Annotated in this window: 37 protein-coding genes and 1 pseudogene (1 of these 38 only partly in view); 22 read left to right on the top strand and 16 right to left on the bottom strand. The window is 66.3% G+C overall.

Annotated elements, in window-relative coordinates:
* The 5 genes from TVH25_RS01240 to TVH25_RS01260 form a co-directional block, all read left to right on the top strand.
* On the top strand, positions 1-278 hold the end of the coding sequence (locus TVH25_RS01240) for an HAD-IIA family hydrolase (RefSeq protein ID WP_422423181.1). The gene continues 499 nt to the left of window position 1, outside the view; only the last 278 of its 777 coding nucleotides appear in the window; its start codon lies off the left edge, out of view; the stop codon is at positions 276-278.
* Positions 279-398: 120 nt separating this feature from the next.
* The gene (locus tag TVH25_RS01245) at positions 399-926 is read left to right on the top strand and encodes a DUF6764 family protein (protein WP_169651315.1); all 528 of its coding nucleotides are present in this window, start codon (positions 399-401) and stop codon (positions 924-926) included.
* A 222-nt stretch (positions 927-1,148) separates the two neighbouring features.
* Positions 1,149-2,774: a chaperonin GroEL gene (gene groL, locus TVH25_RS01250; RefSeq protein ID WP_169619250.1), complete on the top strand. Its 1,626-nt coding sequence runs from the start codon at positions 1,149-1,151 to the stop codon at positions 2,772-2,774.
* A 326-nt stretch (positions 2,775-3,100) separates the two neighbouring features.
* Entirely contained in the window at positions 3,101-4,135 is a 1,035-nt protein-coding gene (locus tag TVH25_RS01255) for an alpha/beta hydrolase (RefSeq protein WP_296550284.1), read from the top strand.
* Positions 4,136-4,448: 313 nt separating this feature from the next.
* Positions 4,449-5,450 (top strand): alpha/beta hydrolase family protein, encoded by a 1,002-nt coding sequence (locus TVH25_RS01260; protein ID WP_346765030.1) that lies wholly within the window; start codon positions 4,449-4,451, stop codon positions 5,448-5,450.
* A 613-nt stretch (positions 5,451-6,063) separates the two neighbouring features.
* Here TVH25_RS01260 and TVH25_RS01265 read toward each other — a convergent pair.
* Positions 6,064-7,053: a bile acid:sodium symporter family protein gene (locus tag TVH25_RS01265; RefSeq protein ID WP_169619252.1), complete on the bottom strand. Its 990-nt coding sequence runs from the start codon at positions 7,051-7,053 to the stop codon at positions 6,064-6,066.
* An 84-nt stretch (positions 7,054-7,137) separates the two neighbouring features.
* Between TVH25_RS01265 and TVH25_RS01270 the strand changes: the two genes are divergently transcribed.
* Positions 7,138-8,046, top strand: coding sequence for a LysR family transcriptional regulator (locus TVH25_RS01270; protein WP_169619253.1), 909 nt, complete (start codon positions 7,138-7,140; stop codon positions 8,044-8,046).
* Here the strand turns inward: TVH25_RS01270 and TVH25_RS01275 are convergent.
* Positions 8,013-8,213: a PspC domain-containing protein gene (locus TVH25_RS01275; RefSeq protein ID WP_422423182.1), complete on the bottom strand. Its 201-nt coding sequence runs from the start codon at positions 8,211-8,213 to the stop codon at positions 8,013-8,015. The two genes, TVH25_RS01270 and TVH25_RS01275, sit on opposite strands and share 34 nt — an antisense overlap.
* A 180-nt stretch (positions 8,214-8,393) precedes the next feature.
* On the opposite strand from TVH25_RS01275, the gene TVH25_RS01280 reads away from it, so the two are divergent.
* Positions 8,394-9,248: a nitroreductase family protein gene (locus TVH25_RS01280; protein ID WP_422423183.1), complete on the top strand. Its 855-nt coding sequence runs from the start codon at positions 8,394-8,396 to the stop codon at positions 9,246-9,248.
* Positions 9,249-9,269: 21 nt separating this feature from the next.
* On the opposite strand, the gene TVH25_RS01285 is transcribed toward TVH25_RS01280, so the two are convergent.
* On the bottom strand, positions 9,270-9,590 hold the full coding sequence (locus tag TVH25_RS01285) for a hypothetical protein (protein ID WP_378528977.1): 321 nt from the start codon (positions 9,588-9,590) through the stop codon (positions 9,270-9,272).
* Positions 9,591-9,757: 167 nt separating this feature from the next.
* On the opposite strand from TVH25_RS01285, the gene TVH25_RS01290 reads away from it, so the two are divergent.
* Together TVH25_RS01290 and TVH25_RS01295 are read left to right on the top strand one after the other, a co-directional pair.
* Positions 9,758-10,798: a patatin-like phospholipase family protein gene (locus tag TVH25_RS01290; RefSeq protein ID WP_169619261.1), complete on the top strand. Its 1,041-nt coding sequence runs from the start codon at positions 9,758-9,760 to the stop codon at positions 10,796-10,798.
* A gap of 9 nt (positions 10,799-10,807) precedes the next feature.
* Positions 10,808-11,665 (top strand): alpha/beta fold hydrolase, encoded by an 858-nt coding sequence (locus TVH25_RS01295; RefSeq protein WP_422423184.1) that lies wholly within the window; start codon positions 10,808-10,810, stop codon positions 11,663-11,665.
* A 1-nt stretch (position 11,666) separates the two neighbouring features.
* On the opposite strand, the gene TVH25_RS01300 is transcribed toward TVH25_RS01295, so the two are convergent.
* Positions 11,667-13,679, bottom strand: coding sequence for a prolyl oligopeptidase family serine peptidase (locus TVH25_RS01300; protein WP_422423185.1), 2,013 nt, complete (start codon positions 13,677-13,679; stop codon positions 11,667-11,669).
* Positions 13,680-13,712: 33 nt separating this feature from the next.
* Here TVH25_RS01300 and TVH25_RS01305 point away from each other — a divergent pair, with 33 nt between their 5' ends.
* The 10 genes from TVH25_RS01305 (at position 13,713) to TVH25_RS01350 (ending at position 24,343) form a co-directional block, all read left to right on the top strand.
* Positions 13,713-15,050 carry a wax ester/triacylglycerol synthase domain-containing protein gene (locus tag TVH25_RS01305; RefSeq protein ID WP_422423186.1) on the top strand — a complete coding sequence of 446 codons (1,338 nt, stop codon included), beginning with the start codon at positions 13,713-13,715 and terminating at the stop codon, positions 15,048-15,050.
* 88 nt (positions 15,051-15,138) lie between these two features.
* Complete coding sequence (locus tag TVH25_RS01310; RefSeq protein ID WP_169619269.1) at positions 15,139-15,999, top strand: SDR family oxidoreductase; 861 nt, start codon at positions 15,139-15,141, stop codon at positions 15,997-15,999.
* An 80-nt stretch (positions 16,000-16,079) separates the two neighbouring features.
* On the top strand, positions 16,080-16,988 hold the full coding sequence (locus TVH25_RS01315) for an ATP-binding cassette domain-containing protein (RefSeq protein WP_422423187.1): 909 nt from the start codon (positions 16,080-16,082) through the stop codon (positions 16,986-16,988).
* The gene (locus TVH25_RS01320; protein ID WP_422423188.1) at positions 16,985-17,740 is read left to right on the top strand and encodes an ABC transporter permease; all 756 of its coding nucleotides are present in this window, start codon (positions 16,985-16,987) and stop codon (positions 17,738-17,740) included. The genes TVH25_RS01315 and TVH25_RS01320 overlap by 4 nt, the downstream gene beginning before the upstream one ends.
* A 79-nt stretch (positions 17,741-17,819) precedes the next feature.
* Entirely contained in the window at positions 17,820-19,055 is a 1,236-nt protein-coding gene (locus TVH25_RS01325) for a sensor histidine kinase (protein WP_296550301.1), read from the top strand.
* Positions 19,052-19,687, top strand: coding sequence for a response regulator (locus TVH25_RS01330; protein WP_169619277.1), 636 nt, complete (start codon positions 19,052-19,054; stop codon positions 19,685-19,687). Before TVH25_RS01325 ends, TVH25_RS01330 begins: the two co-directional genes overlap by 4 nt.
* 79 nt (positions 19,688-19,766) lie before the next feature.
* Positions 19,767-21,170, top strand: a complete 1,404-nt coding sequence (lpdA, locus tag TVH25_RS01335) for a dihydrolipoyl dehydrogenase (RefSeq protein ID WP_169619279.1) — start codon at positions 19,767-19,769, stop codon at positions 21,168-21,170.
* Between the two features lie 190 nt (positions 21,171-21,360).
* Positions 21,361-21,696: a cupin gene (locus tag TVH25_RS01340; RefSeq protein WP_169619281.1), complete on the top strand. Its 336-nt coding sequence runs from the start codon at positions 21,361-21,363 to the stop codon at positions 21,694-21,696.
* 102 nt (positions 21,697-21,798) lie between these two features.
* Positions 21,799-22,896, top strand: coding sequence for a ferredoxin reductase (locus tag TVH25_RS01345; protein ID WP_378528971.1), 1,098 nt, complete (start codon positions 21,799-21,801; stop codon positions 22,894-22,896).
* A gap of 40 nt (positions 22,897-22,936) precedes the next feature.
* The gene (locus TVH25_RS01350; RefSeq protein WP_422423190.1) at positions 22,937-24,343 is read left to right on the top strand and encodes a fatty acid desaturase family protein; all 1,407 of its coding nucleotides are present in this window, start codon (positions 22,937-22,939) and stop codon (positions 24,341-24,343) included.
* Positions 24,344-24,355: 12 nt separating this feature from the next.
* Here TVH25_RS01350 and atzF read toward each other — a convergent pair whose 3' ends face one another.
* The 11 genes from atzF to ramB form a co-directional block, all read right to left on the bottom strand.
* Positions 24,356-26,110: an allophanate hydrolase gene (gene atzF / locus TVH25_RS01355; RefSeq protein ID WP_422423191.1), complete on the bottom strand. Its 1,755-nt coding sequence runs from the start codon at positions 26,108-26,110 to the stop codon at positions 24,356-24,358.
* Positions 26,107-29,715 carry an urea carboxylase gene (uca, locus tag TVH25_RS01360; RefSeq protein ID WP_422423192.1) on the bottom strand — a complete coding sequence of 1,203 codons (3,609 nt, stop codon included), beginning with the start codon at positions 29,713-29,715 and terminating at the stop codon, positions 26,107-26,109. The genes atzF and uca overlap by 4 nt, the downstream gene beginning before the upstream one ends.
* Positions 29,716-29,752: 37 nt before the next feature.
* The gene (locus tag TVH25_RS01365; protein WP_169619297.1) at positions 29,753-30,448 is read right to left on the bottom strand and encodes a GntR family transcriptional regulator; all 696 of its coding nucleotides are present in this window, start codon (positions 30,446-30,448) and stop codon (positions 29,753-29,755) included.
* Positions 30,449-30,547: 99 nt separating this feature from the next.
* Positions 30,548-31,081: a carboxymuconolactone decarboxylase family protein gene (locus TVH25_RS01370; RefSeq protein WP_169619299.1), complete on the bottom strand. Its 534-nt coding sequence runs from the start codon at positions 31,079-31,081 to the stop codon at positions 30,548-30,550.
* 19 nt (positions 31,082-31,100) lie between these two features.
* Entirely contained in the window at positions 31,101-31,790 is a 690-nt protein-coding gene (locus TVH25_RS01375) for a GntR family transcriptional regulator (RefSeq protein WP_422423193.1), read from the bottom strand.
* The gene (gene urtE / locus TVH25_RS01380) at positions 31,790-32,482 is read right to left on the bottom strand and encodes an urea ABC transporter ATP-binding subunit UrtE (protein WP_169619603.1); all 693 of its coding nucleotides are present in this window, start codon (positions 32,480-32,482) and stop codon (positions 31,790-31,792) included. Before urtE ends, TVH25_RS01375 begins: the two co-directional genes overlap by 1 nt.
* Entirely contained in the window at positions 32,482-33,288 is an 807-nt protein-coding gene (urtD, locus tag TVH25_RS01385; RefSeq protein WP_169619302.1) for an urea ABC transporter ATP-binding protein UrtD, read from the bottom strand. Before urtD ends, urtE begins: the two co-directional genes overlap by 1 nt.
* The gene (gene urtC, locus TVH25_RS01390; protein WP_169619304.1) at positions 33,285-34,412 is read right to left on the bottom strand and encodes an urea ABC transporter permease subunit UrtC; all 1,128 of its coding nucleotides are present in this window, start codon (positions 34,410-34,412) and stop codon (positions 33,285-33,287) included. The genes urtD and urtC overlap by 4 nt, the downstream gene beginning before the upstream one ends.
* The gene (gene urtB / locus TVH25_RS01395; RefSeq protein ID WP_169651299.1) at positions 34,412-35,296 is read right to left on the bottom strand and encodes an urea ABC transporter permease subunit UrtB; all 885 of its coding nucleotides are present in this window, start codon (positions 35,294-35,296) and stop codon (positions 34,412-34,414) included. The genes urtC and urtB overlap by 1 nt, the downstream gene beginning before the upstream one ends.
* 34 nt (positions 35,297-35,330) lie before the next feature.
* Complete coding sequence (urtA, locus tag TVH25_RS01400; protein WP_169619308.1) at positions 35,331-36,611, bottom strand: urea ABC transporter substrate-binding protein; 1,281 nt, start codon at positions 36,609-36,611, stop codon at positions 35,331-35,333.
* A 195-nt stretch (positions 36,612-36,806) separates the two neighbouring features.
* Positions 36,807-38,219 carry an acetate metabolism transcriptional regulator RamB gene (ramB, locus tag TVH25_RS01405; protein ID WP_169619310.1) on the bottom strand — a complete coding sequence of 471 codons (1,413 nt, stop codon included), beginning with the start codon at positions 38,217-38,219 and terminating at the stop codon, positions 36,807-36,809.
* Between the two features lie 460 nt (positions 38,220-38,679).
* On the opposite strand from ramB, the gene aceA reads away from it, so the two are divergent.
* The 3 genes from aceA to metE all read left to right on the top strand — a co-directional run bounded on the left by aceA (position 38,680) and on the right by metE (position 43,385).
* Positions 38,680-39,969 carry an isocitrate lyase gene (gene aceA, locus TVH25_RS01410; RefSeq protein ID WP_169619312.1) on the top strand — a complete coding sequence of 430 codons (1,290 nt, stop codon included), beginning with the start codon at positions 38,680-38,682 and terminating at the stop codon, positions 39,967-39,969.
* Positions 39,970-40,089: 120 nt separating this feature from the next.
* Positions 40,090-40,986 (top strand): 3-hydroxybutyryl-CoA dehydrogenase, encoded by an 897-nt coding sequence (locus TVH25_RS01415; RefSeq protein WP_169619314.1) that lies wholly within the window; start codon positions 40,090-40,092, stop codon positions 40,984-40,986.
* A gap of 107 nt (positions 40,987-41,093) precedes the next feature.
* Positions 41,094-43,385: a 5-methyltetrahydropteroyltriglutamate--homocysteine S-methyltransferase gene (gene metE, locus TVH25_RS01420; RefSeq protein WP_422423194.1), complete on the top strand. Its 2,292-nt coding sequence runs from the start codon at positions 41,094-41,096 to the stop codon at positions 43,383-43,385.
* 79 nt (positions 43,386-43,464) lie between these two features.
* Here the strand turns inward: metE and TVH25_RS01425 are convergent.
* Positions 43,465-43,557: pseudogene (locus TVH25_RS01425) on the bottom strand (3-oxoacyl-ACP reductase); the annotation flags it as partial.
* Positions 43,558-43,574: the final 17 nt, after the last annotated feature.

Genomic DNA, 43,574 nt, shown 5'->3' on the forward strand with positions numbered 1-43,574 from the left:
TCGAGGAGTTGACCGGCCGGACCGCGGTGACGGTAGGCAAGCCCTCGATGCGCGGGTTCCTCGTCGCGGCGGACCTGATGGGCGCGGAACCCGACTCCATCGTCGTGGTCGGTGACGACCTCGCGGGTGAGGTGGTTCCCGGTCAGCGGCTCGGTATGACCGGAGTTCTGGTACGTACCGGGAAGTTTCGCCAGTCGGTGCTCGATCTCTCGGTCGACGAGCCCGACCATGTGATCGACTCGGTGGCCGATCTGCCGGCACTGCTCGACGCCCTCTGAGGACGCACGTCCACCTGTGAGGTGGTTCCTCGCGCCCGTCCGGTGTGATCGGTACCCTACCGCCGGGGGATCAGCCCTCACCGTCTCCTGTAGAGGCAATCCAGCGCAGAGGAGTGCTCTTTGTCCATTCGATCCTTCCGTTCCGTTCTCTCCGGCCGCCGTGTCGCACGCGCCGGTGTGCTCGTCGCCCTCGGCGTGGCGTCGGCCGCTTTCATGGGGACCGGGACCGCGGCGGCCGCTCCGGTGACGTGTCTGTCTCCGCCGTCCGCAAACCAGATCCTCGTCTCGGACGCCGCGAGTTGCGGCGCGACGGCCGCTCCGGGCGCCACGGCGCGCGCGTCGGCTGCCGACAGCGGCACCGCGGTGTCCGTCGCGGAGCGAGGGGGAGCTGCCGAGTCCCACGCAACCGGATTCGGCACTGCGCTCAGCGGGGCCGCCGACGGAGGCCGCTCCTACGCGTACGCGCTCGGCGGCGGGCTGAGTCATTCGTGGGCCGAGGGACCGGCCATGACGGTGTCGGTCGCGGGCTGGGGCTCGGGTGCGACCGCCGATACGACCGGCGTGACCTGCGTGGGTGCCCAGTCGTTCGCGGTCAACACGGCGACCGGTCAGTGGTGCGCCGTGGGTGTCGGTTCTACGCGTCGATAACTTTCTTCCGCGTTTTTCCGCTGCACTGTGACGGGGGTGGTGTGTGCCTGTAATCTTGCACTCACCACCCCCGCGTGGTAAGAATGCACTTAGCACGCGCCACACCTGAGTGCCAGGTCGGGACGGTGAGACCGGGAATAACGACACTCCCTGGTCGTCCGTCGCGGGCACTGAACCCGGCCGGCAAGCGTGTCACCCCCATACCCGGAGGATCACTTCGCAATGGCCAAGATCATCGCGTTCGACGAAGAGGCTCGTCGCGGCCTCGAACGGGGCCTCAACAGCCTCGCCGACGCAGTCAAGGTGACGTTGGGCCCCAAGGGTCGCAACGTCGTTCTCGAGAAGAAGTGGGGCGCTCCCACGATCACCAACGATGGTGTGTCCATCGCCAAGGAGATCGAGCTCGAGGACCCGTACGAGAAGATCGGCGCCGAGCTGGTCAAGGAAGTCGCCAAGAAGACCGACGACGTTGCGGGTGACGGCACCACCACCGCCACCGTTCTCGCCCAGGCGCTGGTGCGCGAGGGTCTGCGCAATGTTGCAGCAGGAGCAAACCCGCTCGGCCTCAAGCGCGGCATCGAGAAGGCCGTCGAGGCTGTCACGGCCCGGCTGCTCGACACCGCCAAGGAAGTCGAGACCAAGGAGCAGATCGCTGCTACCGCCGGCATCTCCGCCGGTGACCCCGCGATCGGTGAGCTCATCGCCGAGGCCATCGACAAGGTGGGCAAAGAAGGCGTCATCACCGTCGAGGAGTCGAACACCTTCGGCCTTCAGCTCGAGCTGACCGAGGGCATGCGCTTCGACAAGGGCTACATCTCCCTCTACTTCGCCACTGACGCAGAGCGTCAGGAGGCAGTGCTCGAGGATCCCTACATCCTGCTCGTCAGCTCCAAGATCTCCACGGTCAAGGACCTGCTGCCGCTGCTCGAGAAGGTCATCCAGTCGGGCAAGCCGCTGCTGATCATCGCCGAGGATGTCGAGGGCGAAGCCCTGTCGACCCTGGTGCTGAACAAGATCCGCGGCACCTTCAAGTCCGTCGCCGTCAAGGCTCCGGGCTTCGGCGATCGCCGTAAGGCTCAGCTCGCCGACATCGCCATCCTCACCGGTGGCGAGGTCATCAGCGAAGAGGTCGGCCTCTCGCTCGAGACCGCCGGCGTCGAGCTCCTCGGCCAGGCACGCAAGGTCGTCGTCACCAAGGACGAGACCACCATCGTCGAGGGTGCGGGCGATCCCGACTCCATCGCCGGTCGCGTCAACCAGATCCGCGCCGAGATCGAGGCGTCGGATTCGGATTACGACCGCGAGAAGCTGCAGGAGCGCCTGGCCAAGCTGGCCGGTGGCGTCGCCGTCATCAAGGCCGGCGCTGCGACCGAGGTCGAGCTCAAGGAGCGCAAGCACCGCATCGAAGATGCCGTGCGTAACGCCAAGGCAGCAGTCGAAGAGGGCATCGTCGCCGGCGGTGGCGTTGCACTTCTGCAGGCCGCTCCGGCTCTGGACGAGCTCAAGCTCGAGGGCGACGAGGCGACCGGTGCGAACATCGTCCGCGTTGCTCTCGAAGCACCGCTGAAGCAGATCGCCTTCAACGCCGGCCTCGAGCCCGGCGTCGTTGCCGAGAAGGTTCGCAACCTGCCCGCGGGCCACGGCCTCAACGCCGCGACCAACGAGTACGGCGACCTGCTCGCTGCAGGCATCAACGACCCGGTCAAGGTCACCCGCTCGGCGCTGCAGAACGCAGCGTCCATCGCGGCTCTGTTCCTGACCACCGAGGCCGTTGTCGCCGACAAGCCGGAGAAGTCTTCTGCTCCGGCCGGCGATCCGACCGGCGGCATGGGCGGCATGGACTTCTGATCCAGCCCCCGGCATACGCCAGGTAGTCCTCCGCGCGGGGCCCCCCCCCCCCCCCCGCGGCATGTCCGGGGAACCTCGTTGTTCCTGATGCGTTCGGCAGGAACGCATTCCCGGGATTACCGAGCGGACGACCTGCGTAACTCGCGGCCGCTGAGTGCCCGGGGTGCGTACACGGCCCGGCCCCGTCCTTCCGGCCGCGACCCTGACCTTCGAGACCCGAAATCCCACCCCCGAACCCGATGTCCGATTCATTCCCATTGGGAGGTCTATGGTGTATCAATTGACAGAGCCCTCGATTATTCGGGGCGGTAACTCAGCGTCGCCGTTTGGCTGACGAAAGCACACGGGAGGTCGGTCGAGTGATCTCGGCGTTGTTCCGGCGAGCGATCGCCACTGTAGGGATAGGGGTGCTGGTTCTCCTCGGAGCACCGGGCATTGCTTCCGCCGAGCCTGTTTCGCATCTGTCCCGCGTCGAGGTCAAGAGCGATCGCGTCGTGGTGGCCCACGTGTACTCCGCAGCGATGGATCGTGAAGTGGCGCTGCGCGTGTACACGCCGGCGGACACGAGCGTGCCGAGTCCGACGCTCTATCTGCTCAACGGCGCCAGTGGCGGGCAAGGGGTAGCCACCTGGGATGCGCGGACGAACATGGACGAGTTCTTCGCCGACAAGAACGTCAACGTGGTCACTCCGTTGGACGGCTCGTTCACCTATTACACCGATTGGCTCGAGGACGACCCGATTCTGGGCCGGAACAAGTGGACGACGTTCCTCACTCGTGAACTGCCGCCGATCATCGATGCCGAATTCGGCACGACCGGCACGAATGCGATCGCGGGATTGTCGATGTCGGGGACTTCGGTTCTGAGTCTCGCGATCGCGGAGCCGACACTGTACAAAGCGGTGGGTGCCTACAGCGGCTGTGCCGAAACGAGCACCGAACTCGGGCAACTTTATGTCCGGGCAGTGGTGGAGAGTCGCGGAGAAGCGAACGCGGAGAACATGTGGGGCCCGTACGGCGGCCCCGGTTGGGTCCAGAACGATCCCTTCGTCAACGCCGAGAAGTTGCGGGGCATCGATCTCTACATCTCCTCGGCCACCGGGCTGCCGGGTGAGCATGATCGTCTCGGCTCTACCTGGGTCGGCGACGATCCGGGCCTGCTGGCGAACCAGGTGGTTGTCGGAGGCGTGATCGAGGCGGCGGTCGACAACTGCACGCGCCGGTTGGCTGCGCGCCTGGAGGAGCTGGAAATTCCCGCTGTGTTCGACTTCCGTCCGGCGGGAACGCATTCCTGGGGTTATTGGGAAGACGATCTGCACAACTCGTGGCCCATGCTTGCGAACGCACTCGAGGTGAGCTGAGACGACACCGACCCGGTGCGCGCACTTGACGAACCGGTCATCACCTTCGATGGTGATGACCGGTTCGTCGTATACGGCGGTTCGCGGCAGCGGACAAAATCCGTCGTTGGCGTCGCTGTCGACGGATGACCGGGTGGGTCCGATGTGGCCGGACCCCAGGTGCACGCCTGGGAAACTGGGCTGACTCCCACCGGAATGTCCGTTTCGCACTATTCCTCCTTCTCGTGGTGTATCTATTGATGCGTCTCCGGACTATTCGGAGGCGGTCATCGGGCGTCGCCGCGTGCGTCGACGAAGCATCAGGGAGGGTCGAGTGATCTCGGCGTTGTTCCAGCGGATACTTGCGGTGGTGGGGGTAGCGGCGACGGTTCTCGTCGCGCTGCCGAATATTGCGTCCGCACAGAATGTTTCGTATCTGTCCCACATCGTTGTCGAGAACGAACGCGCGGTGGTGGCCCACGTGTACTCCGCGGCGATGGACCGGGTCGTGCCGCTTCGTGTGCGCACACCGGCCGACACGAGTCACGCCGCCCCCACGCTCTATCTGCTGAACGGGGCCGGCGGAGGGCAGGGGGTGGCCACCTGGGACGAGCAGACGGACATCGACGAATTCTTCGCCGACAAGAACGTCAACGTCGTGACTCCGCTGGACGGATCATTCAGCTACTACACCGACTGGCGACGGGACGATCCGGTACTCGGCCGCAACAAGTGGACCACCTTCCTCACGCGTGAGCTTCCTCCGGTCATCGATGCCGCCTTCGGTACGACGGGTGTGAATGCCATCGCGGGGCTGTCGATGTCGGGGACGTCGGTGTTGGGCCTCGCCATCGCGAAGCCGACGTTGTACCGGGCGGTAGGCGCCTACAGCGGATGTGCCGAAACGAGTACAGAACTCGGGCAACTCTATATCCGGACCGTGGTCGAAAGCCGCGGAGGAGCCGATGTGGAAAACATGTGGGGCCCGCTCGACGGTCCCGGATGGGTCGAGAACGACCCGTACGTCAACGCCGAGAAGTTGCGAGGTATCGACCTCTATGTCTCCTCGGCTACCGGACTCCCGGGCAAGCATGAGCACCTCGGCGCCCGTTCGGTCGGGAACGACCCGGCTCTGCTGTTGAACCAGGTGGTGATGGGCGGCGTGATCGAGGCTGCGGTCGACGACTGCACACGGCGTCTCGCAGCCAGGCTCGAAGAGCTGGATATACCCGCTGTTTTCGAGTTCCGCCCGACCGGAACGCATTCCTGGGGCTACTGGGAAGACGACTTGCACAACTCGTGGCCCATGCTTGCGAGGGCTATGGAGACGCGCTGATATTTGCACAGTCGGGTGCGCTCACCTGTCATGGGCGCACCGCGATCTACCGTGCGAATTATGTTGATGCGCAGCGGATTAGCGAATCATCAGCGCTCACGACTTCTCCACAAAAACCATTGACGCTTTAAGTACCGGACAGTATGGTTGGCCCCACGGCACCCGCTCGGATCCGAAATTTACTGTGCCGCAACCGATCTGTTTCATCGTCTCCAGGAGGACACATGGGTAGCACAACGATCACCGAGATCATCAACTTCTTCTTCTCGCTGCTCCTGCAGACCGCGCAGTTCATCAGCTGATCGCCGCATAACCCGATCGCCGCTGTACCCGATCGCTGGTTGTACCTGACCGTCGATCGTCGCTCTATCCGACGCCCGGGGGCATGACGTCTCCGGCAGGAATCTGGAGGAAACATGGGTAGCATCTCGAGTGGTTTCGAAGCCATCAGCCAGTTCGTCGAACTGATCCTGGTGATCGCGCCGGTACTGCTGACCGGCTCGCTGTAAAGAGTGGATTATGAGGCCGTGAGTCCCGAGGTTCGGGGCTCACGGCCTCTTCCGTTTCGTGGGCGCGTTCGTCAGCGCCGGACCGCCGGTTCCCTCCGGCCTGATCAGCTTTGCAGCGCCGGCTCGGCCGATTGCTTCGCGAGTCGGGCGGCGATCGCTGCACACACCAGCAGCTGAATCTGGTGAAACAGCATGAGGGGAAGAATGATCAGTCCGATGGGTTCTCCGGGAAACAGAACCGTGGCCATCGGCAGGCCGGTGGCGAGCGACTTGGTGGAACCGCAGAAGAGGATGGCCGTCCGGTCCTCGTACGAGAATCCGAGTTTGGCGGGCGCGTACCAGGTGAGCGCCAGCACGATCGCCAGCAGGAGTATGCACACTCCGGCGAGTGCAAGCAGACGCAGAACAGACAACTGGGTCCAGATGCCCTCGTTCATGCCGCGACTGAACGCGACATAGACGACGAGCAGAATGGAACCGCGGTCGACGAGCTTGAGGGGCTTGCCGTGTGCCGTGACCCAGCCCCCGATCCAGCGGCGCATGACCTGGCCCGCGACGAAGGGGACCAGCAACATGAGCACGATGTCCAGCACTGCCGCGGAACTGAAGGTCACTCCTTGCGTACTCATCGTCACTGCGACGAGTGCCGGGGTGAACAGGATTCCGAGCAGGCTCGAGGCAGATGCCGAGACGACCGCGCCGGGGATATTGCCGCGAGCAACGGAGACCAGTGCGATCGAGGACTGCACTGTCGAGGGCAGCAGGCACAGGTACAACACACCCAGATAGAGCGGCTCGGTGAGCAGCCACGGAACGAAGACCTTGGCAGCAAGGCCGAGGAGCGGGAAGATCACGAAGGTGACCGCGAGAATGGTCGCGTGCAGCCGCCAATGTCTCAGGCCCGCCACGGCTTCGGCGGTAGACAGGCGCGCGCCGTACAGGAAGAAGAGAAGGCCGATCGCGATCTTCGATGCCCATGTGAAGACATCGAGCCCGACGCCGTGTGCGGGCAGGGCCGCGGCGACGGCAACTGTCAGCACGATTCCGACAAGGAACGGGTCGAGTCGATTGAGAAACGGGATCTTCGCCAGCATGGTTCGACGCTAGGCCATGGTGGGCTGATTCGAGAAGCCGATTACCGCGATCACTGTGATCACAGATTGTGATTGAATGCAGGGGTGTTCGATCCCGTCCACCTCCGTAGTTTCCTGGCCGTCGAAAGCGAACGCAGTTTCACGGCGGCGGCGCGGCGCCTGGGCCTGCGGCAATCCACCGTGAGTCAGCACGTCGCCAAACTCGAGGCGACTGCGGGTCGTCGGCTGTTCGTGCGCGACACCCACACCGTCGAGCCGACCGCCGACGGGAGCGCGATGCTCGGATTCGCCCGCGAGATCCTCGAGCGTCACCACGCCGCCCAGCGTTACTTCACCGAATCCACCGTCAGTGGGCGCGTGCGGTTCGGTGCGTCCGACGATCTGGTGCTCCACGAACTCCCCGCGATCCTCGCCGAGTTCCGGCGGGGGCATCCGCGTGTGGATTTCGAACTCACCGTCGGACTCAGTGAGAACCTGCACCGCAGCCTGGAGGACGGCGATCTCGATCTCATGTTCGGAAAGCGCCGGCCCGGCGAGCGTCACGGCGAACTGATCTTCCGTGACAAGCTCGAGTTCCTCGGCGCACCCGGCTTCGTGCCGGACCCGGAGGGACCGATACCGCTCGTCACCTATCCCCACCCGTCGCTGACCCGGGAGATCGCGCTCGACGTGCTCCAGCGGTGCGGATACGGAGCGCGGGTGACATGCGTCGCCGACAGTCTCATCGGGTTGAGCGCTGCAGCACTGGCGGGGCTGGGTGTCGTCCTGCATGCGAGCAGGCTCCCACCGGCGGGTCTCGTTCCTGTTCGGTCCGCAACCCGCCGGTTACCCGATGCCGGTCATCTCGATTTCGTGCTCGTCGCGCGCCGAAGCGTGCTCAGTGAGCCGGAGCGTGCGCTCCGTGCAGCGATTCTGGCCAACGCCGACCGGCTGGTGCGCGATACCCACGACACCGACCCTCATTCCGGCAGCAGCATCCACAGGGCGAGGTAGAGAAGCACTGCCGTGCCACCGGTGACGAACGCTGCGAGCACCGCGCCCGCGCGGACGAGATTGACGTCCAGGCCGAAGTATTCGGCGAGGCCTCCGCAGACGCCACCGAGAATGCGCTGCGACGAGGAGCGGGCGAAGGGACGGGGGGTGTTGTTCTCGAATGTCATGATTCGATCGTGCCGGTTGTGAGCCTTCCGCACATCGGGGACGAACCCGGATCTCTACCCTGATCTTTCTCTCGGGGGTGCGGGCGAGACCCAGGATCAGGATGAGGCCAAGTATCGCCGGTCGTGATCGGGAAGAGCAGACTCGGTGTTCGTCATGTTTTCGAGAAGGAGTTCCCGTCCATGGACACCGTCAGCGATCGTCGTCTCGTCGCCTTGCTTCGCCGCTACGGCGCCGATGAAGCCGAACGTGTAGGCGCCCGCATCGACCCATTGCTGTGGAACGACGTTCTTGCGGTTCAGCTCGCGCACCGGTCGGTACGGAAGTTCCTGCCCGAGAAGGTGTCCGAAAGCCACTTCCGTGCGATCGTCGCGGCGGCTTCGTCGGCTGCCAGTTCCAGCAACCTGCAGTTGTGGAGTGTGATCGCGGTGACCGATCGTGAGCGCCTCGGCCGCATAGCGGAACTCGCCGGCAACCAGGAGGCGGTGCGCAGCGCGCCTCTTCTCCTGGTGTGGGTCGCGGATCTGGCGCGTGCCGCCCGGTTGGCGACGAGGCGTGGCAGAGACCTCGTCAACGCGGGCTATCTCGAATCGGCGGTGCTCGGGATCGTCGACACGACCGTGGCCGCGCAGAACGCCGCACTCGCCGCGGAATCACTCGGGCTCGGCACGGTATTCATCGGGGCGCTCCGTGACCACCCGACCGACCTTGCTTCCGAACTGGCCTTGCCCGACCACAGTTTCGCCGTGGTCGGGCTGGTGGTGGGCCGTCCCGACCCGGCCGAGTATCCGGAGGTCAAGCCGCGGCTCGGTCAGGACGTCGTGCTGCACCGAGAGCAGTACGGGTCCGGCGCGCAGGATGCGGAGGACGAAGGGGTAGCCGCATACGAAGACGCCATTGCGCAGTTCTACCGGAGCCAGGGCCTACCGGACAGCTGGAGCGAGCGCGTCCTCGGTCGTTTTGCCGCACCGGGTGCGCTGGGGCACCGGGAAGGTCTGCGGCAAGCGTTGCTGCAGCGAGGGTTCGGATTCGAGTGAGGACTCGTCCGTGGGCAGTGCTCAACGGCAGACGACGGTGAGTCCGATTCCGCGCCAGACCTCGGTTTCGACGCGCTCGAATGCCCCGTCCTCGTGGTCGTACTCGTAGTCGACCTCGACGCGGTTCCCCTTGTCGCGTTGCTCGGTGACGACGCAATGACCCGACAGATTGCCCGACCGGTTCGTGATCGAATGAGGAATGTTGCGTTCGGTGAGAAGCTCGACCGCCGACTGCTGGCTCATGCCGACGACGACGGGAACGGTTTGTGCTGTGGCAGTGCCTGTTCCGAGAGCGACGGCCGCCGCGCCGGCAAAGAGTGCTGCAATAACCTTGGTGCGCATGAATTCTCCCGATGGTGAGTGACCCGCGAAATCGAACACGTCTATCGTGCGCCGGACATGCACCCGAACACATCCGGGCACGTCCCCCATCTCGACCCTGAACTCGACCTCGGGGTCGAGTTCGAATCCGGGGTGCGATGCGGGTGGGTCTGCGTACGATCGGGTCCATGGCGGGACGGACACGGGTGGCGCTTGCGCTGGGGAGCGGGGGCGCCAGGGGGTATGCGCATATCGGCGCAATCCAGGTGATCGAGGAACGCGGCCTCGAAATCGTCGGCGTGGCAGGCGCTTCGATGGGTGCGCTGGTCGGGGGTGTCTACGCGGCGGGCAAACTCGAGCCGTACACGCAGTGGGCGCTGAGCCTGTCCCAGATGGATGTCGTGCGGCTGCTCGACGTGTCGGTGTCGGCTCCCGGCGCCATCCACGCCGAGCGGATCCTGTCGAAGATGCGCGACATACTCGGAGAGGTCTCGATCGAGGATCTGCCGATCCCGTTCACAGCCGTTGCCACCGACCTCGCGGCGGGACGCGCGGTGTGGTTCCAGCGGGGTCCCGTCGACGCGGCGATCCGAGCGTCGATCGCAATTCCCGGCGTCATCACTCCCGTGGTGCTCAACGGCAGGGTTCTCACCGACGGAGGCACACTGTCGCCGTTGCCGATCGCCCCGACCGTCGGAATGCACGCTGATCTCACGATCGGCGTCAGTCTCGCCGGAGAGGACGGCGGTCGGCCGCACTCCCCCGAGAACGCGAGTTCGGAACCGCGGCCTGCCGAGGAATGGATGGGACGTTTCCGTCGTAGCGCTGCCTCGGTGCTCGAAACCGACATCGTGCGATCGGTGGTCAACCGGTTCTCCGCGAGCAGCGTAGACAACGACGACTCGTTCGCGGACACGACGGTCCCCGAGGCGGATACCGGAACGCACGACGCGCCGACGCCGAAGTTCGGACGCGTTGCGGTGATGAACCGGTCGCTCGACATCATGCAGTCGGCCCTGTCGCGGTTCCAGCTCGCCGCCTATCCGCCGGACGTGTTCGTCGAGGTCCCGCGAACCGCGTGCCGGAGTCTCGATTTCCACAGGGCCGCGGACATGATCGCTCTGGGAAGAGCGCTCACCGCGGCGGCGCTCGACGACGCCGGCATCCCGGACCCCGCCACGCGGGAGGTCGCGCCCGAACCGGCGAACGACGAGCCCGGATCGGCCTAGTCTGAGCCGGTGCAGACCGTACCGATCCAGTTACCCGACGGCACCACGACACCGGTGCGGTTGTTCGCGGGCCCCGATCACGAGCACGAATCCCGTCGCGATTCGTCACGCGCAGTGGTCGTGATCGTGCCGGGACTCGGCGTTCCCGCCGGATACTACGAATCGTTCGCCGAGGCGCTGACCGGGTACGGGTTCGATGCGGCGATCTGCGAACTGGCGGGGCAGGGGGACAGCCGCCCCCGGCCCGGACCGGAGAGCACCTACGGCTACCACGACATCGTCGCCGTGCATCTGCCCGCCGTGTTCGAGGTGGTGCGGGAGCGCTTTCCGGATTCGACGCCCTATCTGCTCGGGCATTCGATGGGAGGCCAACTCGGCGTGCTCTACGCGTCGCGGATCCGCGGCCGGCTCGGCGGGCTGATTCTCGTCGCTGCGGGCACCCCGTATTACCGGCACTACCGCGGTGCCCGCCGCCCCGGACTCCTGCTGGGCTCGGCGGCGATGTCGTTGACGTCGAGTGTCGCGGGTTTCTGGCCGGACGACCGGATCGACGTGGCAGGATTCGGCCGGCAGTCCCGCGTCCTGATTTCCGACTGGGCGCGGCTCGCGCGCGGAGGCCGGTTCGATCCGGCCGGCGCCGACATCGACTACGAGGAGCGGCTTGCCCGCCTCACCCTGCCGGTCCTGTCGATCACCATCGAGGGCGACGAGCTGACGCCGGTGGAGTCGGCCCGCCACCTGCTGGGCAAACTGCCCGCCGCGGACATCACGACGTGGCACAACCCCCGGAAGCTCGGGCACAACGGCTGGATCCGCGACAACGTCGACACGGCGGCGAAGGTCGCCGCGTGGTTACGCGACCGCTAGGTCACGTGAGCTTGTCCGCCAGAAACGTGAAGGTCAGCGCCGACTTGAATGCCGCCTGCGCATTGTCGGCTGCACCGCCGTGTCCACCTTCGATGTTCTCGTAGTACCAGACTTCGTGACCCTCCTCCTCGAGGCGGGCGACCATCTTGCGGGCATGGCCGGGGTGGACGCGATCGTCGCGAGTGGAGGTCGTCACCAGGATCGGCGGGTACGTCGCATCCGGGTCGGTGTTCTGGTACGGCGAGTATCCGCTGAGGAACTCCCATTCTTCGGGCTTGTCGGGGTCGCCGTACTCGGCCATCCAGGAAGCACCGGCGAGCAGCAGGTGGTAGCGCTTCATGTCGAGCAACGGCACCTGGCACACGATCGCGCCGAGCAACTGCGGGTACCGGGTGAGCATCACGCCCATCAGGAGTCCGCCGTTGCTGCCTCCCTGCGCGCCGAGCTGCTCTGCCGTGGTGATGCCCCGCGCCACAAGGTCTTTCGCAACGGCGGCGAAGTCCTCGAAGACTTTGTGCCGGTTCTCCTTGAGCGCTTGGGTGTGCCAGCCCGGACCGTACTCGCCACCGCCGCGGATGTTGGCGATCACGTACGTGTAGCCCTTCTCGAGCCACGCGCGGCCGATACCTCCGCTGTAGGCGGGCACCATCGAGTTCTCGAATCCGCCGTAGCCGTACAGCAGGGTGGGTGACGGGCTCGCCGTATTGCGTCCCACCACGAAGTACGGAATCTGTGTGCCGTCGTCGGATGTCGCGAAATGCTGCACCACCGAAATGCCGGTGGCGTCGAAGAAGGACGGCGCGGACTTGATCGGCTCGATCCCGCCACCCACCGTGCCGGACAGCAGTGTCGCCGGGATCGTGAAGCCGCTCGAATTGAGGAAGAAGTCGTCGCCGGTGAGCGGGTCCACGTCGATGATCGATGTCGACGTCGCGTCCGGCACCCCGGGCAATTCCTCGTCCGACCAGCCGTCGGCGCCGGGGGTGAGGACCCGCATCTGGGTCTGCACATCGCGCAACGTGACGACGAGCAGATGGTTCTGCGTCCACGCGTACTGTTCGAGCGATGTGTGCTCGTCGGGAGTGAACAACACCGTCAGGTCCCGCGAGCCCGACAGGAACGAGGGATAGTCGGCAGCGAGCAACGCGCCGGCGGGGTGCCCCAGCCATTCGGAGCGGGTACGGATCAGCAGGTGATCGCGGTACACACTCACCCGCGCGTCGTGCGGAACTTCGAGTTCGACGAGTTCGCCGGTCGCCGTCAGTTCGAACCGCCGGGCCCGGTAGAAGTCGAGAGCACGATCGACGAAACTGCGCTCGTAACCGGGGGTGTCGTCGTACCACGCGGATACCGCGACATCGCCCGCTTCGCCCTCGAAGACCGTGTCCACGTCCGCCAGGGGCGTTCCGCGCCGCCAGCGCGCGGCGATGCGGGGATATCCGGAGTCGGTCAGTGATCCCTCGCCGAAATCTGTTCCCACATAGACGGTATCGGCATCGATCCACCCGATGTCGGTCTTCGCCTCCGGCACTTCGAAGCTGTCCGGTCCGGAGACGAACTGCCGCGTGACGAGGTCGAACTCGCGAACGACCGTGGCGTCGGCACCGCCGCGCGAGAGGCTGATGAGCGCGCGCGTCTGGTCCGGACGCAGGACCTGGGCACCCGACCACACCCAGTTCTCGCCTTCCTCTTCGGCCACGGCATCGAGGTCGACCAGGACGTCCCACTCCGGGTTGTCGCGTACGTACTGGTCCATCGTGGTGCGTCGCCACAGCCCGCGCACATGAGTGGCGTCACGCCAGTAGTTGTAGAGGTACTCGCCGCGGCGCCGGGCATACGGAATGCGAGCGTCGGTGTCGAGAACTTCGCGGATCCGGCTTTCGAGTGTGCCGAAACCGGTGCTGCGGGTATAGGCGTCGACCGTGCGGTCGTTGTGGGCGCGGACCCAGTCGAGCTGCTTCTCGCCCGTGACGTCCTCGAGCCAGAGGTACGGGTCGGTGGTGGTGTCGCTCATGACTTCATTTCTACCCGGCATTACGCTGCCGAGGTGCAGCTCACCCCCGCGGACGCGCAGATGTACTGGCTCTCCGATCGAATGCCGAACGACCAGTTCCTGCTCTTCTGCTTCGCTACCGGCGCCGGTGTGGACGAGGTGCGCGAGGCGGTGCGCAGGCGTACCGACGTCATGGGGAAGTTGCTGTGCCGCGTCCGGGACGTTCCCCGGCATCTGGACTACCCGTATTGGTGTCCGAGAACTTTCGGCGACGACCTCGTCGCCGAGCACCGGCTCGACGACCCGTCGTGGGGGAACGTGCAGGACGCACTGGGGGCGCTCGTTGCGACGGTGCTCGATGCTCGGGTGAGCCCGTGGCGCCTGCACGTATTCACCGGAGTGCGCGGCGCGCCCCTGTGTGACGGTGCCGCCCTGGTGGTCGTCTGGCAGGTCTCGCACGCGTTCGCGGACGGCCGTGGGGCCACCGCCCTGGCCAGGGCGCTGTTCGGTGCGGACGAGCCACCGGCGTCCCCGCGTCCGGATCGAGGGCCCGTCGCGTGGGAGATGGTCGTTCGTGCCGCCGCCCGGTTTCCCGCGCAGGTCGTTCGCCTGGCGCGGTCGGGTCGGCGTGCGGCCGCTGCGGCACGCGCTCTCGACGCCGCGACCGCGGCAGGTGAGATACCGGCACCGGCCGCCGGGCGGCCACTCGTCGGCGTCAACTGCGATCCGGGTACCGAGCGCAGCGTCCGCGCCGTGGTGTTCAGGTCCGCTGCCTTCCGCGGTGGTGGACATACCGTCACCGTCGTCGCATTGACGGCGATCTCGGTGGCGCTGTCCAGGTTTCTCGAGACGCGCGGCGAGAGCGTGCCGGACCGGCTAGGTGTGGAGGTCACCGTGGCGGTCGGGGCCGTGGGTTCCGCGAACAACAACTATCGCAATGTCGGCGTCGACCTGTTCGTCACCGAGTCCGACCTGGGTGTCCGGGCTGCCCGCATCGCTGCCGATCTGGGTGCGCGTCGTGAGAGAGTGACCGATCCGCTGTTCGCGCAGCGCGACGCGGCAGCCGAGCATGTTCCGGCCCCTCTGTCGCGGTTCGGGATCGTTCGGTACGCGTCGCCGCGTCCCGTCACCGTCACGGGAAACACCGTGGTGTCGAGCGTCTTCCGTGGTTCTGCCGACCTCGCCCTCGCCGGTGGGCCGGTGGTGTTCAGCGCCGGATTCCCGGCACTGTCGCCGGCCATGGCGTTGACCCACGGTGTATACGGACTCGGAGAGACGGTCACGATCGGTGTGGCCGCGGGCAGTCGGGTGATTCCCGATCTCGATGCGTACGAGCAGATGGTGCGCGACGCCGTCGCCGAGGTCGGCGCGGCGCTCTCCCCGGCGAGGTGAACGCCGGTGGAATCCCACCGGCCACTGTGGTCCCGCGCATGTACCGTGCGGGGAGCAATCGAATCGGCGAGGCGGGGGCAGCACGGTCATGGGCGTATACGTAGTAACGGGATCAGCGTCGGGTATGGGCAGGGCGAGCGCGGAAAGACTGCGCGCCGCAGGCCACACCGTGATCGGTGTGGACATCCGGGACGCCGATGTGGTGGCCGACCTCTCGACTCCGCAGGGGCGGTCCGACGCCATCCGCGGCACCCTCGATCGGGCCGGAGCCACGCTCGACGGTGCGGTTCTCGCCGCCGGCCTCGGCCCCACTCCCGGTAGGGAACCGCTCATCGCCCAGGTCAACGTGCGAGGTGTGATCGATCTGCTCGTGGGCTGGCGCCCGGCGCTCGCCGCGGCCGGAAACAGCAAGGTGGTGGTCTTCGGCTCCAACTCCACGACGACCACGCCGGGCGTACCGAATTCTGCGGTGAAGGCGTTTCTCGCGGGCGACATGGACAAGGGCGTCGCGCGGGCCACCAGGATCGCCAAATCGGGGCCGCCGTTCACCTACGCAGCGTCCAAGATCGCGGTGACACGCTGGGTTCGCCGCACAGCGGTGACGCCGGAATGGGCGGGCTCCGGCATCCGCCTCAACGTGCTCGCGCCGGGTGCCATCTCCACACCACTGCTCGACGCACAACTCGACAGTCCGTTGAAGAGGGCGGTCGAGAGCTTCCCTGTTCCGCTCGGCGGATTCGGCGACGCCGAACAGATCGCGCAGTGGGTCGAGTTCATGGTGTCCCCGGCCGCCGACTTCATGGCCGGCAGCGTGGTGGTTGTCGACGGTGGCACCGAGGCATACTTCCGGCCGGACGACTGGCCGGTTCGCGTGCCGTTCCGGTCGATACCCGGATACCTGCGCCGGATGCGCTCTTTCGCTCGCAGAACCGGTACCTCGGGCGACTGACCCGCATCCCCCGATCGGTTGATGCCGTCTGAGACCGTCGGGCGATGTGGCGGCTCGCCCCCGCCGGGCAAGCTCGGACCATGCCCATCGTAGAAGTGAAAGGCCTGTACAAACGGTACGGCGACCGCGCCGCCGTCGACGGCGTGAGTTTCGATGTCCGAGAAGGAGAGATATTCGGCATTCTCGGCTCCAACGGGGCCGGGAAGACCACCACGGCCGAATGTGTTTCCGGCTTGCGGGCACCGGACGAAGGGACCGTACGCGTCGCCGGGCTCGACCCGGTCGCCGACCGCCGCGTGCTGACGGAACTGCTCGGGGCTCAGCTACAGCAGAGCGAACTCCAGCCGAAGCTGACTGTGCAGGAGGCTCTCGACCTCTACGCATCGTTCTACCCGCGTCCCGCGGACGGGACGGCGCTGGCCGAACGGCTCGGCCTCGAGCACGTGCTCGACACCCGGTTCGCGAAGTTGTCGGGGGGACAGCAACAGCGCCTCTTCATCGCGCTCGCGCTGATCGGATCGCCGCGGGTGGTAGTGCTGGACGAACTCACCACGGGCTTGGATCCGCGTGGCCGCCGCGAGACATGGTCGCTGATCGAAGAGATCCGGGACTCGGGGGTCACGGTGCTGCTGGTCACCCATTTCATGGAAGAGGCGCAGCGGTTGTGCGACCGGGTCGCGGTATTCGATACCGGCAGGATCAAGGCGCTGGGCACGCCCTCGGAACTCATCGCCCGCACCTCGACAGCGGTCGTCGTCTCGTTCCGCCCGTCGGCTCCGCTCGATCCGGAAGCCCTGACGGCATTGCCCGGAGTCCTGGCAGTGCGTCACGACCACGACCGGCTGGTCGTGGAAGGCAACGACGACTCGGTCGATGCGGTGCTCGCGCTCCTCGTTCGCGACGGCATCTCCGCTCGACGGCTCCGCATCACGGAAGCCACGCTCGACGACGCATTCCTCGATATCACGACCCCGGAGAAACGGCCATGACGACGACCGATACGAATCCTGTGACCGCGGTAGTGCGCACCGAAGCGCGCCTGTTCGTCCGCGAACCCGGCGCGATGTTCTGGATCCTCGCGTTCCCTGTCGTCCTACTGACGATTCTCGGCCTCATCCCCGTCTTCCGGGAGCCGGACGCGAGTCTCGGAGGACGCCGGGTGATCGATCTCTACGTTCCGACCGTGGTGTTGCTGTCGATGATCGTCGCGGGTATCCAGACGATGCCTGCTGTGCTGTCGTCGTATCGCGAACGCGGAATCCTGCGCCGGCTGTCGGTGACCCCGGTCCGGCCGGTGACAATTCTGCTGGCGCAGATCGTGGTTCACGCTGTGGCCGTGGCCGGGGCGGTCGTGCTCGCCCTGCTCGTCGGCCGTGGTGTGTTCGGAGTGGCATTCCCGGAGCAACCGTGGGGCTACGTGCTGGCGGTGTTCCTCACGCTTGCGGCGGCGCTGAGCATGGGCGCCGCGATTGCCGCCGTCTCGGGGACCACACGGATCGCGCAGACGATCGGCACCATCGTCTTCTTTCCGATGATGTTCTGCGCCGGGGTGTGGCTCCCGGTCCAGACAATGCCGGATCTGCTGCAGCGGATCGTCGAGGTGACGCCCTTCGGTGCGGCATCGCAGATCCTCGACCAGGCGGCCCGAGGGGAGTGGCCCAGTGCGGGTGGTCTGATGGTGGTGGCGTTGTGGGCGGTGGCATTGACGGCCGCAGCGGCACGCTGGTTTCGCTGGCAGTAGAGATCGGTCCGCGGCAGTGACACCGGTCGGCAGTGACATTCCGTTGGCAACGACGGCGGCACCCGTCATGCTGAACAACGTGGCGACGGACACCGCGATGGCAGCGCCCCCGACAGACGAGTACTGGGAGCGTATCTACAGGTGGGGACCGTGGGTGCTGCTCGCGGTCGGGACGATCCTGTCCCTGGCCTCCGCGAACCTGCTCATGACGCCGGCAGAACGTGTTTCGGCTCTGGTGCTGGTTGGCGCCGCAGTGTGCTGGGAGCGCTGGTGGTGGCGTCGCGACAAGGACGCTGTGTACTTCACCGGGCGCACTGTTCTTGCGTTCGTCCTGACCTGGCTCAATCCGTTTTTCGCGTTTTACGCCTTCATCGGGTACTTCGACGCAGAGCGGTTGCTCCCCGAGCGTTGGATGCGAGTGGGGCTGCTCTCGACAGCGGTGACGATGGCGGGATCCCAGAGCGGGGGTCTCCCGCCGTCGGGCCTCACCATGTGGATCGCGTTCGGTGCGTTGTTCGTCATCAACTCCTCGATCGTGATGATGATGCTCCGAATCAGTGCGCGAGAGGAGACGCTGACGCAGGAACGGATCGACGCGATCGCGGAACTCGAACGCACGAATCACCGTCTGGAACAGGCTCTCTCCGAAAACGAGGCACTCCACGCGCAGCTCGTGCTGCGCGCGCGGGAGGCGGGCATCGACGACGAGCGGCGACGTCTCGCCGCCGAGATCCACGACACCCTGGCGCAGGGTCTCACGGGGATCGTCACGCAATTGCAGGCGGCCCAGAACACCGTCGACCCGGTCGTGGCCGGGGGGCATGTGGAGCGGGCCGCGGCACTTGCTCGCCGTAGCCTGTCCGAAGCCCGTCGCTCCGTGCAGAATCTGCTCCCGCAGGCGCTCGAGCACGGCACACTCGACGAGGTGCTGGGCCGAGTGGTGAAGATGTGGGAGGCGGACTCCGGGGTAGCCGCCGTATTCACCGTGACCGGCACAGTCGAGCCGTTGCACGACGACATCGGCGCGACGCTCCTGCGCATCACCGAGGAGGCACTCGCCAACGTGAGCAAGCATGCGGGGGCGGGACGTGTCGGTGTCACGGTCTCGTATATGGAGGACGAGGTGAGCGTGGATGTGCGAGACGACGGATGCGGTTTCGATCCGTCCGCAGGATCGGTTCGCGGGTTCGGCTTGAGGGGCATGCAGTCCCGGGCGGCCCGCGTTGCCGGCGAAGTGACTGTCGAGTCGGAGCGCGGTGCCGGGACGGCGGTCTCGGTGCGGGTTCCGCTGGTGCGGGTGGGAGCAGCGGAATGAGCGCCGACGCGATCACAGTGCTGATCGCCGACGATCATCCGGTCGTCCGCGACGGCCTGCGTGGGATGTTCGCCGCGTCAACCGAATTCGCGGTCGTAGGAGAGGCGTCGTCCGGACCGGAGGCTGTGGTGGTGACTGTGGCGCTGGATCCGGATGTGGTGCTGATGGACCTGCGGATGCCGAGGGGCGGGGGAGTCGAGGCGATCGCCGAACTCACCGCCCGCAAGGTCCGGAGCCGCGTACTCGTCCTCACGACATACGACACCGACGCCGACGCCTTCTCGGCTATAGAGGCCGGAGCGATCGGCTACCTGCTCAAGGACACGCCGCGTGACGAACTGTTCGCGGCGGTGCGCGCTGTCGCGGAGGGGCGCACCGTCCTCTCGCCGGTGGTGGCGTCGCGACTGCTGTCGCGCGTGCGCGCCCCGGCCGCATCGAGGACGCTCAGCGCGCGGGAGCGTGAGGTACTGACCCTGGTGGCGAAGGGCACGTCGAACCGCGCGATCGCGCAGGAACTGTTCATCAGCGAGGCGACGGTCAAGACGCATCTGACCCACATCTTCGGGAAGCTCGAGGTGGCGGATCGCGCCGCGGCGGTGGCGACCGCGTACGACCGCGGCATCCTGGGCTGAAGCGCCCGCTTCGTACCTACCGGTGGGTAACCGGACCATCGGCAGACAGCCGAATGGGGCAGGACTACCCTGTATGGCTGTGACCTCACACTATGACGTCGTTGTCCTCGGAGCCGGTCCCGGTGGGTACGTCGCTGCTATCCGCGCGGCACAGCTGGGATTGAGCACCGCCATCATCGAGCAGAAGTACTGGGGCGGTGTCTGCCTGAACGTCGGCTGCATCCCCTCGAAGGCACTTCTCCGAAATGCCGAACTGGCACATCTCTTCACCAAAGAGGCCAAGACCTTCGGTATGTCGGGAGACGTGTCCTTCGACTTCGGTGCCGCCTACGACCGCAGCCGCAAGGTAGCCGACGGTCGCGTCAAGGGCGTGCACTTCCTGATGAAGAAGAACAAGATCACCGAGTACGACGGTAAGGGCTCGTTCGTCGACGCCAAGACCATCGAGGTTTCGCTCAGCAAGGGCGGAACCGAGCAGGTGACCTTCGACAACGTCATCATTGCGACGGGTTCGGTCACCAAGCTCCTGCCGGGAACCGAACTCAGCGAGAACGTCGTCACGTACGAGGAGCAGATCCTCACCCGCGACCTTCCCGGATCGATCGTCATCGTCGGTGCCGGTGCCATCGGCATGGAGTTCGGCTACGTCCTGAAGAACTACGGGGTCGACGTCACCATCGTCGAGTTCCTCGACCGGGCACTGCCCAACGAGGACGCGGACGTCTCCAAGGAGATTGCCAAGGCCTACAAGAAGCTCGGCATCACCATCAAGACCGGTGCCGCGGTCCAGAAGATCTCCGACAACGGCTCGGACGTCACCGTCGAGATCAAGGACAACAAGTCCGGCAACGTCGAGACGATGACCGTCGACAAGGTCATGCAGTCGGTGGGATTCGCCCCGCGCGTCGAAGGCTACGGCCTCGAGAAGACCGGAGTCGAGCTCACCGATCGCGGCGCCATCGCCATCGACGAACGGATGCGCACCAACGTCGACGGCATCTACGCCATCGGCGACGTCACCGCAAAGCTCCAGCTCGCCCACGTCGCCGAGGCTCAGGCCGTCGTCGCTGCCGAGACCATCGGTGGTGCCGAGACCCTCGAGCTCGGCGATTACCGGATGATGCCCCGCGCGACGTTCTGCCAGCCGCAGGTCGCGTCCTTCGGACTCACCGAGCAGCAGGCGAAGGACGAAGGCTACGACGTCAAGGTCGCGACCTTCCCGTTCACCGCGAACGGCAAGGCGCACGGACTCGCCGACCCCACCGGTTTCGTCAAGCTCATCGCCGACAAGACCCACGGTGAACTTCTCGGCGGCCACCTCATCGGCCCCGACGTCTCGGAGCTGCTCCCCGAGCTGACCCTCGCCCAGAAGTGGGATCTGACCGTCAACGAACTGGCGCGCAACGTCCACACGCACCCGACGCTCAGCGAGGCGCTGCAGGAGGCCATTCACGGTCTCGCAGGGCACATGATCAACTTCTGATCTTTCGAAACCTTCCGGTCGGGCGGACCCGTTCGGATGTACCGGCTCAGCCCGGGGCGACTCGACCGTCGTCCCGGGCTGACGTCGTTTCGAGGGATGCCCGCGCCCGGGTGCTGCAGATACGCTCCACGTTCACGAAGTACACGAAGAACCTCGTGGCGATCGAGGTCATCGCACGAAAGAAGGCGGCGTGACGACAACGAACGGTAAGGACGGCAAGCTCACCGTCATCGAAGGTCTCGCGACCCTCAACCCTCAGACCGGCGACACCCCGCGCATCGAGAAACTGGCGTCGGGGACGGGCGCCACGGTGATCCGTATCAGCTTCACCGCGGGGCAGACGATGGCGGATCATCAGGCGATGTTTCCCATCGTGGTGCAGACGGTCGTCGGCGACATTTCCTTCGGGACCGAGGAGCAGACCGTCTCGCTGGTGCCCGGCACCGCCGTTCACGTCGACGCGGGCATCGTGCACCGTCTCTACGCGAATATCGACTCGGTAGTGATGCTGACGATCTTGCGGTGATGTCGACGATCCCGCGGTGATGTCCGTGATCTCCAGGTGACGACGCGGCGGAGCCGTCCGGTTTGTCGCAGAGCCGGCGGCACCGCGCGTTAAGGTGACGAAATGGCGGAACGCGGAGCTCGGCCCCATGTACACCCGGTTCGCAAGTGGCTGTTGCACGCGGTGCGGCGACTGTTCACACCTCTCGAACCGGACCACTACCTCGAGATGATCAACCCACTTTGGTCCACCCGTGAGCTCCGCGGACGGGTGGAGCGGGTGGTGCCGGAGAGCGAGGACACCGCCTCGGTCCTCATCCGGCCCGCGTACGAGTGGCCCGGGCACGAACCGGGCCAGTACGTCCGGCTCGGAGTCATCATCGACGGCGTCTACCACTGGCGGGCCTACTCCCTGACGTCCGATCCGGACCCCCGGGACGGACTCATCAGCGTCACGCCGAAAGTCGTCGAGGGCGGGGTCGTGTCGCCCTACCTCGTACGGAAGATCGCCCCGGGCGAGATCGTGCGCCTCGGCGAGGTGGAAGGTGTCTTCACCCTCCCCGATCCGGTCCCGGCCCAGCTGCTGTTCATCAGCGCGGGCAGCGGCATCACGCCCATCATGAGCATGCTGCGCAGCCTCGATCACCGGAACCTGCTCCGCGACGTCGTGGTGGTGCACTCTGCGTCGGCCCCCGACGACGTGATCTTCTCCTCGGAACTGCGCGACCTCGACGCCCGCCATCCGGGTCTGTGCCTGGAGGTCTGGATCAGTGGCGAGCGGGGACGGATCACACCCGGTGACCTGGACGACGTGTGCCCGGACTGGCGCGCACGGGAAACGTTCGTCTCCGGGCCGCGTGAGCTGCTCGACGTGCTCGAGGAACATTGGAACGACCAGGCCGACTCGCAAAGATTCCACCTCGAACGTTTCCAGCCCGTTATCGGGGGGAATGCGGGAAGCGGCGAGGGCGGCACCATCCACTTCCTCGACAGCGAACAGGACGTCGAGTGCGACGGGGGAACCCCGATCCTGGTCGCGGGCGAGAACGCCGGCCTCAAGTTGCCGTACGGCTGCCGTATCGGTATCTGCCACACCTGCGTGGGCACGTTGCATTCCGGGCAACTCCGGGACCTGCGAACCGACGAGGTGAGCGAACCCACCGGGGCTTCGGTGCGTACCTGCATCCACACCGCGGAGGGTGACATCGAAATAGAGCTGTGAGCGGCGAGGGCTGCGACAGCTCCCGACGAATGGGGCACGTATGACGAACACCGAAGAGGCGACCGCACCCGCGTCTCCGGAAGTGGATAGCCCGCTCGCTCATCTGAGCGCAGAGACACTCGATCGTCTGGCCGAAGAATTCGATGCGATCCACGACGAGGTGTACGCAAGCCTCGGCGAGAAGGACCGCAAGTACATCAAGTCCGTCATCGCAGCGCAGCGCCAGCTCGTCGTGGCCGGCAGAGTCATTTTGTTCGCGTCCTCGTCGAAGCCCGCCTGGGTGGCCGGGACGGCATGCCTCGGGATGGCGAAGATCCTCGAGAACATGGAAATCGGACACAACGTCATGCACGGCCAGTGGGACTGGATGAACGACCCGGACATCCACTCCTCCGTGTGGGACTGGGACACTGCGTCCACGGCCGAAGCGTGGAAGCACTCGCACAACTACGTCCATCACACGTACACCAACATTCGTGGCCTGGACAAGGATCTCGGATACGAGATCATGCGGATCGACCCGAAACAGCGGTGGCAACCGGTCTACCTCGCCCAGCCGTTCTACAACGCCCTGCTCACCGTGCTGTTCGAATGGGGCGTCGCCCTGCACGACCTGGATCTCGAGGCGCTCTGGGCGGGCGAGAAGTCGCCCACGCAGGTACTCGAAGAGCTCAAGGGCATCGCCGGAAAGGCGAAGGCCCAATTGGTGAAGGACTATGTGGGGTGGCCGCTCGTCAGCGCCGCGGTGTTCGGCCTGGCGCAGGTCGCGATGCGCGGAAAGCTGCCGCAGCCGAAGACGTCCCGCGTGGGCGGATGGCTACGCCGATCCGGTAGGTGGGGCGCCGGCGCCGACATCGCCGACCGGTGGCTGCCCGGCGTCGAGAAGACGTTCCTGTCGACCCTGGCCGCGGACGTCACCGCCAACATCATCCGCAACGTGTGGGCCCACGCCATCATCTTCTGCGGCCATTTCCCGGACCAGACGTACACGTTCTCCAAGAAGGAAGTCGAGAACGAGTCGCGCGGCGGCTGGTATGTCCGCCAGCTCGTGGGTTCGGCGAACATCGAGGGAAGTCCGCTGTTCCACGTCATCAGCGGCAACCTCGGCTATCAGGTGGAACATCACCTGTTCCCCGACATGCCGAGCACCCGGTACTCCGAGGTGGCGCCCAAGATCAAGGACATCTGTGAGCGCTACGACCTGCCGTACAACACCGGGCGGTTCGGGCAGCAGTGGTGGATGGTGCACCGCACCATCGCACGTCTCGCGTTCCCCGGCGGCAAGGCACGCCCGAAGCCCGGCCCCTACCGCAGTTCCGCTGATCCGACGGGAGAAGCCGCCCCGAGCGAGGCGGCCCGTTTCCGTCGGCGGATGCCGTCGGACCACCCCGCCGCAGGCCCGGAGCACGAGGGCGGCGGCGTCGCCGTCGATCCGCCGCCCCGCTGACCCGTCCGTCTTCTACCGCCCCGACTGGCGGTAGGCGACCCAGCCCCCCCACCCGGTGCTGTACCCCCCGGCGGCGGGGGCGGCGGGCGTGGCCCCCCATCCCCCGACGGCGCGACCGTCCGACAGTTCCACGCTCGTCAGCGTCATCGGAGCGGGCAGAGCCGCCAGAAAACGGCCCAGTCCCGCTTCGGAGATGCGGAACAGTTCGCCCGCGATCGAGGCCCCTGCTCCGGCACCGTGGCGCACCAAGCCGGGCTTCGGCGGTGTGGTGTCCAGTGCCATCAGGCGATACGCATCGGACGTACGGATCTCTTCCGTGAAGCGCGCTCCGAGATTCTCGAGCTGGAAGTGGAGCGGTTGCCCACGCAGGTGTGCTCCGAACACGGCGAGGTCCACGCCGGAATCCACGAAGAGCGGAGCCGTGCCGCCCGTCAGTGCCGCCGCGACGTCGATCGCGATCTGATCGTGGAACGCCGGTACGACCACCATGACGCCGAACGGGTTGCCCGCGGCCGTGGGTTGTCCGGGCACCGCCACCGCCGCCATATCCAGCAGGTTGCAGAAATTCGTGTACGTCCCCATGCGGCGGTTGATTCCGAGTGGATCCGCCTGCACCGCAGCGATAGTCGGATGTTCGGTCGTCGTGGGCAGTAGCAGTCCGTCGAACCCGTCGAGGAGACGCACCGCCTGAGCCTTCGTGCGGGTGAGGGTGTCGAGGTCCGCGACGAGTTCGTGCGCGGCAGGCTTTCTCGCCCCGGCGACGATCGCGGCGACCGTCGGGTCCGCACCGGCCGGCGCGGCGGAGAGGAACTCGCCCACCGCGGCGTAGCGCTCGGCGACCACCGCGCCGTCGTAGAGCAGAGTTGCCGCGTCGAGGAGAGGGGAGATGTCCACCTCGTCGACGTCGATTCCGCGCTGCTGGGCCGCGACCACCGTGAGGGCGAACGCTTCGCGATACTCGTCGCACAGTGCGTCGAGGTCCTCCGGCCGCGGCACGGCCAGGCGAATCGCCGACGACGCGGCCAGTCGGACGTCGGCGGGCCAGGAACGGCTGCGTGCATCGCGAGGGTCCGGGCCCGCCATCACCGCTGCCGCGGCTGTGGCGAGGTCGAGGTCTCGCGCGAGGACGGTCAAGCAGTCGTAATCGATACAGGCAGGAACGACTCCGTACGTCGGGATGACACCGAGCGTGGCTTTGATGCCGACGATGCCGTTCAACGCTGCGGGCACCCTTCCGGATCCGGCTGTGTCCGTGCCGATCCCGATGTCGGCAATGCCCAGGCCCACCGCGACGGCCGAACCCGAACTGGATCCGCCCGAGACGCGCTCCGGGTCCCACGCACTCCGCACGGCACCGTACGGACTGCGGGAACCCACCAGCCCGGTCGCGAACTGGTCGAGGTTCGTCTTGCCGAGCACCACGGCACCGGCCTCGACGAGTCGCGCGACGCCGGTGGCGGTGGTCTCGGGGGTGTAGGCGAATTCGGGGCACCCCGAGGTCGTGGGTATCCCCGCGACGTCCACGTTGTCCTTCACGGCCACGAGCAGCCCCGCGAGGGGCAGGCTTTCACCCGCGGCGACGCGTGCGTCGACCGCTGCGGCGTCGGCGAGAATGCCGGTGGCGTCGCGGAGGGCGATCCACACCTCGGGCCGATCCACTTCCTCGATGCGGCGCAACGCATTCCGGGCTCGCTCGGTAGCGGTGATCGCGCTGCCCGGGGCGAGGGCCGCACTGTCGTTCGTTGCGCTGCCGGTACTCACGGTCATGCTGCTGCTCCGATCACGAGGAGTGGGGTACCGGGCGCCACTTTGCTACCGGGTTCCACGAGGACTTTCAGAACTGTTCCCGCCGCGTCGGTGAGGACGGGCATCTCGAGCTTCATCGCTTCGAGAATAACTGCGGTGGTACCGGCGGCCACGTGGTCACCTTCGGTCACCTCGACCCGCCAGACGTTGCCGACCATCGGTGCCTCCACGACCGTCGCGCCCGCAGGCATTCCGGCGAGGGGGTCGACGGGTGCGGACACCTCGACGGGTTCGGCATCGACGCGGTCGAACTCACCGGCGGCGTGCCACGCGCTCTTCTCGACTTCGAACGCCACGGATTGTTTCTCGTCGAACGCTGCGATCGACTCGGCATTGTCTTCGAGGAATCGGAGATGGTCGGCGAGAACGAACGTGCCGTCCGAGACGTCGGCGTCGAACCGGCCGGCCTTCGACGCGGCCCGGTACTCGAGCAACTGCTCCGGTGTCACCGGCTCCCAGACGATGCGGTCGAAGAACCGGAACAGCCACGGCTTGCCCTGTTCGAACGGCCCGGTCTGCCGGTAGCCGGACCAGATGGGGACGGTCCGGCCGACCAACTGGTACCCGCCCGGCGACTCCATGCCGTAGACACACAGATATTTGCCACCGATACCGACGGCGTCGGACGGGGTCCAGGTGCGCGCCGGGTTGTACTTGGTGGTCACGAGGCGGTGCCGGGGATCGAGGGGAACCGCAAGGGGAGCACCGAGATACACGTCGCCGAGTCCGAGGACGAGATACTCGGCGTCGAAGACGGCGTCACGCACCTGGTCGACGGACTCCAATCCGTTGATGCGGCGGATGAATTCGATGTTCGACGGCAACCAGGGCGCCTCGTCGCGGACACCGCTCCGGTACCGGGAGATCGCCTCGGAGATCGACGGGTCGTCGAACGAGAGCGGAAGACGCACGGTGCGGCTCGGAACCACGAGGTCGCGTGTCGCGGGGAGTTCGGTCTCGAGATCCTGCAGCACACCGAGCAGGCGGTAGGCCGGCAGCACATCAGGATCGAAGTGGATGTGCAGCGACCGCACGCCGGGCGTCACGTCCACGATTCCCGGAAGACCTGTCGCTGCGAGAGCCTCGGAGAGTGCGTGCACGCGCATGCGCAGCCCCAGGTCGAGCACCATGTCCCCGTACTCGACGAGGATGTTGTCGTCGCCGCCGCGCAGATAGACGGCCTCGGGACGGTCGAGGACGGCCTCCGTCCGGCCCAGTCGGCCACCGTCGGACGTGGTCTGCCGTTCCACCGGCGGAAGGTCCGCTCCGCGGACGGTGGCGGTGCGCAAGGCGGCCGCACCGGCGTCGGTCACCGGGACGAACCGCAACGAGTCACCCGGCCGGATCTGTCCCAGCTTCCAGCGGTGACCGGACACGACGGTGAGCGGGCACGCGAACCCGCCGAGGCTGGGGCCGTCGGGACCGAGCAGGATCGGGGTGTCACCCGAGACGTTGAGAGCGCCGACGCTGTACGGATTGTCGTGCAGGTTCGACGGGTGAAGACCGGCGTCGCCACCATCGGTGCGAGACCAGGTGGGTTTCGGGCCGTCGAGCCGGATACCGGTCCGGTTGGCGTGGCTCTGCACCGTCCAGGTGGTGTCGTAGAACTGGCTGATGTCTTCGGGGGTGAAGTAGTCGGGTGCCGGTTGCGGACCTTCGGCGACCGCGAGGTGCCAGGTGTGCGTGAACTCCGGCCGCCCCTCGGCCGGCACGGGAGCGGGCTCGCGGTCGGTGGCGGTGTCGGCGACGCCCAGGACATCGCCGGTGGCCACGGCGCGCCCGGTGACGCCACCGAAGCCGCCGAGCGTGAAGGTCGACGCGCTGCCGTGGTACAGCGGTACGTCCAGGCCACCGCGCACGGCGACGTAGGTGCGCAGGCCGGTGTCGGCGGGGGCACCCACGTCGAGCACCGCACCGGCGGGAACCTCGATCGGCTCCCACATCGGTACCGGCTCGCCGTCCAGCGTCACCTCGGCCGGGGCGCCGGTGACACACACGAACGTGGCGTCGGAGAACTCGAGGCGCGGGCCCTGCAGCGTGCATTCGAGTCCGGGAGCGCCCTCGGGATTTCCGACGGCCACGTTCGCCGCACGCAACGACAGGTCGTCCATCGGCCCGGACGGCGGGATTCCCACCTCCCACAACCCGGTACGGCCGGGAAAGTCCTGGACGGTGGTCATCGTGCCCGCCCGCACCACGTCGATACGGTGCCCGGTCGCGCGCAGTCCCGCCAGGGTGGAGGTGGCGTGCTCGGCGGCCAGAACCGGAGGGGCAGTGCAGATACGGCGAAGCTGGGGCAGGTTCGTCTGGACGCCGTAGAGATGGGTGTCGTCGAGCGCGTCGGCCAATGCCGCGAAGGCGGTGCGGCGGGACTCGCCGTGCACGATCACCTTGGCGAGCATCGGGTCGTAGAACGAGCTGACCTCGGTCCCGGTGTCCACCCACGTCTCGATCCGGGTGTGTGCGGGGAACTCCACCTGGGTGAGCAGGCCCGCGCTCGGCCGGTAGTCGTGTCCGGGGTCCTCGGCGTACACCCGCGCTTCCACTGCGTGGCCGCTGATCGCGGGTCCGGTGTCGGGCAGCGCGTCGAGCATGTCGGTCTCACCGCGCGCGAGCCGGAGCATCCATTCGACGAGGTCGACGCCTGTGACCTCTTCGGTCACAGGATGTTCCACCTGGAGCCGGGTGTTCATTTCGAGGAAGGATGCCTCACCTCGGTCGATGTCGTAGACGAACTCCACCGTTCCCGCAGACCGATAGTGCACGGAGTCCGCGAGCGCGCGGGAAGACGACAGCAACTGTTCGACGATCTCGTCGGGCAGGTTCGGAGCGGGTGCTTCCTCGACGACCTTCTGGTTGCGGCGCTGCAGGGAGCAGTCGCGGGTGCCGAGACTGAGAGTGCGGCCGTGCCCGTCGCCGAACACCTGCACTTCGATGTGTCGCGCATGTGCCACAAATCGTTCGAGGAACACACCGGACGAGGAGAAATTGGCCGACGCGAGGCGCAGCACCCGTTCGTAGGCGGAGCGGAGATCGTCGGGACCGAAGCACGCCTGCATGCCGATGCCCCCACCGCCACCGACTGCTTTGAGCATGACCGGATACCCGATGTCCTCGGCCGCGACGAGGGCGTCGTCGAGCGAGCCGAGTAGTCCGCTGCCCGCCACGAGCGGAACTCCCACGGCGCGCGCGGCCTCTCGCGCGGTGTGTTTGTCACCGAACACGCGTAACTGCTCGGGAGTCGGCCCGACGAACGCGATACCCGCCGCCTCGCACGCGGCAGCGAAATCGGCGTTCTCGGAGAGGAATCCGTAGCCCGGATGGATCGCACCGGCGCCGGTCGCCTGGGCGGCCTCGATCACCAGATCGGCGCGCAGATACGACTCGGCTGCGGGGGCCGGGCCGAGTCGCACGGCCACGTCGGCGAGTTCGACGTGTGCGGCAGAGGCGTCGGCATCGGAGTACACGGCGACGGTCTTGAGGCCGAGCAGATGAGCCGAACGCATGATGCGACAGGCGATCTCGCCGCGGTTGGCGACGAGCAGGGTATCGAAGGCGTAGGTCAAGGCGAGCTCCTCGGATAGGGGCGGGACGGCAGCGCTGTCAGTCGGCCAGCGACATCGCGGTGACCGCGCGGGTCACCCTGTCGAGAACAACGGAGAGAGATTCGCCGATATGGCGGTGGAGCAGGGTGCGAGCGGTAGGAAGGTCGTCGTCGAGGACGGCGTCGAGGATGCCGAGATGCTCTGCGATCGACGTTTCGATGCGGCTGTTGACCATGAAGTCGTACATCCGTACATGGCGAATCCGGGAGTTGACGGACTCGAGCGCGCTCACGAGTTCGGTGTTCCCGGACGACGCCAGCAGCGCCACATGGAACTCCTCGTCGGCGACGACGAAGCCCGGTTCCTGCGCCGGCGGGTCGTCGGCAAGTGCCCGCCACCGCGTACGTTCGGATTCGAGTGCCGTCCGGTCGTGCCGCACGGCCGGATCGTCGAGTGCGCGGGTGATGCCCTGCAATTCCAGGGTGATTCGCAGTTCGTACAGATTCCGGATGCGCGGAATGCTCGGCGGCTGGGGTGAGAATCCGTAGTCTTCTCTGCGAATCAGACCGTCGGAGACGAGCATCGCGAGTGCTTCGCGTACCGGAGTGCGTGAGATACCGAACCGTGCAGCGAGTTTCGGCTCCGTCATACGGTCGCCGACACGGACCGATCCGTTCATCACATCGTCACGCAACTGGCGGTAGACCTGGAGCCGCAGCGGCTCCGGTGTCCCTGTGTCCGTTTCTGTCGACATAGCTGTATACGCTATTGACCTGCGATGACACCGTTGTGACGCCGTGTTACGGCCGGGTTAGAGGATGCTCACGTTCACCGTGTGAGCAGGTGCCGGTGACTAACCGAAGTCGCGTTCGAGGCGGAGAGTGCCGATCGTGGTGGCCAGACCGTCGTATTGGGTGACCAGCAAGCAGAATTCGATGAGCTTTCGATCGTCGAGGTGATCCGCGAGCGTCGACCACGTCTCGTCCGAGAGGTCTTTCGTCGCGACCAGTTCGTCGACGGCGCCGAGGATCGCGCGGTGACGGGGGCTCCAGCCCTCGGCGTCCGGCCCGGCGACGATGCGCGCACGGAGGTCGTCGGTAATGCCGGCGCGCCGGCCCAGCCGGGTGTGATGGTCGGTCTCGTATGCGCTGCCCCGCAAGTGCGCGACCCGCAGGATGATCATCTCGCCCTCGAAGCGGCCGAGCCTGCCGAAGGGCATCAACATTCCGGAATAGTGCAGCCATCCCCGGAACAACCTGCCCGTCCGTCCGAGCGTGCTGAACAGATGGGCGTCGGTGGTCCCCGCCGCCGCGGAGAGCGCTTTCCATGCGGCCCAGTTGAGAGGGCCGAGTTCCCTGAAACGTCCGGGCCGGATGCGGGGCGTCATACCCGCCAGTGTCGCACGATCACTCACGGACCGCCCGGGCAAGCCGCGCCACGTTCAGGGCTTCCTCCGAGCGCCGTACGACTACGGTCCGGGAGGTGCCGATGTGTTCGAGGAGCATGCGGTGCGCGTCGTCGAGTCTGTTGTCCAGGACGAGTTCCGCGACGGCGATGTGCTCGTCGACCGTGTCGGAGATCCGGTCCGGGGTGAGGTAGTCGAACATGCGCACCGGCCGCACTTTCTGATTGACCACGGCGAGTGCGTCGCACAGCGCACGGTTTCCGGACGCTGCCAGCATCGTGAGATGGAATTGCTCGTCGAGCGTCACAAATCCTGCGTCGGGTTCCGGAAGATTTCGGCGGATGCCGTACCAGCGGTCGAGTTCGGGACCGAGAATGTCGGGGTCGTGCCGGATGGAGTCGTCGTCCCGCGCGCGCCGGATTCCGCGAAGTTCCAGGGTGATCCGGAGTTCGTAGAGGCCCGCGAGATCTTCGAGGCGCGGGCGATACGGAAACAACCCGTACTCGCGACGTTCGACGAGACCGTCGGACACGAGCCGAGCCAGCGCCTCGCGCACCGGGGTGCGCGACACCCCGTAGTGCTCGGCGAGCCGTTCCTCACTGAGGCGTTCGTCGGGGGTGAGGTCGCCGGACATCAGATCGGTGCGCAAGGCGCGGTAGACCTGTTCCCGCCGGGTGACGCCGGGACGCATCAGATCGCCATCGCCGCGCGGACGGTTGTCGCGGCGTCCGCGCCACCCTCTCCGGTGGAGGTGACGCGCCCGGATTCGAGCACGTAGTAGTGGCGCGCGTTGTCGAGGGCGAAGCCGATGTGCTGTTCGACGAGCAGGACACCGAGGTTTCCGCCGCGACTGAGTTCGACGATGGTGTTCTCGATCTCGGCGACCACCGAGGGCTGGATGCCTTCGGTCGGTTCGTCGAGGATGAGCATGCGCGGCTCGGTGATCAGAGCGCGCGCGATCGCGAGTTGCTGACGCTGGCCGCCGGAGAGCAGCCCCGCGCGACGGTCGAGCAGTGGGACGAGCGCGGGGAACAGGTCGAGCATATCGGCGACGAGCTTCTTGCCGTTCTTGCGGCCGTCCGCGACGACCTGCAGGTTTTCGCTACAGGTGAGCTGCCCGAACGACTGCTGGCCCTGCGGCACGTAGGCGAGTCCCCGGGCCACGCGTGCTGCCGGCCGGAGCCCGCTGATGTCGTGCCCGTCGAACAGGATCTTGCCCGAGGAGATCGGAAGCAGACCGACGGCAGCGCGCAGCAGCGTGGTCTTCCCGGCGCCGTTGTGGCCCATCACGGCGGCGACTCCGTCGGAGGGAACGGTGACCGAGACACCGTGGATGACTTCGGTGCGGCCGTAACCGGCTCGCACGTCGACGAGTTCGAGCATCATGCCTCCTGGAAGGTGTCGGTGCCGTCGGAACCGACCGCAGCTGCGGTGCCGAGGTAGACCTCTTGGACCTGCGGATCGTTCTGCACCTCTTCGACGGTGCCGTCCGCGATGACCTTGCCGCGGGCCAGCACGGTCACGGAGGTCGCGAACGCACGCATGAAGTCCATGTCGTGTTCGACCACCACGACGGTGCGCTGCGCGCCGATACGGCGCAGCAGTCGGCCGGTTTCCTCGCGTTCGTCGCCGCTCATGCCCGCGACCGGCTCGTCGAGCAGCAACACGTCGGCGTTCTGGACGAGGAGCATTCCGATCTCGAGCCACTGCTTCTGGCCGTGCGCGAGGATGCCTGCCGGCGTGTCGCGGTGGGCGGACAAGCCGATCGTCTCGAGGGCTTCCTCGATTTCGGGCAGCACATCTTTACGGCGGCGCAGTAGTTGCCACGGGGAGCGCCCGGCACCTGCGGCGATATCGAGATTCTGGAGCACCGACAGTTCCTCGAACACCGACGCGGTCTGGAACGTCCGGCCGACGCCGAGGCGGGCGATCTTGTGCGTCTTCTTGCCGACGAGTTCGATTCCGGACTTGGTGATGGAACCGGTTGCGGGGACCAGGCCCGTGACCGCGTCGACGAGGGTGGTCTTGCCCGCGCCGTTGGGTCCGATCAGGAAGCGCAGGTCTCCCTGCAGGAGTGTGAGGTTCACTCCGTCGACGGCGTGGAAGCCGTCGAAGGTGACTCGCAGATCGCGGATTTCGAGGTAGTCGCTGGCCATGCCGGCGTTGCCGCCGTAGACGGGTGCGTTCATCGTGCCGGCTCCAATTCGGTCGTCGCTGCGGGTACGTCGTCGGCGGGTGGTGCGGGCCGGGACCGGCGGCGCCGGCGCCATACGGTGGCGAGTCCGGCCAGGCCGGCGGGGAAGAAGCCGACCACCACGATGAACAGCAGTCCCTGAGCGTAGGTCCAGGCCGAGGGGAAGTTCTCCGACAGCGCGGTCTGGGCCCACGCGACTCCGATCGCGCCGAGGACCGGCCCGAGCAGGGTGCTGCGGCCTCCGATGGCGACGCCGATGAGGAAGGCGATGGACGGAACGATGCCGATGTCGGCGGGGGAGATGATGCCGACGATGGGAACGAACATCGCTCCGGCGATGCCGGCGAAGAACGCGGCGACGGTGTAGGCCACCACCTTGATGTTGGCGGGGTCGTAGCCGAGGAACCGGACGCGTTCCTCCTGGTCGCGCACCGCGACGAGTAGTTCACCGTAGCGGGACTGCATCAACTGCCGGGTTGCGGCGACGACGAGCAGCAGGATGGCCGCCACGATGAAGAACAGCATCCGCTTGTTGACGGGATCGGAGAGTTCGAAGCCGAAGAAGGTGCGGAACCGGTTGAGGCCGTTGGAACCGCCGGTGGACTGCTGACCGACGAGCAGGATGGCGAAGGCGGCGGCGAGGGCCTGGGACAGGATCGCGAAGTAGGCGCCTTTCACACGTCGCTTGAACACACCGAGCCCGAGCAGTGCCGCGACGAGCGCCGGGACGATGAGGATCGCCAGGATCGCGACGAACGGTGAGGTGAACGGCACCCAATATGCCGGTAGCTCACGGATTCCCGCGATCTGCATGAAGTCGGGGACGGAGTCCTCACGCAACTGTGCGTCGGCAATTTTGAGATGCATTGCCATGATGTATGCGCCGAGCCCGAAGAACACGCCCTGCCCGAGGGTCAGCATGCCGCCGCGCCCCCATGCGAGCCCGATTCCGACGGCGACGATCGCGAAGCACAGGAACTTGCCGAGCAGGCCCAGCCGGAAGTCGGACAGGAACGCCGGCGCGATGCCGAACAACACGAGCGCGGCGAGCGCGAATCCTGCTGCGGTGCGGACGGGTCCGGGTTGTGTCAGGGACCGGGGGGAGAACGTCACAGACATCAGACCAGGCTCCTCGTCTTGACGGCGAACAGGCCTTGGGGACGGACCTGCAGGAAGATCACGATGATCACGAAGACGATCACCTTCGCGATCGAAGCGGTGGTGGAGTATTCGATGAACGAATTGAGCAGACCCAGGGCGACGGCGGCGAGCACGGCGCCTTCGATCCTGCCGAGGCCGCCGATGACGACGACGAGGAACGCGTCGATCAGGTACGCCTGCCCGATGGTCGGGCTGGTCGAGCCGATCAGCGTCAGCGCCACGCCGGCAAGGCCCGCGAGGCCCGAACCGAGGAAGAACGTGGTGATATCGGTGCGGCGCGAGGAGATCCCGACGGTTTCCGCGAGGTCGCGGTTCTGCACGACCGCGCGGATCCGGCGGCCCATCGGGGTGTACTTCATCGAGGCGATGAGTGCGATCACGCAGATCACCGACAGCGCCAAGATGAACAGGCGGGTTTTCGGTACCACCGCGCCCAGGATCTCGACACCGCCCGACAGCCAGGCCGGGGCCACGACGTTGACGGCGGGTGCGCCGAAGATGTCGCGGGCGGCCTGCTGGAGCAGCAGGCCCACACCGAACGTGACGAGCAGGGTGTCGAGGGGCCGGTGGTACATGCGGCGGATGAGGGTGACCTCGAGCAGGACACCCATCGCTCCACCGACCAGGAAGCCGACGAGCAGCGAGACGAACAGGGACACACCCGCGGACGAGATCACCTGCTGGACCACGAAGGCGGTGTAGCTGCCGGCCATGATGAATTCGCCGTGGGCCATGTTGATCACGCCCATCTGCCCGAAGGTCAGCGACAGGCCCAGTGCCGCCAGCAGCAGGATCGAACCGATACTCAATCCTGTGAACAACTGTCCTACAAGGACATCCATGGTGCCTCCCTGGTCGGCTTCCCGGTCGTGAGCGTCAGTTTCCGGAGAGTCCGGCAGCCCAGTCGTAGGACTCGAGGTACGGATCGGGATCGACGGCGCCGTCCGACTCCCACACGGTGTAGATCAGGCCGTCGCCGCGGATTTCACCGATACGGGCGGTCTTGGTGATGTGGTGGTTGTCGCCGTCGATTGTCACGGTGCCTTCAGGAGCGTCGAAAGAGACTCCGTCGGAGGCTTTCACGACGTCCTCGACCGCAAACGACTCGGCCTTCTCGACGCTGTTCTTCCACAGGTAGACCGAGGTGTAAGCAGCTTCCATCGGGTCGGACGTCGGCTTGTTCGCGCCGTACTTCGCCTTGTACGCCTCGACGAACGACGCGTTCTCGGGGGACTCGACGGTCTGGTAGTAGTTCCACGCGGTGAGCTGGCCTTCGATGTTCTGCGCGCCGATACCCACGACCTCTTCCTCGGCGATGGACACCGAGACGACCGGCATGTCCTTCGCGTCGAGACCCGCGTTGGTGTACTCACGGAAGAACGCGACGTTGGAATCGCCGTTCAGCGTGTTGAATACGGCGTCCGCGTCGGCGGTGCGGACCTTGTTGACGATGGTGGAGAAGTCGGTCGACCCGAGCGGGGTGTAGTCCTCGCCCTTGATCTCGATGCCGTTCGCCTCGGCGTAGGCCTTGATGATCCGGTTCGCGGTCTGCGGGAACACGTAGTCGCTGCCCACCAGGTACAAGGACTTCACGCCCTGTTCCTTGAGGTAGTCCAGCGCCGGCACGATCTGCTGGTTGGTGGTCGCACCGGTGTAGAAGATGTTCGACGACGACTCGAGGCCCTCGTACTGGACCGGGTAGTACAGCAATGCGTTGCGATCCTCGAACACCGGGAGCATCGCCTTGCGGCTGGACGATGTCCATCCTCCGAATACCGCTGCGACACAATCGGAGCTGATGAGCTTCTCGGCCTTCTCGGCGAAGACCGTCGGCTCCGAGGCACCGTCTTCCGCGACGACCTGGATCTGCTTTCCGAGGACGCCGCCGTCCGCGTTGATCTCTTCCACGGCGAGGGCGATCGAGTCACGCACGGTGACCTCGGAGATCGCCATCGTGCCCGAGAGCGAGTTCAGCGAACCGACCTTGATGGTGTCGCCCGAGGTGTCGACACAGGACGTGCCACCGGAGGCGCCCGCCGACGAGTCGGGCGTGTCTCCCGCGCGGCTTCCACAGGCGGTCAGGACGAGACCGACGGCGACCAGCGCTGCAGGCGCCGCGATGGCGCGAGTGGCGAACTTGGACCTGGCAACTGACATGAAGGTGCCCTTCCTTCGAAGGTGGGACCGGAGAGGACCGGTGTATCCGGCGGCGTATACAACTCTGTATCCGCGAGGCCAAACACTAGAAGGGCGTTGTTGCGCCAGAATATCTCCCGGTCACAGTTGTGTGACGCGGGTGACGAGTGTGTTACATCGTCCTTACAGCGCTGTGTGCGAGTCGGTGACGCGTCGTCAGCGGACGAGATACGGAGACACCGAACTGCGGTGCTCGTTGATGTCGATCTCCTTGCCGAGGGGCGGGAACGCCCGCTGCGGGCAGTTCACGCGCTCGCACACGCGGCAGCCCGACCCGATCGGGGTGCCGGGATTGCTTTCGTCGAGGTCGAGACCGTCGGCATAGACGAGACGGTGGGCGTGGCGCAGTTCGCAGCCCAGCCCGATCGCGAAGGTCTTGGACGGCTGCCCGTAGCGAGCCGCGCGGCGCTCGACGGTGCGGGCAACCCAGAGGTAGCGCCGGCCGTCGGGCATCTGTGCGATCTGCGTCATGATCTTGCCGGGGTAGGCGAACGTCTCGTACACGTTCCAGAGCGGACAGGTGCCACCGCTCGTCGAGAAGTGGAATCCGGTCGCCGACTGTCGTTTCGACATGTTGCCGGCGCGGTCGACCCGGACGAAGGAGAACGGGACGCCACGCAGCTTGGGCCGCTGCAGTGTGGAGAGGCGGTGGGTGATCGTCTCGTAGCTCACGCCGTAGAAAGCGGAGAGCCGCTCGATGTCGTACCGGAAGTTCTCGGAGATCTCGTGGAACTGCGTGTACGGCAGGAGCAGTGCGGCCGCCCAGTAGTTGGCCAGGCCCAAGCGGGCGAGAGTGCGCGACGCGTCGCTCGTGAACGCACCTTCGTCGACGAGGCGGTCGATGAGGTCTCCGCATTCGAGGTACGCCAGCTCGATGGCGAGTTTGAACACCTGCTGGCCACCCGACAGCTGGGGCGCTACCTCGAGGATCCGGGTCTCCGGGTCGTAGCGGTGGAGGATGTTCTCGCCGAGGTCGATGCGCTTGACGATCTGGACGTCGTGCGCGGTCTGCATGCGCTTGGCGATCTCCCCGCCCACGTCGCCACGGTGGAATCGGATCCGGTTGGCGAGTTCCTCCGCTGCCGTGTCGAGATCGTGCAGGTAGTTGTGGCGCTGATAGAAGTAGTCGCGCACTTCTTCGTGCGGCATGGTGATGGCGCCGCTGCCGCTGCCGTCGCTGTAGCGGTCTTCGGTGGCCGCGGCGAGTTGCGCGGTGGTGTTCCGGAACCGGCGGTGCATGTTGACCATGGCGCGCGCCAGGTTGGGATGCGCCGCGACCATCTCCGCGATCTCCTGGGCATCGGTGTCGATGCCCATCTCCTGGTCGAGCGCGACCTCACGCATCTCTGCGATGAGCCGGGTGTCGTCCTGGGAGGAGAAGAACGTCGTGTCGACCCCGAACACTTCGCTGATGCGCAGGAGTACCGGCACGGTGAGAGGCCGGACGTCGTGTTCGATCTGGTTCAGGTAGCTGGCGGAGATCTCGAGCGTCTTGGCAAGCGCGGCCTGGCTCAGTCCCCGCTCGGTGCGTAGCTGGCGCAAGCGGGCGCCGACGAAGGTCTTGGCCATTCGCCCAGGGTAAAGCCCGGTCGGGGTGCTTCGCAATGTGTTGTTCGCAGGTTGTTAAGAGAAGGCGTCCGTTGAGCGCCGGGGAGCCGGATCCGGCCGGTGCCGGTCCTGTGAGTGCGCTCACAGAGGCGCGGGTTCGGTGGTGAGTGCCGGGCTCGGTGGCGCGTCCTCCGGCTCCGGTCGTCGCCACATTACTTTTCCGGCATAAGCCGAGGTAGGAACCTACCGGCGGGTAACCAAAGGGTAAAAAACCCGGTCGTTGGCGGGGCCACTTATTAGCAACCTTTGCAAGGGCCCGTTCGAACCTAGCCAAGATTGGCATTAGCAACAGGTAGACGGGGTTTTTCGGCTGTGTCATTGTCATGGAGTACATCCGAAAGGAACGCAAAGGATGTGAAGCCGTACGTATGTACTGCTGAGCGTTCATAGCGGATTCAGATCGAGAGAGTGGAGCTTTTTGATGTCGACTACCGGCACCCCGAGGACCGCTGAGGAAATTCAGAAGGACTGGGACACCAACCCCCGCTGGAACGGGGTTACCCGTAACTACACGGCCGAGCAGGTCGCGAAGCTGCAGGGCACCGTCGTCGAAGAGGCCACCCTCGCGCGTCGCGGCTCCGAGATCCTCTGGGATCTCGTCAACAACGAGGACTACATCAACTCCCTGGGCGCCCTCACCGGCAACCAGGCTGTGCAGCAGGTCCGCGCCGGCCTCAAGGCCATCTACCTGTCCGGCTGGCAGGTTGCCGGCGACGCGAACCTGTCGGGTCACACCTACCCGGACCAGTCGCTGTACCCGGCGAACTCGGTCCCGCAGGTCGTGCGCCGTATCAACAACGCACTGCTGCGCGCCGACGAGATCGCCAAGGTCGAGGGTGACACCTCGGTCGAGAACTGGCTGGCACCGATCGTCGCCGACGGCGAAGCCGGCTTCGGTGGCGCACTCAACGTGTACGAGCTGCAGAAGGCCATGATCGCGGCCGGCGTTGCCGGTTCCCACTGGGAGGACCAGCTCGCTTCCGAGAAGAAGTGCGGCCACCTCGGTGGCAAGGTGCTCATCCCCACCCAGCAGCACATCCGCACCCTGACCTCGGCTCGCCTCGCAGCCGACGTCGCCGACGTCCCGACGGTCGTCATCGCCCGTACCGACGCGGAGGCAGCCACGCTGATCACCTCCGATGTGGACGAGCGCGACCGTGAGTTCCTCGACGGCACCCGTACCGCCGAAGGCTTCTACGGCATCAAGAACGGCATCGAGCCCTGCATCGCTCGCGCCAAGGCCTACGCCCCGTACTCCGACCTCATCTGGATGGAGACCGGCGTGCCGGACCTCGAGGTTGCGAAGAAGTTCGCCGAGGCAGTCCGCAGCGAGTTCCCGGACCAGCTGCTCGCCTACAACTGCTCCCCGTCCTTCAACTGGAAGGCACACCTGGACGACGCGACCATCGCGAAGTTCCAGAAGGAGCTCGGCGCGATGGGCTTCAAGTTCCAGTTCATCACGCTGGCGGGCTTCCACTCGCTCAACTACGGCATGTTCGACCTGGCGCACGGCTACGCCCGCGAGGGCATGACCGCCTTCGTCGACCTGCAGGAGCGCGAGTTCAAGGCTGCTGCAGAGCGTGGCTTCACCGCCATCAAGCACCAGCGTGAGGTCGGCGCCGGCTACTTCGATTCGATCGCCACCACCGTCGATCCCAACACCTCCACGGCTGCCCTGAAGGGCTCCACCGAGGAAGGCCAGTTCCACTAGGAACAGCGCCACCCAGGTCCACCCCGCGGCGGGATCCCTCAGGTCCCCGATATCCCGCCGCGGGGTGCGCGCGCATCCAGCGACGACCTCTCACGACCCCACAAACGAGAAGGAGCTGACGTGACCAGCGAAAAGATTCAGCGCGTCGGCGTGATCGGCGCCGGCATCATGGGCGCAGGTATCGCCGAGGTGTGCGCACGCGCTCATGTCGACGTACTCGTGTTCGAGCAGACCCGCGAACTCGCGGCAGCCGGACGCGCCCGCATCCTCCGGTCGCTCGACCGTGGGGTGAGCACCGGCAAGATCACCGAACGCGAGCGGGAGCAGGCTGCATGGCGGTTGCGCTTCACCTCCGACCTCGGTGACTTCGCCGACCGTCAGCTCGTCGTGGAGGCCGTCGTCGAGGACGAGAAGGTGAAGAGTGAAATCTTCGCCGAACTCGACAAGATCGTCACCGATCCCCACGCGGTGCTGGCGTCCAACACGTCGTCGATCCCGATCATGAAGCTCGGCATCGCGACCGCGGCTCCCGAGCGAGTCATCGGGATGCACTTCTTCAACCCGGTGCCCGTGCTCCCGCTCGTCGAGCTGGTCACCACGCTGAAGACCGGCTCCACGGTCGCTCGGCGCGCGGAGGCGTTCGCTGCGGACGTACTCGGTAAGCAGGTCGTCCGTTCGTCGGATCGTGCCGGCTTCATCGCGAACGCGCTGCTCGTGCCGTACCTGCTGTCGGCGATCCGGATGGTCGAATCCGGGTTCGCAACCAAGGACGATATCGACAAGACGATGGTGCTGGGCTGTGCTCACCCGATGGGCCCCCTCGCACTGACCGACCTTGTCGGACTCGACACGGTGAAGGCGATTGCCGACTCGATGTACGAGGAGTTCAAGGAGCCCCTGTACTCCGCACCGCCGCTGCTGCAGCGGATGGTCGAGGCGGGGCTCGTCGGAAAGAAGTCGGGCGCCGGCTTCTACGAATACGCCGACAAGGGCCGCGCGATCAAGAAGGCCAGCTAGCCAGTCAGCACCACCGTACTTCGGCGCCCGTGCTCCGACAGCAGTGCTTCACGCACCGGCTGCCGGTGCACGGGCGCGAAGTGCATGAGGGAAAGGTCGACTCCGACATGGCAACTCCTGCCGACGGATACGGGTCAAGCATCCTCGGGTATCCGCGTATCGGGCCCCGCCGTGAACTCAAGCGTGCTCTCGAGTCCTACTGGCACGGCACGAGCACGCGCGACGAACTCGTCGCCGTCGCTCGCGACATCCAGGAAGACACCTGGCGCGAGCTCGCGGCGACCGGCCTGACCCAGGTCCCCGGAAACACGTTCTCCTACTACGACCATGTGCTCGACAACGCCCTGTTGTTCGGCGCGGTCCCCGAGCGGTTCCGCCCACTGCTGGGTGAACTCGACCCGCTCGATTTCTACTTCACGATGTGCCGCGGGCGTGAGGATTTCCCGCCCCTCGAGCTCGTGCGCTGGTTCGGCAGCAACTATCACTACCGCCAGCCGGAACTCGACGAGAACACGGTCTTCGAGCTGAATTCGGCAGCGGTTCTCGACGAGTTCGAACGGGCGAAGGCCGACGGCATCGAACTCCGGCCCGTCGTGCTCGGCCCGGTGTCGCTGTTGCTGCTGTCCAAGGTCGCGCCCACCTCCGCTCGAGAAGGTTTCCGGACCCTCGACCTTCTCGATTCGCTGCTCCCGCAGTACGAGAAGCTGTTCGAGCAGCTCGCGCGCGCCGGCGCCACGTGCGTCCAGCTCGACGAGCCGTCGTTCACCGAGGATCGCAGCGACGACGAACTGGCCGCGCTGCGCCGGGCATACGACGTGCTGGCGCATGCCCCGCTGCGTCCGCGCATCCTGGTCACAGGACCGTACGGCTCGTTCGGTGAAGCGCTCCCCATCCTGGCGTCGTCGAAGGTCGAGGCGATCGGTCTCGATCTCGTCAACGGCAGGATGAGCGCCGACGAGTTCGCGGCTGTGCCCGGTCTCAAGCGGAAGCGGATCTACGCGGGTGTCGTCGACGGCCGCAACGTCTGGAAGACGGATCGGCGTCGCACTCTCGAATACATCCAGTCGATCGCGGCGATTGCGCCGGACCTCGTCGTCTCGACGTCGTGCTCGTTGCTGCACGTTCCGTACGACCTGCTCGTCGAGTACGACATCCCCGGCGATGTGGCCGACCGCCTCGCATTCGCGAAGCAGAAGGTCGGTGAGGTGGTCTCGCTCGCGAAGGCGCTGACCACCGGCGCCGAGGAACGGTGGCGGAGGCCGCCGGTGTCGGTGCACTTCAAGCAGAAGCACACCGTCCGGGCCCGGATGAACGCGCTCACACCCGAGCATCGCCATCGCGCACCGTACGAGGAGCGCCGAGCTGCGCAACAGGCACGGCTGAATCTTCCGCCCGTGCCGACCACGACGCTGGGGTCGTTCCCGCAGACGGACGACACCCGCAAGGCTCGGTACGAGCTGGGGCAGGGACGGCTGTCGTGGGAGGAGTACGTCAAGCGCATCCAGGAGACGATCGAGTCCACCATCCGTCTGCAGGAGGACATCGGACTCGATGTGCTCGTGCACGGTGAGCACGAACGCAACGACATGGTGCAGTACTTCGCCGAACTGCTGGAGGGTTTCGCGACCACCCACTACGGGTGGGTGCAGGCCTACGGTTCGCGCTGTACTCGTCCGCCGGTTCTGTACGGCGACATCGTGCGGCCGAAGCCGATGACGGTGGAGTGGATTTCGTTCGCTCAGTCGTTGACGGACAAGCCGGTCAAGGGAATGCTCACCGGTCCGGTCACCATGCTGGCTCGTTCGTACGTGCGGCAGGATCAGCCTCTGCACGAAACGGCCGATCAGCTTGCGCTCGCAATCCGCGACGAGATCGCAGATCTCGAGCGAGCGGGCATCGCGATCATCCAGGTCGACGAACCCGCTATCCGCGAGTTGCTTCCGCTGCGGCAGGACGGCCGGGCCGAGTACCTGGACTGGGCGGTCGACGCGTTCCGTCTCGCGACCGGTGGCGCCAAGCCCGAGACGCAGATCCATACGCACCTGACCTACTCGGGTCAGGAGTCGGTGGTCGAGGCGATCGAACGGCTGGACGCGGACGTCACCGCCATCGTGGCAACGCGGTCCATCGGCTGGGTGCTCGAAGCGATCAAGGACAGGGCACTGTCCCACGGTGTCGGACCGGGTGTGTACGAATCCCGGTCCGCCCGGATCCCCGACATCGACGAGCTCGACGAACTGCTCTCGGAGGCAGCGGAATCCGTGGAGCTCGACCGGTTGTGGGCGAACCCGGACGGTGGGCTCAAGACGCGTCACTACTGGCAACTCGAGCCGTCGCTGCGGAATCTCGTGGCCGCTGCACGCAGGCTCAGGCGCCGGGCGTCTTCGAACGCCGGGTAGTCGCAACCCGCCTGACACCACACCGCCCCCCCCCCGGGGGGGCGGGGGGGGGGGGGGGGGGGCGGGCCCCGGGGTGGGGGGCCCCCCCCGGGCCCAGCGCCAGCGCGACGCCCTGACCGATTCCCTGCCCGGCACCGGTGATCAGTGCAACCTTGCCGTCCAGCTTGCCCATGAGATCTCCCTGTCGTC

Origin of the sequence: Rhodococcus sp. 7Tela_A2 (assembly GCF_049311045.1) — a bacterium.
In the GTDB taxonomy this organism is placed as follows: domain Bacteria; phylum Actinomycetota; class Actinomycetes; order Mycobacteriales; family Mycobacteriaceae; genus Rhodococcus.

Coding starts and splice junctions, on each gene's coding strand:
- TVH25_RS01285 (WP_378528977.1), bottom strand. CDS start 9,590: ATGCGCACCAAGGTTATTGCAGCACTCTTTGCCGGCGCGGCGGCCGTC.
- urtB (WP_169651299.1), bottom strand. CDS start 35,296: ATGGATGTCCTTGTAGGACAGTTGTTCACAGGATTGAGTATCGGTTCG.
- TVH25_RS01310 (WP_169619269.1), top strand. CDS start 15,139: ATGGGCGTATACGTAGTAACGGGATCAGCGTCGGGTATGGGCAGGGCG.
- TVH25_RS01370 (WP_169619299.1), bottom strand. CDS start 31,081: ATGACGCCCCGCATCCGGCCCGGACGTTTCAGGGAACTCGGCCCTCTC.
- urtD (WP_169619302.1), bottom strand. CDS start 33,288: ATGAACGCACCCGTCTACGGCGGCAACGCCGGCATGGCCAGCGACTAC.
- urtA (WP_169619308.1), bottom strand. CDS start 36,611: ATGTCAGTTGCCAGGTCCAAGTTCGCCACTCGCGCCATCGCGGCGCCT.
- TVH25_RS01350 (WP_422423190.1), top strand. CDS start 22,937: ATGACGAACACCGAAGAGGCGACCGCACCCGCGTCTCCGGAAGTGGAT.
- aceA (WP_169619312.1), top strand. CDS start 38,680: ATGTCGACTACCGGCACCCCGAGGACCGCTGAGGAAATTCAGAAGGAC.
- urtE (WP_169619603.1), bottom strand. CDS start 32,482: ATGCTCGAACTCGTCGACGTGCGAGCCGGTTACGGCCGCACCGAAGTC.
- TVH25_RS01275 (WP_422423182.1), bottom strand. CDS start 8,213: ATGACATTCGAGAACAACACCCCCCGTCCCTTCGCCCGCTCCTCGTCG.
- urtC (WP_169619304.1), bottom strand. CDS start 34,412: ATGTCTGTGACGTTCTCCCCCCGGTCCCTGACACAACCCGGACCCGTC.
- TVH25_RS01315 (WP_422423187.1), top strand. CDS start 16,080: ATGCCCATCGTAGAAGTGAAAGGCCTGTACAAACGGTACGGCGACCGC.
- TVH25_RS01265 (WP_169619252.1), bottom strand. CDS start 7,053: ATGCTGGCGAAGATCCCGTTTCTCAATCGACTCGACCCGTTCCTTGTC.
- TVH25_RS01375 (WP_422423193.1), bottom strand. CDS start 31,790: ATGCGTCCCGGCGTCACCCGGCGGGAACAGGTCTACCGCGCCTTGCGC.
- metE (WP_422423194.1), top strand. CDS start 41,094: ATGGCAACTCCTGCCGACGGATACGGGTCAAGCATCCTCGGGTATCCG.
- atzF (WP_422423191.1), bottom strand. CDS start 26,110: ATGACCGTGAGTACCGGCAGCGCAACGAACGACAGTGCGGCCCTCGCC.
- TVH25_RS01300 (WP_422423185.1), bottom strand. CDS start 13,679: ATGAGCGACACCACCACCGACCCGTACCTCTGGCTCGAGGACGTCACG.
- TVH25_RS01345 (WP_378528971.1), top strand. CDS start 21,799: ATGGCGGAACGCGGAGCTCGGCCCCATGTACACCCGGTTCGCAAGTGG.
- TVH25_RS01320 (WP_422423188.1), top strand. CDS start 16,985: ATGACGACGACCGATACGAATCCTGTGACCGCGGTAGTGCGCACCGAA.
- TVH25_RS01365 (WP_169619297.1), bottom strand. CDS start 30,448: ATGTCGACAGAAACGGACACAGGGACACCGGAGCCGCTGCGGCTCCAG.
- TVH25_RS01330 (WP_169619277.1), top strand. CDS start 19,052: ATGAGCGCCGACGCGATCACAGTGCTGATCGCCGACGATCATCCGGTC.
- TVH25_RS01290 (WP_169619261.1), top strand. CDS start 9,758: ATGGCGGGACGGACACGGGTGGCGCTTGCGCTGGGGAGCGGGGGCGCC.
- ramB (WP_169619310.1), bottom strand. CDS start 38,219: ATGGCCAAGACCTTCGTCGGCGCCCGCTTGCGCCAGCTACGCACCGAG.
- groL (WP_169619250.1), top strand. CDS start 1,149: ATGGCCAAGATCATCGCGTTCGACGAAGAGGCTCGTCGCGGCCTCGAA.
- TVH25_RS01280 (WP_422423183.1), top strand. CDS start 8,394: ATGGACACCGTCAGCGATCGTCGTCTCGTCGCCTTGCTTCGCCGCTAC.